Here is a 57,671-nt window from a genome sequence, read left to right on the forward strand (position 1 = left end):
GAGGCTTAACAAAAGAAGGATTGGGTAAACAAACTATGGAAAATGCTTCCGTTTTTTGCGATATTAGACCGAAATATGGCTGTTATGAAAAATAATAGATGCTTATAAGTGTTTAACGAGAAGAGAGGTAATAGGGAATATGATAAGCTTTTTTAGTTACTTAAAGATTATAGACCGGGAAATAATGAGAGACAGCGAATTTGATGAAATATGCAGGTTAGCCATTCAGAGGCTTAAAAGTTTTGTGGAAAGTGGTGCCTGTGCGAGGGGGTATAATACCGCCTGGATATGTCAGAGATGGCAACTGTCGGTAAAAGAACTTAGGGAAGAATGGGAGAAACAGACTGGGGTAAATAAGAGCGAAGCTGCCTTTCGCAGTCAGATATGCTCTCTATCAAAGACTTTGTACAAGCTGTTCCCAGAGGAGGATTTTGGAGAAATCCTTTCAGGAGACATGGCTGAAGGCCAGGCACCAAGGATGATTAACACGCTGGATGCACTCGAATATGACAATATACCTTTTTGTACATTATTTTCGGAAGAGATAAACACAAAGGCGCTGAAGGGGGATTGGGAAGATTACAGTATAGAAGAGCTGCATGATGAAATTAGGGTACTTAAGGCATACAGGACGGTTATGGATAAGATAATGACACTTGATACTAACAAACTGTCTTATATAAAACGAGTAATAGATTCAAAGGTGGTTGATGAACAAAGAAAACCGGAGCTGTTAAAGGTATTAGGATTGTGTTGAAAGAGAATAGTACCCCCATTCCGTTTAGATATTTTACCTATCATCATTGGATGGTGATAGGTATTTTTATATTATTAAATAATACTAAACAATTATTTCATCTATCTTTAAATTTGGATATATAATACTATACAGGTATAATTGTTTTGATTTTTAAAAGATTTTTATAGGAGTGATAAGCAGATGACTGAACAGACAATTGACCTTGGACCTGCTTTGAAAAAATATAGAAAACAGGCAGGGGTTACACAACAAGAAATAGCTGAGGCAGCAGGTATTTCAAAAAACTACGTATCCGCAATTGAGCGTGGAGCGCACCAACCAACAGCCAATATACTAATTACCTATGCCCGTAGTTGCCGTTTTAGTCTTGATGAAATGGTTAATTTAATACCCCGGTCAAAAGTTGACAGAAAAAATAAACAAGATGGATTGGATTTGCTAAGAAGTATTGGTGATGGCATTGCTTCAGCATGCTTCTTTGACCCGGAATATCATGGACTTACAGATAAGCTGCAATATGGTAATCTTGGTGTTGGTCGCGAAAAAGCACGATTTGAATTGCCACAGATGGACGAAGATAAGATTACTTGCTTTGTTATTGAAATTGACCGAGTTCTGAAAAAGAATGGGTATCTGTTCCTGTGGCTTGACAAGTATCATTTCTGCGAAGGAGTTCAAAGCTGGATAGCTGATACATCTCTGACAGTGGTGGATGCAATATGCTGGGACAAGGGACAGATTGGTATGGGGTACAGGTCCAGGAGTAGAAGTGAGTATCTGTTGATTCTTCAAAAACCACCCGCAAATACAAAAACATGGATAGACCATGCTATCCCTGATGTATGGAGGGAAAAAATACCAAAAAGTAACAGAATCCACCCGCATACCAAGCCTATTGAACTCACTAAACGGCTTATTGGTGCTACTACAGACGAAGGTGATTATGTTATTGACCCTGCTTCCGGTTCATTTATGGTGCTAGAGGCCTGTAAAAACCTCAATCGTCAGTTCATTGGCTGTGACATCCAATTTGGCGATTAGGGTCTTTTTGTGCATAAAATCGGTTATGTTTCAAAAAAGTCGCTGATATGTTGAGAAAAAGGGCATAGTTGCTACAATTGTTCAAATGAAAAAACTGTTTTCACTTTTTCTTATTTGATAGAATATTATCTTTTTTGATTTTGATTTTTCTGATGGTGTTCTTAGAAAATCTTATTTGATTTTAATTTCTCTGATTTTGATTTCTGAATATCTGATTTGATTGTCTACAGTCTTATTTTGATTTCATTCTTCTGTTTTTGATTTTACTTTTTCTGCCATGTTTTCATCTGTGTTTATGGTGGCTTTAAACAAGAATATATTTTTTTTATATACGATTATTGTATATATAGCTATTTTAAACCATTGAATAAACACTGGAGGAAAATATTATGGATTATGCGAAATTAAAAGAGCTGAATCTGAGAAGTCAGAAGTTAAATGGGGTAAGCAACTGTATATATATAAAAGACCCCTATGTACTGTCGGCAGATAGCAAGGCTGATATCGAAGAAATGAATAGGCTTATATACTGCGGCAATGGCGTGGTACAAAAGAACGTACCAGATGAGTTGGTTTGTTTTAGGATTGAATGTATGGACCAGTGTACATTTATGTCAGATATAGACATAAACAGGTTGGTTGCCTGGATAATGGCATGCGATGTCTGGGTATCAAATTTGGATGTCCTAAATGACCAGGAACTGTTACAGAACATACAACTTTTACCTGAATATGAATCAGTTATCGCGGAGTATATGGAAGAAGAACATCTCGTTAGGGTATATGTTGCAGGAATATTGGGAGCTGTGGCAACACTGCCAGAATTATATGGAACGGGGGCAGTATTTCAGCTTTTTAGCCGTGTACAAACAAATATGATTTCCTACGGTTTGCCGACTTGTAGCATTGACAACAAGCTATTAGTAGAGATTAATCGTTGCTTAAATGAAATAGTGGTTGATTTAACAAATGGAGTTGTAGTGGCGCTTTGATTAAAGGAAGGAGAAAGAATTATGAAATACGATAAATATAGAGAATTGATACCAGTGTATGATGATGTTGATGAAGACAGAACGCTAAGTCAAATAACATATAACAGTCTTGAAGATAGATTTGAAGAAAAAGAGGAACAAAAGCTCAGATATTATCTGTTCCGAAAAGGCCTTGGAATAAAACATACATTTTCAAGCCCTGATGACCCAATAAAGCCTAGTGGTGTTGAGGGATTTCCATTAGAGAGTTTTCTTGCTGAATTTTCAAATGATAAAACCATAAAGAAGTTAGAGATTGCGCCTATAACGGAATTATTTAATGGAGAGGATACGATTATTGAGTATGGATTAGTGGCTGATTACGACCATCTGCATGGTGAAGAAGAGTTCATAGACTGCTTAATCGTATCATCACCATTATATAGTGAGTATTCCGAACTTCCAGAACTGATAAAAGTGATAAATTCTCATCCTTCACCATATAGTATGGAATGGTACTCAAGCCAAATAAATCCGTATTACGTTCAACCATGTAACTGTGGTGCGGAGGTAATTGTAATTAAGTATTATGGAAGGCGATATACAGTAGATGAATAATGAGGTATTAGCATGAATGAGAATGATGTCAAGGAAAAACAGTTAATATATAGTGTAAACTTTGCTGACATCCTGGCCAAAGGCCAGGATGCTCCAGTAATAGCGAGAGAGAAAAAGAATATTTTTGATGATATTCAGCCGGGTGATGCTGTTACAGTGTCCATGATGGAGCATTTGTCTGGGATTTCCTACTATCCAGTGAGCGTAAGAAATGCAGTACTTATAGAGGGTAAGAAATTTAAGGATTTAGTTGAGAAGGTTGAAAGGCTGGAGAACGATAACCGAAAAATGAAGAAACTCTTGCAGGACAAAGGAAAAAATACGTATTGTATGAAGGATAAACTGGCTGCGCATAGCATAATTCTTATGGATGCGGCGTTGCTTGGAAAATCTAATAAAGAAATAGAACGTACAAGAAGGTATTCGCGTTCTGCTATTTCAAGAGTCCTAGCTATTTCCGTAAAGCCGGGAATGACAGAAGAAGAACTAAAGCTGGCAAGGCAAACTGACTTGGAACGGCTTAATGAGATATACAGGAGTAGAGATAAGTCGATAAGGTATCCTGATTTTGATGTTGTTGAAAAATGGTATGACAAAAAAGTAAAAGCTAAACTGGAGCATCACAGGTGATTTTCTGTTTTTAACATGGGATGAATAAAAATGATTTACCAATTTTATCCCACTTCTAAGATGGGACATTATTTGTTTTTGGTTTAGAAATTTTTTTTTAAATGCAGAATTTTGTGAAAACCTTGTTTTTCAAGGGATTGAGTGTTTAGGTGATGTTTATATTATTTTAGTTGTTAAAGTTTTTGTTTAGATTATTATTTAAATAATTTGAGAAAATTATAATTAATGAGGGGTTATATACATTGGCATTTCAAGCGGTTAAATGTATGAATCATGACAGAGAGGGTAAGAGACTTCTTACTCTCTTATTATTTGCTTATTGTTATAGAAAAATATATATCTGGTGACTATAAGCATTTAATGGGCTTTGGGATTATAGGGAAAGAAACTTTTACATTTGGGGTTAGATGTTCATCAAATATTTCAGATATACTGACAAATTGTTAAGTTACAAAAATAATCTACATATAACGTGCTTGGCACCTCGGCAGATACGGAGGTAGAATGCGAATGCAGCATTATAACGGTATGGAGAGGAAAGAGGATGAATAAGATGGGGATGGCATACTTCAATTACATGACTGAGATATACAGGAATACATTAAAAAAATTTCCAGATATACCACGCAAAACTAAAAACAAGTTGCTAAAAGAACTTCAGATGGAACTCTTGAGAAATGGATTATTTCGCTTCGATGTGGGTTCGGCGATTTTCTTTTATCTGGCGTATATTTCAGCAGGAGATATTGATGGTAAGGTTAAGATTCCAATAGCTAAGCGTGAGTTGATGAAACCTGATTATGAAATAAAAGTAGAGAGACTTAACGATGAGCAGGTCAGGACAATCCTATGGACTTCGGTTAGCTTCTTGGAACGTATGGGGTATTATTCAGACTTCCAACGCGTTTTATCAGAATTTGATAATAGCCTGTTAGGAAAAGATAATCCGTTATTACCTTGGAACAAATCGAGTGAATCAGGAGCGGTTGAACTATGGTTAGAGCAGACGTAAACGTGAAGATACACCATGATTGGGTAAAGATATATCAATATGGATGCCTGCAAGAGCCAGTTAGAGGATTATGTTGTGAGGAAAATATACAAGGGTACGGAGCAGAGCATTTCTTCTATGCCAAGGCCACAATAATAGGGTATAGTGAGGTGAACGTTGACACTTGTGAAGAGGATGTGAACACAAGGGTTCGTCACTGGGCTTTGTATTTTGATAACCGGGAGACAACAGCAATAGTAAGAATACCTAAGCCATGTGCATCATTTAAAGACGGTGTAGGAAATATTGGAAAAGAGGGTAATCGTAACGCTTGCAACCATTATTATAAACACTATTACTTGGATATAGGAAAGCTAGTCGGGATTTTTGAGACCAAGAAAAAAGCTAAACAAGTAGGGGAAAGGCTATTGGACCAGCGAAGATTATGGGTAGAGCAAAGGTTGGAGGTATTTAATAAGATGCAAAATAAGAGTATAGTTTCTGATGATATAGAATTACCTTTTGAATAAATGCTATGGAAAATAGCACCAACACAAGATTTAATAGTGTTAGAAGACTTTGAGAGCAACAAATGTTTGCTCTCTTTTTTTGACATAAAGTGGTAGCGATTATTCTTTTGGAAGAATAAAATAGTATATATGAGGTAATTGCCATGGGTGATTTTATTACAGTAAAAGAAGCAGCTGAAAAATGGGGTATATCCACAAGAAGGGTGGCTGTGCTATGCGTTGAATGCCGCATAGAAGGCGCAAAGAAGATAGGTTCTATGTGGTTTATCCCTGCTGATGCAGAGAAACCTGATGACAACAGAAAGAAAAACAAGGGAGAAAAAGCGTAATGGCGCATATTTCTGAGTATGAGGTAGAGACCAAGTTTATAGACCGCTTGGAGTCTATTGGATATGAATATGTTGAATTGAAGAACTATGATGATGTACTGAATAACTTCCGGGTACAGCTGTCAGAGTTCAACAGTAAAAAACTTATAGAAACAAAGGGTGTTGCAGATTTATCTGATACAGAATTTAACAGGGTTCTGATACATCTTGATAACAAGACGGTATATGAGTCCGCAAAGCTTCTTAGGGATAAGTTTGTTCTGCCCCTTGATAATGGCAAGACGGTATATCTTGATTTCTTCTCTTACGACACCGACAGAAATCTATATCAAGTGTCACATCAGATTACCATGGATAAGGAGCATAAAGATGATGTCAGTTATAAGAACCGATATGATGTGACGGTATTTATAAACGGTCTGCCATTGGTGCAGATAGAACTGAAAAGACCTGGTGTAGAGATAAACGAAGCAATAAATCAGATTAACAGATACCGCAAGTTTTCGTTTAAAGGGCTTTTCCGCTATCTGCAGTTATTTGTTGTATCGAATTCTGTACAGACAAAGTATTTCTGTAACGAGAATGAGATGCACAATGGACTGTATAATCCAATCCTCAAGTCTTTGGTATTCTTTTGGACGGATGAGAAGAATAAGCGTATCAACACATTAGAAGAATTCACATCAGAGTTCTTTCGTAAATCAGCAATTACAGAAATGATTGATAAGTTTATGGTCATCAAATCTACAGAGCCAATCCTGATGGTAATGCGGCCATACCAGATATATGCCGTAAAAGCAGCCAAGAAGAGGGTATTGGAAGCTAATCAGAATGGATATGTTTTTGCATGTACTGGTTCGGGTAAGACACTGACTTCTTTCAAATTGGCGCAGTTGTTGAGAGATGAACCCATGATTGATAAGGTTATCTTCCTCATAGACCGCAAAGATTTGGATGACCAGACTGTTGATGAATACAACAGTTTTGAGAAGGATTGTGTTGATAATTCGGATTCAACAGCGGTTCTAGTTAAACAGTTTAAGGAAACAGATAGAAAACTTATTGTCACAACTATTCAAAAGATGGCTAATGCTGTTAAGTCAAAGCGATATGAAGCTTTGATGGATGGGTATCGTGACAAAAAAGTTGTTTTTTGCATAGACGAATGCCACCGTAGTCAGTTCGGTAAGATGCATGGTGATATAGAAAAACACTTCAAAAGAGCTAATTACATAGGATTTACTGGTACACCTATTTTCGAAGCAAATAAAGGAGCGGATGGTAGAACTACAGCTGATGTATTCAATGCGGGGGTACTACCAAATGGAGAGAAAAGGGATGCCTGTCTGCATCGCTATATGATTAAAGATGCTATTGCAGATGGTAATGTACTGCGGTTCTCTGTTGAGTATCAACGAACCATATTTGCTCATCATGTAGCCATGAAGGGTATTGACCCAGAGCAATTGGATGACCCTGAATACTGCAAACGCCATAATATTGACATTGATGGTCTTTATCATGACGAAGAGAGAATACGTAAGGTTGCAGAGCATATACTAGAACATCACGAACAACATATGCATCCTCAGGGGGAACATATATATACTGCGCTTTTTGCAGTGGACTCAATTAAGACTCTTGGACAGTATTATGACATATTTAAAGAGTTGAACGGAAAGAGGGCAGAAGAAGAACAGTATAAAATAGCTGCCATATTTAGTTATGGTGCTAATGAGGACATGGACGATAAGGGCGATGAACATTCTGCAGAGCTATTGGAGCGTATTATAAATGATTACAATGAAATGTTTGGAACCTCTTTTAGCTTGGATGGGTTTGACTCTTACAGGAAGGATATTGCCAAAAGGCTTAAACAGAAGGATTTGCCACAGGTAGACATATTACTTGTTGTAAATATGATGCTGACAGGGTTTGATGCAAAGCCACTGAATACTTTGTACCTTGATAAAAACCTAATTTGGCACAGTTTGGTGCAGGCGTATAGCCGTACTAACAGGGTAGACAAGGTTACAAAGCAATTCGGACAAATTGTAACGTACAGAAATATAAAGAAGTGGCAGGATGACGCATTAAGGTTGTTCTCAGGAGATGGAGACCCTAATGAGTATCTACTGGAGAACTATGAGTATTATGTTAATAAATGGGTAAATCAGGTTCCGGTTCTGAAGAAGGTAGTACAGACGGTAGATGATGCCGGACAACTACAGAATGAAGATGAAATCAGAATGTTTATCATTGCCTTTAGAACGCTTGTAAGTACACTTGCAACGCTTAAGACATTCAGTAAGTTCGAGTGGGCTGACCTTGCTGTAGTTCTCGATGAAAATGAGTATGAAGGGTACAAGAGCTGGTATCTCTATTATAAAGACCAAGGAGGTCAATCAAATCCTAAAGTTCCAGTACCTGTAGATGTAGATTTTGATATTGAACTGGTCAGAACAGACAGGATAAATGTTGTTTACATTCTTAACCTATTGAAATCAGTAAATAAGGCAGGTAAAACTCCGGAAGAGAGAGAAGCTGACCTTGACCTTATCTTAAGAGAGATTGAAAGGTCTAACAACGAGTCACTGAGAGCTAAAAAGGATATTATGGCAGAGTTTGTCAGAACCAGGTTTTATGATTTATCAGAGGATGCAGATGTTCAGGCTGCTTTTGAGGATTTCACAAAGGAAAGAGAAAAAGCGGAACTGGAAGAGTTTGCATTTGAAAACGGTATTGATTATATGATAATCAATGACATTATGACGGATTATATTTTTAATGGTCAGGTATCAGAAGAAAGTATCAGAAAGAGACTGGAAGCATATCAGTTAGGACTGTTAAAGATTACAAAACTAACTAAGAGTATTCATAAGTTTATAAGTGATACATATATCAAATTTAAAGCGGAGGGTGAATAATAAATGGCAATAAATACAGACAGAGCACAAGCTCAGGCGGCAGAACTGTCATCACAGTTATGGTCTATTGCAGATGACCTCAGAGGAGGCATGGATGCTAATGAGTTCAGAAATTATATTCTGGGTACTATTTTTTATAGGTATCTGTCAGAACGTACAGAGCTTTATATGCAGGATATATTAAAGAACGATAATCTGACATATGAACAGGCTTTCAATGATGCTGATTACAAGGAAGTAGTAGAGGACTGGAGCCTTGAACATCTTGGATATATCATCAAGCCCGAAAATCTTTTCAGAGAGCTTAATCGAAAGATAGTAAAACCGACAAATGATGGAGAAAAGTTCAGTATAGAAGATTATGAGAGGGCGGTCAGCGAACTCACAGGATCCACGCTGGGCCATAAGTCAGAGGCGGCTTTTTCCGGGTTGTTTGACGATATGAGACTACAGGACACAAGGCTTGGAGATACGGTAAGTGAGAGAACTGACAAGATAGGGAAGGTAATAGCCAAGATTGGTGAGATAGATATGGATTTGCAGGACCAGGAGTTTGATGTACTGGGTACTGCTTACATGATACTGATTGGGCTGTTTCAGAGTGGCGCTGGTAAGAAGGGTGGTGAATTTTTTACTCCTGTTGGACCATCAACGTTATGCGCTACACTTGCTACTATTGGGTTAGATGAAGCAAAGACAGTAGGAGATTGTACTTGTGGTTCGGGTTCCATGTTGCTTGATGTCAGAAAACATCTCACAACTGGAAGGGTAGGTCATTTCTATGGTCAAGAGAATAATCCTACTACTTTCAACCTTGCACGCATGAATATGCTGATGCATGGGGTAGATTACCAGAATTTTAGCCTTTATAAAGGCGATACTCTGACAAATGATATGTATGGTGATGACCTCAAGCTGACTGTGCAGGTATGTAATCCTCCGTATTCATTAAAATGGGATGCAAAGTCAGAGTATCTGGACGACCCAAGATACTCAGGGGTAAATAAGCTTGCACCAAAATCCCATGCTGATTTTGCCTTTGTACAGCACATGGTATATCACATGGACGAAGCAGACGGTAGGGTAGCGGTTCTGCTACCACATGGGGTATTATTCCGTGGCGGTGCAGAGGAAGATATAAGAAAATGGCTTATTAGTACTGTGAACCGCTTAGACGCTGTAATAGGATTACCAGCTAATCTGTTCCATGGAACTTCAATTCCTGTTGTTATTCTTGTACTTAAATCAAAGAGGAATGGCAATAGCGATAATATTCTTTTCATAGATGCAAGTAAAGAATTCATAAAAGGTAAGAACCAAAATGAATTACCAGATGAAAGCATAAAAAAGATAGTAGACGCATATGTTGCTAGAACTGACATTCCGCAATATGCCTATGTTGCGGATATTCAGACGGAGATAATAGATAAAAATGGATACAACCTAAATATTCCGAGGTATATTGATACCTCCGAAGAAGAGCAAGAGATTGACATTGCTCATATAAAACATGAGTTGGAGGACATACAAAAACAGAAAGATGAGCTGCAAAATACGATTATTGATACTATGAAATTGCTTGGGTTATAAGAGGTGATAATGGATGGATACAGATTTACATGTAGGGTTTAATGCCCCTTTGAATAATCTAGACACGGAAGATAGGACATATGGATGCAGAGCAAATAATCCAAATATTTGTGCAAATAATGGAATAGAGGGAATATGTGCGTTCAGTTCTGATGATAAGATGTGTAAAAAACCCTCAAGAGCCTGGAAAAAGCAGTTTTATAAATTGGGAGATACAAATAATGAGTAATAAGCCAAAAGTACGTTTTTCTCAATATGTAAATGAGTGGAATAAAGCAAAACTACAGGATTTTGTAGTGGATATGGTTGGAGGAGCATCACTTACACCTGATGATATTTTAGATGAAGGTGACTATAAAATCATACCCAAGAAAGCTATTCAAGCTGGTGGCAAGATTGTTATCGATGATGAATGTAACTATGTGACAAAAGAGACTTATGAGCGATTTAAGGCTAATCATGTAGATAAATCACATACTATAGTAGTTTTGAGGGATTTGGTACCAAGTGGACCAAATATAGGCTATATTGTGGAAAATGATAAGGTGGATGAGGGAATACTTGCACAAGGGGTTTATGGAATGCATTTGAAAGGTATTAATCCTCAATTCCTTATTCAGTATTCCAATTCGTCACAGTATCGTTCTTTAATGCAAAAGCTAAAGGTTGGTAGCACACAAGTCCACATAAGAAATACTGTATATTTGGATATTGATATACATTATCCAGGCGCTGAAGAACAGCAAGCAATCGCAGATTTCTTTGGAAAAGTGGATGATTATATTAGAGCGTCTGAGACAGAAATACTTAGATTAAAAGAACTAAAAAAAGGTTGTTTACAAAAAATGTTTCCCAGAGATAGCTCAAAAGTGCCAGAAATAAGGTTTCCTGGATTTTCTGACGATTGGGAACAGCGTAAGGTTTCTGAAATAACATCGGTAGCACCGTTCAAACCATATCTTAGTGATATTGAAGATGGTGGAGAATATGAGGTCATACAGCAGGGAGATAAACCCGTTCTTGGCTATGCAAATGGTAAACCATTTATGGAGTATGAGAAGACAACTTTGTTTGGGGACCATACATTGTCTTTGTATAAGACAAAATCCCCATTTTTCGTGGCTTCAGATGGATTAAAGATTTTGTATTCGGAAGGGATGGATGGATATTTCTATTATTATCTTCTTGAGAAATACAAGCCTGAAAGTGAAGGATATAAAAGACATTTCTCTATACTGAAAGAGTGTGAATGTGCTTTTCCTAAATCGAGCGATGAGCAAAAGAAAATAGGGCAATATTTTGATTCACTTGACAACCTTATCACCCTTCATCAGCGTGAGTGTGATAAGTATAAGGAGCTAAAAAAGGGACTTTTGCAAAATATGTTTGTGTGACCTAGCTCTAAATGAAGTGGTTGTCGTATTTGTAGATTTCTATCGAGCTTGAAAAATAACTATTCAGAAAGAACATCTTTTTCGGGATATAGGGAAAGGATGTTCTTTGTTGTTTTATTTTTTTTCATGATTTTATAATGGTAATTCAGATTATGAAGAAAGCATATTAGAAGTGAATAGAAAATGCTTAGAAAAAAGAAAAGTTAATATAAATTAGACGAACAGGAGAGATGATGGTAGTGAAAAGCTATTTTTTAAGAAAAAGAAGAAAGAACAAAAGCGTCAAAATAACTTATGGATTAAATAGATTTAACAAAAATGTCAAAATATATTGATTTTGAGTTAAAATTCCAGTATTGTAAAGCGTGAATATAACTATAGTTTAATTGATATACGGAGAAGATGAGATGGGAAATTATTATAGCTACAAGAGAATTTCTACAGATACGGAAAAGCAAAACTTTAATCGACAGATTAAGTCTTTGGAACGTTACGCTAAAGAACATGATATTGAATACTTGATAGAGTTTACGGAGGAAAAGTCAGCTAAAAATTTTTCTGAAAGACCGCAGTTCAAGAAGTTGGATAGAATACTACAATCTGGTGATACTGTTGTATTCAAGGACTTATCCCGTTTCACAAGAGAGGCTGAAAACGGATATAAGAAGTATATGGAATGGGTTGAGCGTGGAATATCAATTGTTTTCATAGATAACCCTACTGTCTCTAGCGATTATATTTGCCAGATGATAAAAACCGCAGAGTCGCAGGACATTGTGACCAAGACTGCCATGGAGGGGGTAATTAAGCTTTTGCTGATTGTTGAACTTGATAGAGCCGAGCAGCAACGCAGATACATTTCCAAGGCTATTGCAGATGGAATAGCGGCAAGTGATAAAAAAAGTGGCAGAAAGCCCGGACAATTAGATAAGCTGACAAAAGAACTTCAAATGGATATTGAATTGTATCTGGGTGACCGTTCTATAAAACAGATAGAGCTAATGAATAAGCACAAGATAAGCCGTAATACGCTTAAAAAGTATATTGCTAATGTTCGTGGGTAAAAGGATATTGCAGCAGGTTTTTCCGCTTATGATATTGGTATTCTTGGCTAAATTTTTAAATGAAAGAAATGTATACTGTCCAATTGATAAAGACCGCACCGATAAGTTAATCGGAACGGTCTTTTTATTGTTTAAAGGGATAATCCAGCTTTATCAATTTCGGAATGGTCGATGCCAGTTTTTATATAGGACTCAGTAAATTTCTCTCCGTTGAAGTAGATTGCAGATATAATCAAGTTAAGAGCAGGTATGTTCATGGAAGTTAGTCTAGTAAACATGGTTTTTGAGTCAGTGACAAAACTGTATTTGACCTTTTTGTCACTACCGTCTCCGAGTATATTGTAAAAAAAAGATTGTATGGGGCTGATACCTGTAATTCCATTGTAAAAGTCAAATGCCCAATAATCTATTGGAGCATTTTTGCTAGAAGAATAATCACAAGTTAAGTCATGGTAGAAAGCCATAGTACTAGTATGCCCGTCCTCTCTCACGATTACACGTTTGCTGAAAGAACACTCTTTAGGCATTTTACATGGGATTTGTAGGTTGATGATGACAGGCATCAGTTCTGATTTGACGGTATCATCAGGTATATGGGGAATGATTTCTTCTGATGGATTAAATGGATATTTCTTTTTATAATCCAGTTTAGCCGCTTCCATTAATTCTTTGTAACAGTCTTCTGCATTAATCTTTGAGTTGATTTCAGCAATTTTTTTTGCAAGGGTCTTATAGGTTTTTGGCGTCTCTATGCCGTCAGTATCAGGATTAAACATACGGTTAAGTATTGTTAGACTCATGCTGGGCTTAAGACTAGCAAATTGTTTCATGGTTAGTCCGGAGGACTCAATCACTGGTTTTACAATTTCTGCAACTGCTCTTTGAGTTTGATTTGTTATATCAGACAATTCATGTCTTTTTTTTCTTGGTTTGGTCATATCGGCCATGTTAATACCTCCTCATATTAATTAAACAAATAATGTAGAAAAGTCAGTTATAGAGCCGGTTGTCGGCTCCTCTTTATATGTATAATAGCATTCTGCTTTCTTAACGTCAATATGATGTTAAGAAAATATTTAAAAAATAACAAAATAAATGTTGACAAGCATTGGAAAGTGTGTTAAGGTAAAATCACTTAAGAACATAATGGCGATAAGGTAATGACTCTTGAAATGGTTTTAAGTAAGCAGTGAGATAGGAGATGTTATTTAAGAAACAAAAGCGGCTCAAAAATAAGGAGGGCAAGAAAATGATTAAGAATGAGGTTGTTACAGTGAAAAATGGAAATGTTGTTAATGGTAGCTTGGATTTTAGAGATATGGAGGAAATGACTATGTACGAAGAAAACAGGATTTATGAAATTGTAGACAATTTTGAGACGGAATGCATGATAGTGGAAGCTTTTTTTGACAGAAACGGTATAGACCTTGATGAAATAAGCACAGAGGAAGAAGCAAAGGAAGTCTACAACGAATATTTAGAGGAGGAAATCTGTATGAGTTTCGAAGAAGCTCTTGAGGACCTGGAGGCTGTCTCTACTGATGACTATACCGACAACTACAAAGGAATGCTATATGACATGTTCCTAAGGGAATTAGACAGAAGGTTTGACTATTGGGACGAACTGATAGACGAGTATGAGCTTGAAGAAAAGCTTGCTTATCTGGGATACATTGAGTATGTGGACGATGAAGAAGAGGAGTATGCGGAAGTGGTATAAGTCCAACTTGTAACAATGGTAAATGTTGATTTTATTTGGAATACCAATAAGTACATAAACAATGATGGAGGATAAGGATATGTCAAAGGAAGTAATTTTAAAGATTAAGAATGCAGAAGTAATTAAAGAAAATACCATGCCCAATATTTCAGTTTCATTAAAGAATGTGGGTGACACAAAAAATATTATTGACATACAGGATGTAAATGCGGCTAGAGAATTAGAACAATCATTAAGCTCTTTATATAGTGCGGAGATGTTAGATTATCTTGAAGAATTGCGTGAGATTATTGAAGACATTTCCTCAGTATTAAATATTTCGATGGGAGAAATAGAACTATACGAACCTAGTGATATGCCTACACCTACAACAGCGGCAGCGATTTCAAATACTACAGACTCTATTATGCTAAATGTGGAGGTGTTTAACCCGGATAGAGGTATAGAACTATATCAAATTTTTTCATTGGCAAACGTAATACGTATGAGTTGGCAGCAAAGGCAAGGAAAACTTAACTTGCTTAGAGTGAAGGCGTCTAACGATTGCTCTATTTCAGAGTACAATTCACAGAAATTCCAGATAGATGCACATGCGTTTGCATATCTTTATTTGTTGGCTTTTTATGATGAAAGTGAATATGACAAGGTGTATGGTTTTTTTCTAAATTTTGTGTCAAATATATCATCGGATAAAGCAAGCTTTGAACTGGTTATCAACAGGATTATGAATAGGGCAGAGTATATATTGAGGACAGAGCAAAATTTGTTTTAGGAATGCTTAAAAGGTATAGATGTTTAAAAATTGATGCAAAAAAGCTGCCTCAATAAAAATTGAGTCAAAGCTGATAGTCTTGCATTGTTAGGAAATCCAATAGAGGCAAGTGATAGAAAGCGAGGTGATGAAAAAAGTGCCTCAATCCAGATTTCATCCAAAGTAATAGGTTTAGTTTATGAATATGATGATTTTTAAATCAAAAAAGGAGAAGAGAGATGAGTAATTATAGAGTTGATTTTCAGATGAAGGATGCTAATAAGAATGAAAATGAGAGTTTTGAGGGGATTGAAACGAAGTGTACAGATAAAAGCAATACTATTTCGGATATTGGCAAGGTGGGTTCAATGATAGTAGATGCATTTGAAGCCAGATATAATCTTTGTAATTTGGAAACGATTGATAATGCTAAGGAATTATATGAGTCACATTACTATGAGCTATATGAGAAGGATTTTGAGGAAGCATTGGATGAATTTGGAGGAGATATTGCAGAATTACAAGAAGAATGTTTATTACGTCTTGCTATGAAGCTATATGCTTTTAAGGATTGGTATTATTGGAAAAAGTTGATTTTGGAATTGAAAATAGGTAAGAAAAAGTTTAATTCCAAACATCATGGCTTAGTTTCACTGAGCAAGTTTGTCAACATGATGATATACGCAAGCTATCTGCGCAGTAAGTGACTATATGACCATTTAAAGAATGTTTTAATAAGGAGGTGATTAATAAGTTCTCTAGAGCGTGAGGCCAAATGTTTATTGTTTTGGATAATAATTTTAGAAAGGGGAAAGAAATGATTAAAGCGTTAAGATTTGCTATGACCAAATCGGTATCGCATGCATTTTTAAGGAGAAATTATGGAGAATATGAAAGTGATTGGTAGCATGGATGGGATGACAACAACAGTGTCAGAGAATAGCGCTGATGATATTTTGAAGAATACACATATTGTAATTCCTGTCCAAAACAAAGTTGCGTTAACTATATCCGAAGCTGCTGCTTATAGCAATATAGGCCAGAACCGGATAAGTAATCTGCTTAGAACACCCAATTGCCCATTTGCTCTTTTTGTGGGTAATAAGAAACTCGTTAAACGGCGAGAATTTGAAAAATTTTTAGAGAGCAGATTGACAGTTTGAACGGCATAATGTTGAAACATCTATTGAGAAAAAAGGGCGTAAATGGTACACTTATAAAGTTGTACCGAGCTCTTTTTCATGAATGAAAGGAGTTCGATATGGGACTAGATTTAAAAGGTAAAGAATTAGGAAAGGGGTTATCACAGCGTAAAGACGGCAGATACTCAGCGAGATTTAGGTCAAAGACAGGCAGAATAGAAAAGTATTTTGACTCTGTTCCAGAGGCTAGAAATTGGCTTGAGGATGCAAAGTATAAAGCCAAACATAACACTGTATTAGCACCATTTGAACTGACAGCAGATGAAATAATGAATTCAGGCAAGTGCCCACAGGATTTATCTGATATGACTGTGGATGAATGGTTTGATTTTTGGATGGAAAATCTTATTCCGAAGCTCTCATATAATACAAGACGTAATTATCGCGAGCGTTATACTAAAAATGTAAAGCCTGTTGTAGGTAAACTGAAGATTACAGATGTAAAGCCTCTTCATTGTACGAAAGTTCTGCTTGATATGAATGATGACTATGCTGGCTCTACAATTCGCCAGACGTTCATACAAATGGGAACAATGTTTAAATCGGCTTTAGATAATGATATTATACAAAAGCATCCCATGGATGGAGTAAAATATACAAAAGCAGTCAAAAAAATGTCAGATATTAAGGTTCTTACTGTGGAAGAGCAGAGAAAGTTTCTTGAAGTGGCTGAAAGGTCACATAATAAAGACCAGTACAACTTCCTTTTGCAGACAGGACTTAGGACTTCCGAACTTGTAGGGCTGACTTTTAGTTCAATTGATTTTGAAAAGAAGACCCTGACTATTGATAAGACTCTTGAATATCGGCATAATGTTGGAGAATGGAGAGCGGGTTCACCGAAGACAATAGCGAGCTATAGAACAATTCCGCTTACAGAATGTGCATACAAGATTCTAAAGAGGCTATATGATGAAAGAAAAAATAGGTTCGAAGCTAAAGAACTTAATCAGGTTCTTTCATTTGAGGATAGGCTTACTGGAGAAACAAGACAACTCGATATGAATGACCTTGTGTTTGTGAATTATCGTACAGGAATGCCAACCAAGAACAGCTCATACGATACACATTTGTACAAACTGTGTGATGAAGCGGGAATAAAACATTTCTGTATGCATGTACTGCGTCATACTTATGCAACGAGGGCTATTGAGCGTGGGGTAAGTCCTAAAGCTTTACAAAAATTATTAGGCCATGCAAGCCTGCAAGTGACTATGGATACTTATGTTCATGTGACAGATGACTCTAAGTTTAAGGCTGTGAGACAATTTGAGGGCAAGAATCCAGAAGAAAATAATTGATATTTGAGAAATCTACGCCCTTGTTGTATAAAAGGGCGTAGAACTATTTTAAAAAAGGGCGTAAAAAGGGCGTAAACTTCCCTGATAAAACCCCAAAAACCCTTTAAAATAGGGAAAGGAGAAATATTTATGAAACTAGGAATCGTGGGACTTCCGAACGTCGGAAAGAGTACCCTTTTTAACTCACTTACAAATGCAGGAGCACTTGCTGCTAACTATCCTTTCGCAACAATTGATCCTAACGTTGGAATCGTTGCTGTTCCGGATAAGAGACTTCAGCTTCTTGGAGATCTATATCATTCCAAGAAGGTAACACCTGCCACTATCGAGTTCGTAGACATTGCAGGACTTGTAAAGGGTGCATCAAAGGGTGAAGGCCTCGGAAACCAGTTCCTTGCTAATATTCGTGAGACAGACGCAATCGTGCATGTAGTCAGATGCTTCGATGATCCTAATGTTGTTCATGTAGATGGATCAGTTGATCCTGCAAGAGATATAGAGACAATCAACCTCGAGCTTATTTTTGCAGATCTTGAAGTTCTTGAGAGAAGAATTGCCAAGACAACCAAGGCTGCAAGAATGGACAAGGCAGCAGCTAAGGAACTTGAACTTCTTAACAAGATCAAGGCAGTTCTTGAAGACGGCAAGATGGCTAGAGAGCTTGAGCTTGATGATGAAGATGAGAAGGCACTTATGAACACCTATGACCTTCTTACATGGAAGCCTGTTATCTATGCAGCTAATGTCCTCGAGGATGATCTTGCAGATGATGGAGCTTCTAATAAATATGTAGCAGCTGTCCGTGAGCTTGCATCAAAATCAGGCAGTGAAGTATTTGTGATCAGTGCTCAGATTGAAGCTGAGATTTCAGAACTTGAGGCAGATGAAAAGGCTGAGTTCCTTGAAAGTCTCGGTCTTAAGGAGTCAGGCCTTGATAAACTAATAGCAGCAAGCTATAGAACTCTTGGACTTATGAGCTTCCTTACATCCGGCGAAGATGAGACCAGAGCATGGACCATCAAGATCGGAACCAAGGCACCTCAGGCAGCAGGTAAGATTCATACAGATTTTGAAAGAGGATTTATCAAAGCGGAAGTCATCAACTATGAAGATCTTCTCCGTGAAGGTTCCCTTGCAGCAGCAAGAGAAAAAGGACTTGTCCGCATGGAAGGAAAAGAGTACGTCGTTCAGGACGGCGATGTGATATTGTTTAGATTCAACGTGTGATACTGCAAAGTATCGCAGCAAAATAAAGAAGGACACCAATGCAAGCTCGCTTGCTTATTGGTGTCCTTCTTTATTTTGGTATGAGGCGCGCAGCGCCTCAACGAGAAATCGCTAAGCGATTTCGAGTCTGCGGTGCTTTGCAGTATCACTTCTTTATTTTGCCAAATTGGCAGTTTACTTTTGAAATATTAATGATATCATAATGATATCAGATAGATAATACATATGAAAACCGCAAGTAAATCCTTCGGAATTTTCATAGAAATTGGAGGGAATTATGGAAACTGATCAATACACAAACCGGAATTTTAGTAAGTACCTTCGCTGGGTATTTATGATCGCCTGGGTAATGCAGGTAGCGATATGGATGCTCTACCAAAACGGCGGAAGAGTACCGGGACAACTACTAATGTCAATCATGATGTATGCGCCACTTGTTGCGGTACTATTAGCAGGTGTGAAGCTTAAGGGCATGGGATGGAAGCCGAGGCTTAAGGGCAACATAGGAGTTTTGCTTTTTTCATGGTTTATGCCGACAATCCTGACATTTATCGGAGCTGCTTTATACTTTGCTATTTTCACAGGCCATCTTGATCTGACAGGAGAGAGCATAATGGCATCTCTTGGGGATGCCGGAACTGCCGCGTTGGAACAGCTTAAAGCGCAGGGAATCAGTTATGCTACTTACATGCTTATGACTTCCATAGGGGCTTCGATATATGCACCGCTTTTAAATATGTTTTTTGCAATCGGTGAAGAGGCAGGCTGGCGAGGCTATATGTACCCGGTATTAAAAGAAAAATATGGGAGAAAGAAAGGTGTCATTATCGGCGGAATCATTTGGGGTATCTGGCACTGGCCTCTTATAGGTCTTATCGGATATGAGTATGGATATGAATACGTTGGCTTCCCAATAACCGGTATGCTTATGTTCCTTTTATTTACGATTGCACTTGGAATTATGTGTGACTGGGTTTATGAAAAGAGCGGATGCATCTGGTTTCCTGCAATCCTTCATGGATCAATCAATGCTGCAGCGACTATTCCGATAGCTGTATGCAGGGCTGATACAGGAAGCTTTAGACTGCTTGGTCCTGTGCCTAATGGTTTGATCGCAGGACTTCCGATAATACTGGTTTCATTATGGCTGTTACATAAAAATTATAGTGCAAAAAACATTAAAAACTATCAGCAGTAAAGACTGGTTTATAAATAATAGGAGGAAAGATCATGAATGAAAATGTAAAAGAGAAAATTTTAAATGGACCAAAGAACGGAATGGTAATGATGTGCATCACAATGTGCGCATACGCAGCAGCAATAGCGCTGCTTGTTGTTACTGCTATAGGGCTTGATGGCGCTGCGGTTCTTATTACCGGTGCTACATCAGCAGGTTTTAACCAATTCCTGTTTATCCTTAGCTGTGTATATGTAGCTCTTGGATGGATCCCGTTTCTTGGACTTAAGGTGTTAAAACCGGGCGAAGCGCTTGTTCTTACACTATTTGGGAAATACATTGGAACACTCAAGGAGGATGGATTTTATTATGTAAATCCTTTCTGCATAGCATTTAATCCTGCAGCAGATACTAAGCTTGGACAGAGCGGAGACATCGCTGATAAAAAGATGATAGCAGGAGTAAAAATTTCCGGCGCTGACATGGAACTTAGTGGTTCATCATCCAAGAAGATTTCGCTTAAGGTTATGACACTTAGCAATTCGAAACAGAAGGTAAATGATCTTCTTGGTAATCCTGTAGAAGTTGCTGTTGCTGTTATGTGGAGAGTTACTGATACCGCGAAAGCTGTTTTTGCAGTGGACAATTATAAGGAATACCTGTCACTTCAGAGCGATACTGCTGTAAGAAATGTTGTTAAGCTATATCCTTATGACATTACAGAGAATGTCGATACTACAGGCGATGGCAAGGCGGATGACGGAAGTCTTCGCGGTTCTACTGAGGTAGTAGCACAGCGTATTAAGGATGAAATTCAGGCAAAGGTTTTGGATGCCGGAATAGAAATAGTTGATGCCAGAATTACTTATCTTGCTTATGCACCTGAAATAGCCGCAGCAATGCTTCAGAGACAGCAGGCTGCAGCAGTAGTTGATGCAAGAAAACTCATAGTTGACGGAGCTGTAGGAATGGTCGAACTTGCCTTGGAGAGACTTAATGAAAAAGACCTTGTTGAACTGGACGAGGAGAGAAAGGCAGCCATGGTTTCAAATCTTCTCGTTGTTCTGTGCGGAAATCATGATGCTCAGCCCGTTGTTAATTCAGGAAGCTTGTACTAATGGCTGAAAAAAAGCAGGTTCCCTTAAGACTGAGCGCAAAGTTATATGATGCCATTGCTGCCTGGGCAGAGGATGACTTTCGATCGGTAAACGGGCAGATAGAATATTTGCTCACGGAATGTGTAAAGCAGAGAAAAAAGGACGGCAAGTATGTTTCAGAACATCTCGATGAGCCGCCTGAATTCGATATTAAATAAGATGAAATATAAGAAAACCCTTACTGCATTTCTTTTCTTTCTTTTAGAAACAGCGGTAAGGGATTTTTCTTTAAATAGAGCTCTTAATAGGACTCATAACAGAATTCATAACAGAATTCATAACAGGACTCATAAAATAACTCTTATTAGAGCTTCTATAGATGCTTACAGTTTTGCGCATGTATAGACATCAAGGCCTTGCCCTAAAAGCTTCATTATTGTTAATTCATCAATTGCATCTTCTATAGCATTGTGGACTTCACTGTAAGCGGCATCTTTACGGAGCATCTTTAAAATATTTTCAACTGAATAGCCGCTCTTTAGACGACCGCTTTTGCATAACGCGGCATCGTCGGGAATAGAATGGTTGAACTGCTTGTATGCCGCAATGCGCATGATGTCATACCACTCAAAACCTGATAATTCCATGAGGTGACTGCGGTCAAATCTTGCGTTGTATGCATATATTCCGGTAACACCATTTTCTTTGAGATAATCGCTTATCCCGGATATGGCTTCTTTTCTGGAAACAACCTCCATGGGGACGCTGCAGGAAGTCCTTAGCACTCCTGAAAACATACCGCCGACTCTGTATTCGGGATCGATCACATAATACTTGGAATCTATGTGCTCAAAGCCTGCGGGATCGGCAAGAGCTATTCCTATGGACATTACTTCATCATTCCAGTTAGTTTCTGTATCTATAACAGCAATCGTTTTATCTGGCTTTTTTGCTCTTTTTGTTGTGGGAACTTTTGAACTGTTCTCAGAGCTGTTTTTTATCATGTTTAAAAAATCAAGGCTGTAACTCATGTTTCTCCATATTAATAAAAGTAGTTTAATAAAGGTATTTTGCTATTACCAATATATAAGATAAGCGCCTTACGGGTAATAGCCACCTAAAACATCATAATTGATTATCGTTTTTGAGACAAGGAAAAGCTTCCCTGGTATTATTCTTTTGCAAAAAAACACATAAATTAATTTTAAATATTTATTAAGTATATATAAAAATATTATTAAAACTAAATATAGATATTATAAAAATCCAATCCACAATATCTTGCGCAACACACCTTGAAAATTTGTCTCTAAGGTGTGTTTTTGTTAGTGGAAATCAGCATTTCAAAGGACTCAAACAGTTGTTAAAAATATAAAAATGGTTTATTATACATTTAGGTGGTAAAAAGTGTCACTTTGTGGTGGCAAATGGTAGATAAGTGGTAAAAAATTATGGGAAGGGCATACAAAGGCGAATACAGCCATTCAATCGATGCAAAAGGACGACTGATCATCCCATCCAAGTTCCGCGATTTGCTAGGAGAGCAATTTGTTGTGACTAAAGGATTTGATGGATGTCTCTTTGTGTTTGATCAGGATGGATGGGACGCTTTTGAAGAAAAGCTCAGAAACCTTCCTATGGATATTCCCGGAGCTAGGCAACTTGGCAGATTTTTCATGGCAGGTGCCGATGATGTAGAAGTTGACAAACAGGGAAGAATACTACTTAAGCAGAATTGGTTACAACATGCCGGAATTGAGAAAGAGGCAGTGGTAGCCGGCGTTGGAAACAGAGTTGAAATCTGGAGTAAGGATAAGTGGGAAGAAGCAACCACATTTGATGATATCGATAGCATTGCTGCTAAGATGAGCGAATATGGACTCAGTATATAAGGTAATAAGGTATACGATATGGATTTTAAACACTATTCAGTACTCCTAAATGAGACGATTGACAACTTAAATATTAAACCTGATGGCATTTATGTCGACGGAACCCTGGGAGGTGCCGGACACAGTAGCCACATAGCTGCAAAGCTTTCAGATGGAGGCAGACTGTTTGGAATTGATCAGGATGAGGATGCTATAAAAGCGGCATCCGAGAGACTAAGGCCATACGAGGATAAAGTGACGATCATCCGCGACAACTACGAAAATGCCGTGAGCAGGATAAAAGAGCTCGGGGTCAATGAAGTCGACGGAATAATACTCGATCTTGGCGTTTCTTCTTTTCAGCTTGACAATGAGGAACGCGGCTTTAGCTACAGGTATGATACTCCACTTGACATGCGAATGGACAGAAGACAGGAACTCACTGCAAGAGAGATTGTAAATGAGTTTTCTGAGATGGAGTTATTCCATATTATAAAAAATTACGGCGAAGATAAATTCGCCAAAAATATAGCAAAACATATAGTTGCAAACAGAAAGCAGAAGCCAATAGAGACCACTTTCGAACTGAACGAGATCATCAAGGCAGCGATTCCTGCCAGGATGAGGGAGAAAGGCGGCCACCCCTCAAAAAGAACTTTTCAGGCTTTGAGAATAGCTTGCAACAGAGAATTGGAAGTGCTTGAAAATTCGCTCGATGGAATGATCGATTTTCTTGCACCCGGCGGAAGAATCTGCGTGATCACATTCCATTCTCTTGAGGACAGGATTGTCAAAAACAATTTCAGGAAAAATGAAAATCCCTGCACCTGCCCTCCGGAAATACCTATCTGTGTGTGCGGAAAGAAATCAAAAGGAAAAGTAATCACAAGAAAGCCGATCTTGCCGTCGGAAAAAGAACTTGAAGAAAACAGCAGAAGTAAGAGTGCTAAGCTCAGAGTCTTTGAAAAAATAACCAAATAGCAGTTTCAAAGTAGCTTTGTTTGCGCGTTTTTATGAGGAAATATTATGGAAAAAAGATATGTTTACGGCAACACGGCAAGAAAAATAAATAATCCCCAAAGAAGAGATGACATACCGCTTCACGTTCAAAAAAGAGCTCAGGCAAAAAGACGTGCGCATAGAATGAGTTTTGGATATTTGTTATTTTTGACACTTGCAGTCGTGGCCACAGGGGTTATACTTACATGGTACATAACTCTGCAGGCGCAGATAAAAAACAGTGTAAAGACAGTATCCACACTGGAAGCAAAATTAAACACGTTGAGACAGGACAATGACGAAGCTTACAACAAAGCGGTGAGCAGTCTTGACCTTGAAGAGATAAAGCGAATTGCTATAGGCGAGTATGGTATGACCTATGCTACTGAAGGACAGATTGTTGAATACTCAAATGAGGGAGGAAACGATTACGTCAGACAGGTTGCTCCTATACCTGACGGGAACTGACAGGGGATAAAAAGGTGGCTTATATGCAATAGAGCAGTATTGGTAGATGGTATGAGCAGAAAGAAAAATAAAACACAGAAGTTTACATTGGGAATGAAGAAAAAGCTGGCAGTGCTGTTTGCGATAGTACTGGCAGCTTTTGCCTGTTTAAGCGTCAGATTATTCCTTATTACAAGAAATAACGGCGAAAAATATCAAAAACAGGTTTTGTCGCAGCAAAAATACGATTCCCTGACTATACCTTACAGGCGCGGTGAGATCATCGATTCCACAGGAACGGTTTTTGCTTATAGTGAAAAAGTATATAACATCATACTGGATGCAAAACTTATTTTGTCGGATGAGGCATTCCTTGAGCCTACTGTTACAGCTCTTGTCACATACTTTGGATTCGATGAAGGTGAGATAAGAAATTACATATCAGATCATCCGACCTCACAGTATTACGTCCTTGCAAAGCAGTTGACTTACGCGGATATAAGTGATTTTCAGGCGCTTATAACCTATGGAACGGATACTTACGACAAAAATATCCAGGGTGTTTGGTTTGAGGAAAACTATATAAGAAAATATCCAAATGGTAGAATGGCCTGTGATGTTATCGGTTTTACGACAAGTGACAATGCAGGAATATTTGGCCTTGAAGAATACTATAATGACGAACTCTGCGGAACAAACGGAAGAACATACGGATATCTGGATGAGGACTCAAATCTTGAGAGAACCACAATACCTGCAACAGATGGAAATACGATAGTAACGACCATAGACGGAAATCTTCAGTCCATAGTTGAAAAGTATCTTTATGAATACAATGAGACAAATAAGAATGCCATAAGAGAAGGAAACGGAGCTAACAACGTTGGCTGTATCATGATGGACATCCATAACGGTAATGTCCTTGCAATGGCAAGCTACCCTAATTTTGATCTGAATGATACCAAGAACACTGACAACCTGCTTGGAATGCCAAGGGTAAATGAGAATGGTCTGAAAATGGACGGAGAAAGTCAGCTTGACTCAGGTGTTTACATCACTCAGGAAATGCTTGAGGAGATGACGGATGACGAAATACTTTGGAATCTGAATGCGCTTTGGAGAAATTTCTGTATCTCCGATACTTATGAACCGGGATCTGTCGCAAAACCGTTTACAGTAGCAACCGGCCTTGAAAACGGCAACATTACCGGAAATGAAGTGTATCAGTGTGATGGTGTGATGGAAATTGGTGGATGGCCAATCCACTGTCATAACAGATATGGTGACGGACAGGTGTCTGTAGCGCGTGGTATAGAGATATCATGTAACGTTGCTATGATGAAAATAGGTCAGGCAATAGGAAGTGAGACCTTTAGTAAATTCCAGAAAGAATTCGGATTCGGACTTAAGACAAACATTGACCTTGCAGGAGAGGCAAGAACCGAGGGACTTACCGTATCTGCTGATGATATGGGATCGGCAGAACTTGCGACAGGAACCTTCGGACAGGGCTTTAATGTGGATATGATCGAGATGATCACTGCTTTTTGCTCCCTTATAAATGGTGGTAATTTCTATGAGCCTCATATGGTTAAGGAGATAAGAAATTCATCCGGTGCTACTATAAAGAGCATTGAGCCCAGGGTTTTAAGACAGACTGTATCTGAATCTACATCAGATAAGATCATAGAATATTGTAATCTGGTTGTTTCAGGTGAAGAAGGAACAGGTAAAACTGCACGTCCTGCAGGCTACATGATAGGGGGAAAAACAGGTACTGCCCAGACTCTTCCCAGAGGAAACGGGCAATATGTGGTATCATTTATGGGATATGCTCCTGCAAATGATCCTCAGATCGCAATATATGTTGTCGTGGACAGACCAAATACTGCAAGACAGGATGATGCTAAATTTGCAACAGGAATAGTAAGAAAGGTCCTTACTGAAGCACTTCCGTATCTCAACTTCCCCATGACTGAAACTGTTACGGAGGAAGAACAGGCTGAACTTGATGCATTAAGGGAGCAGGAAATAATGATGTCTGCTGCAGCAAAAGCTGAGGTTGAACCTTCGGAAACCGCTGAGGGCGAAGAAACAGCTGAAGGCGAAGAAACAACTGAAGGCGAAGCTTCCGCAGAGGAGGGCGAAAGCGCTGAAACTGCAGAAGGAGAGGAAGGAGATAATTCTTCCGAAGAAGGTTCATCAGATGGAATCTGGGAGGCTATACCTGAGGGCGAAGAAGGCGCTACGGAGGAAGAAGAGGATAAGGAACCTGTCTGGAAGTCATTTGAGATAGATGAAGAAACCGGATTTTACGTTGATCCTGATTCAGGGGCTCTTATAGATCCGGAAACCGGAGAAGTCTATGGAGGAGACGTACTTCCTGATTTTGGAGGCTGATTTAATAGCCAAACTTACTCCATTTTTGAGGGTAGTGTAAAGCAAGTTATGAAAACATTAGACCGTCCTAAGGAATCCACCGCAAGCGGTACCCCCTTAGGACCATAAAAAGAGGGATAAATATGAATGCAAATGATATAAGAGGCAATAAAGTTCTCGTAATAGGTACCGGCATTTCCGGAATAGGAAGCGCAAAGCTGCTTGGGAAAGTTGGCGCAAAACCTGTTATTTTTGATGAAAATAAGAATATATACGAAAGAGAAATAAGAACCAAGCTTGAGGGCTATAAGGGCGATGAACCTGAAATAATAATCGGTGAGCTTCCCGATGAAATAATAAAGGAACTGGTGCTTGTTGTTCCGAGTCCTGCAGTTCCTATGGATTCTCCTATAATGACAAGACTTATAAATGCAGGGATTCCGGTATGGAGTGAGATAGAGCTTGCCTTTAATTTTGCTAAGGGCAGAATGGTTGCGATAACCGGAACAAACGGTAAAACGACAACGACAACTCTCGTAGGAGAAATTATGAAGGCTCATTTTTCATCAACTTATGTTGTTGGAAATATAGGCTATTCTTATGCTGAACGAGCACTTGAAATGAATGACGATACTGTTTCAATAGGCGAGATAAGCAGCTTCCAGCTCGAAGCGGTGGACAATTTTCATGCAAATGTATCTGCAATCCTTAATATCACACCGGATCATCTTAACAGACACCATACTATGGAGTGCTATGCACACATGAAGGAAAATATAACAAACAGACAGACAAAAGATGATACCTGTGTACTTAATTTCGATAATGACTATACAAGAAAATTTGCAGACAGATGCCCTGCAAAAGTTGTTTTTTTCTCAACTCAGAGTAAGCTTGAAAACGGTTATTATCAGGATGGCGAAGAGATATTCTTTGCTGAAAACGGAAACAGCACAAGAGTCATGAATATACATGATATGAATCTTGTCGGCAGCTGCAATATTCAGAATGTCATGGCGGCAATAGCAATGGGCAGAGCCATGGATGTTCCGATGGAAACAATCCTTAAGGTTGTAAGGGATTTCAAGGCTGTTGAACACAGAATAGAATATGTCGCTACCAAGAATGGAGTTGATTATTACAACGACTCTAAGGGCACTAACCCCGATGCGGCCATACAGGGAATAAAGGCAATGGATAAGCCTACATACCTTATTGGAGGCGGCTACGACAAGGGAAGTGAATTCGACGAGTGGATAGAAGCTTTTGGTGGTAAGGTTAAAAAGCTCGTACTGATGGGCGCTACAAAGGAAAAAATAGCCGAGTGTGCAAAAAAACACGGCTTTAATGATTATGTTTTACTTGATACTTATGAGGAAGTTTTGAATTATTGTTCTGAAAATGCGAAGGAAGGGGAAGCTGTTCTTCTTTCTCCTGCCTGCGCGAGTTGGGATATGTTCCCGAGCTATGAAGTAAGGGGAAAACAGTTCAAAGACTATGTAAATAGTTTATAAGGGGGATTTTTATGCAGACTGCAAGACAGATGGCAGGAGGCAGACAAAAAAGAGAAGTGAAAAAAGAGGTTTATGTGGATTATAGTATGATCTTTATAACACTTTTTTTGCTGGCTTTTGGTCTTATAATGGTTTATTCAACAAGTTCATACGAGGCAAATATTAGTAAGGGCGATTCTGCCTATTATTTTAAGCATCAGCTTTTGCCAACAGTTATAGGTGTAGGGGCTATGTGGTTTGTTTCAAGGGTGCCTTATCATGTATACAGAAAGCTGGCTGTACCGGCTTATTTTGGATCCATGATCTGCATTATGCTGGTTAAAACACCACTTGGAATGACAGTTAACGGAGCACGAAGATGGTTCAAACTGTGGAAATTCTCAGTTCAGCCGGCGGAAATAGCTAAGCTTGCTATGATCATTGTTCTTGCTACACTTATCAGTACTCTTAGCAAGAGGATAACTCAGCCCAGAGCCTTTTGGCTTGTTATGGGGGTCCCGCTCCCTGTATGCGCACTGGTTCTTGGCGTTACAAAGAATCTGAGTTCTGCGCTTATTATTTTCGGAATTGCGTTTACCATGTTGTTTATATCAACACCGGGATACAGGAAGTATATTCTGATCGTTCTGGCTGTTTTGGCAATTGCTGCGGCAGTTGTACTCTTTGTTGTAAATGCCGGATATCATAGCCAGTTAAATTACCGTTTTGTGAGAATCCTTGCCTGGCTTGATCCGGAGGCTTATGTAAACGACAAGGGATATCAGACTCTTCAGGCGCTGTATGCCATCGGTTCCGGCGGCATATTTGGAAAAGGTCTTGGCGAAAGTATGCAGAAGCTCGGCTTTATTCCCGAAGCTCAGAACGATATGATCTTTTCGATCATCTGCGAAGAACTGGGATTATTTGGCGCAATTGCGGTCATGCTCATGTTCCTTATCCTTATATGGCGCATGATGGTTATTGCCAACAATGCCCCTGATATGTACGGCGCACTTCTGGTAATCGGAGTTATGGGTCATATTGCTATTCAGGTTATTCTTAATATCGCAGTTGTAACCAATACTATACCTAATACAGGTATTACACTGCCTTTTATAAGTTACGGCGGAACGGCTACCATATTTTTGCTTATGGAGATCGGTATAGTATTTAATGTTGCAAGACATATCAGGGTTGACTGAGCATGAAAAAAAGAAGACGAGTAGTTAGAAAAAGGCAGAGACCTTCGGGCGGCATAAATAGCTTTAAAATGCCCGGGCTTAAATTGCCTGATATAAGATTTAGAATGCCGGAATTTAATTTTGGCGAGTTTGTAAGGCTCCACAAAAGCATATGTATAATAGCGGCCTTTTTTCTCATAGTTTGTGTATTGGCGCTGGGCGGATGCCTTTATATATACAATAATTACACGATAAAACAGGTCTATGTGGACGGAAATACCCACTACACGGATCAGGAGATCATGGATATGGTAATGACAGATTCCCTTAGCAGGAATTCAATATATCTGTCATTCCTGTATAGGAACAAGGAAATTACCGGAATACCGTTTGTTGAAAAAATGAATGTCGAGGTCTTATCTCCCGACACGGTAAGAATAAACGTCTATGAAAAAGCTGTTGCCGGATACGTCAAATACCTGGACAGATTCATCTACTTTGACAGAGAGGGAATGGTCGTGGAAACCTCAGAAGAGGCTTCCGATGATGTTCCGCTTGTACTGGGGCTTGATTTTGATTATGTGATACTTCATGAGAAGCTTCCTGTAGGAGATGAGACTGTTTTTGCAGAAATACTCGATATTACACAGCTTCTTGCAAAATATGATCTGGATGCTGACAAGATATTTTTTGACAGTGAATATAATATTTATTTGTATTTTGACGGAGTAGAGGTTAATTTGGGCACAAATGAAAATATTGATGAAAAAGTCATACAATTGCAGTATATATTGCCCGAACTTCAAGGAAAAAGCGGAATTCTTAAAATGTCAGAATACAATTCGGGCACTCAGAACATTACTTTTGAAGAGAAAAAATAAAAATTCTATGTTGCGAATTTTAGCAAAAGATTATAATATAGCATGTAGGAGTTTTAGGTTATGAAGGAGGAGCACTATCTTGCTTGAACTAAAGTCGAATGAGGCAGAATCCGGTGCCAAAATTATAGTTGTTGGGGTTGGCGGTGCAGGAAATAATGCTGTAAATAGAATGGTAGAGGAAAATATTTCCGGTGTTGAATTCATCGGAATTAATACTGATAAGCAGGCTTTGCAGCTTTGCAAAGCTCCCAAGCTTCTTCAGATCGGTGAGAAGCTTACCAAGGGTCTTGGTGCAGGAGCAAAGCCTGAAATTGGTCAGAAGGCCGCAGAGGAGAGTATGGAAGAAATATCAGCAGCACTTAAGGGCGCTGACATGGTATTTGTTACCTGCGGTATGGGTGGCGGAACCGGAACCGGTGCTGCACCTGTAGTTGCGAAACTGGCCAAAGAGATGGGCATTTTGACCGTAGGTGTTGTTACAAAGCCTTTTGCTTTTGAAGCACGCGTACGTATGCAGAATGCACTCGCTGGAATTAATACTATCAAGAATAATGTGGATACACTTATTGTCATCCCCAATGACAAGCTTCTCCAGATTGTTGATAGACGTACAACTATGCCTGATGCGCTTAAGAAAGCCGACGAGGTTCTTCAGCAGGCTGTACAGGGAATTACTGATCTGATCAATGTTCCGGCAGTAATCAACCTTGACTTTGCAGATGTACAGACTGTAATGAAGGATAAGGGAATTGCGCATATCGGTATTGGTTCAGGTAAGGGCGACGATAAAGCAACTGATGCTGTTAAGATGGCAGTTGAGTCTCCTCTTCTTGAGACAAAGATAAATGGTGCTTCCAATGTTATCATCAATGTTTCCGGTGATATCACACTTATGGATGCATCTGTTGCATCTGACTATATCAGAAGTCTTGCAGGAGATGATGTTAATATTATCTTCGGTGCGATGTATGATGAGTCAATGTCTGATACATGTAACATCACTGTTATCGCAACAGGAATTGATGAGAAGGCAAGCACAGGCGGTTTAACAAACACAGCTAAACCTGCAGCTCAGACAGCACCTCAGCAGCCTTCAGCTCAGCAGATTACTCCCAACGTAACTGCTCAGCCAGCAGCTCAGACAACTGTTCAGCCTACGATCAGTACACTGGAAAGTGCAGCAGCACAGGCTCCCAGAGTACAGGCAACACAGCCTCAGGTTTCAAGACCTGCAACAGGCCTTAATCGTACACCGGAAGTTCGTAGCTCAGTAGAAGCTAAGAGCCTTAAGATTCCGGATTTCTTACAGAAGAAATAATTTTCAGAACATTTAGAGCGCTACACCTAAGCAGGGTGTAGCGCTTTTTTCGTATAAAAAATATCAATCCCAATAAAAACCTCACATGCTATCCCTTATCACGCATTTTTTTGTGGAATATTTCGTTAAACAATGATACAATAACTTGTGTGGGATTTTTTTATCATACAAAATATTGACGTTGGGGGAAGTGCTAAGCACGGAAAGGTTATTGTTATGAAGTGTCCTTTTTGCGGTAAAGACAACACTAGGGTTATTGATTCGAGACCTGCGGATGAGAATACATCCATAAGGCGTAGAAGAGTATGCGATTCATGCGGAAAGAGATTTACTACTTATGAGAAAGTAGAGACCATACCGCTTATTGTTATCAAGAAGGATAATAATCGCGAACCCTATAATCGCGCAAAGATTGAAGCGGGTGTCTTAAGAGCATGCCACAAGAGACCTGTTAGTGCAGAACAGATCAGCAAGATCGTGGATGCTGTTGAAACAGAAGTTTTTAATCTTGAGCAGAAAGAAATACCGAGTAGGATCATTGGGGAGCTGTGCATGGATAAGATGAAGAATCTTGATCCTGTTGCATATGTAAGATTTGCATCGGTTTACCGTGAATTCAAGGATGTTAATACGTTTATGGATGAGCTTAAGCTTGTTCTCGAAAAAGAGGACGAGGGACTTATAACTGATAATACTGATAAAAACACACCTTTACTTAAAAAAGAATAATTGGATTTTATCGTTAAATATCAGTAAAACTGCTTGACATGGTTATCCGGTTTCCTTATAGTGTTAAAGGCACCAATAAAACTAAATAAGGAAAGAAGGATTGTAACATGATGAGAAAAGGTTATGGGAGGAGATCCCTTTCAATTCTTTTGGTTGTGTTATCGACACTGACTATTACATTGGGTGGATGCTCAAGTAAAAAGGCAGAAGATTCCGCGGAAGTAACCAACGAGCAGGTGGCAGATGCCAGCCAGGAAGATGGCGGTGAAGTCACAGAAGCAGATGGAGAAAACAGTTCGGATGATCTTTCAGAGATTACCGTAGGTATCCCACAGGATATTGACAGTATGGACCCGCACACAGCTTTGTCGGCAGGATCCAGAGAAGTACTGTTCAATGTATTCGAGGGACTCGTTAAGCCTGATGAAGAAGGTAATCTTAAACCTGCTGTAGCCAGTGACTACTCAATTTCAGAAGATGGAAAGGTTTACACTTTCACACTAAGAGATGGAATTAAGTTCCACGACGGAACCGAGGTTACTGCAGAGGATGTAAAATATTCTATTGAGCGTAATGCCGGTACTGACGGAACTGATCCGTTGATATCGGCATTTTCTAATATAGAAAGTGTTGAAGTAACGGATGAGAAGACTGTAGTAATGACACTTAAAGAGTCAAATACAGAGTTTCTTGCATATATGACAGTTGCCATTATTCCGGCATCAAATACAGATACTGAGACAAATCCTATCGGCACAGGCCCTTACAAATTTGTTTCACGTTCACCTCAGGAGAACATTGTTCTTGAGAGATTTGATGATTATTGGGGCGACAAGGCATATATCAAAGACGTAACATTTAAGATTGAAGCAAATTCTGATTCTGTAGTTATGGATCTCGAGGGCGGGTCAATCGATCTGTATCCCAGAGTAACAAGTAATCAGGCTTCACAGCTTTCTGATAACTTTGAAGTATATGAAGGAACAATGAATCTTGTTCAGGCACTTTACCTGAATAACGATGTAGAGCCTTTTAATAATCAGTTGGTGCGCCAGGCTCTTTGCTACGCTATTGATCCTCAGACTATCATGGATTTTGTTTCAGATGGTAAGGGTACAGAGATCGGAAGTAGTATGTTCCCTTCATTTGGAAAATATTACCTTTCAGAGCTTACAGAAACATACAACCAGGATATCGACAAGGCAAAAGAGCTTCTTGCAGAAGCAGGATATCCGGATGGATTTGATTTCACAATTACTGTTGCTTCAAACTACACACAGCATGTAGATACAGCACAGGTTCTTGTAGAAGAGTTTAAAGAGATCGGTGTAAACGCAACTATCCAGGAAGTTGAATGGAATACATGGCTTTCTGATGTTTACACAGGCAGACAGTTTGAATCAACTGTAGTTGGTGTAGATGCTTCAACACTTACAGCATACGCTATGCTCTCAAGATTCAGGTCTGATGCTAACAACAATTTCATTAACTACAACAATGCAGATTATGATGCTGCTTTTGACGCTGCTGTAGCTGCTGTAGATGATGATGAGAAAACAGAGCATTACAAAGAGTGTGAGAGAATTCTTGCAGAGACAGCTGCGAATGTTTACATTCAGGATCTGCCGGAGTTTGTAGCACTTAACAAGAAATTTACAGGATATACATTCTATCCTCTTTATGCACAGGATATTTCAAAGATTCGTCCTGCACAGTAATTAAGAATTGAGGTACACGCATATGAGATACGTATTAAAGAAAGTTCTTAGCATGGCTTTGACACTATTTGTAGTATCCATATGCGTGTTCTTTGCTTTTAGCCTTATACCCGGTGATCCTGTCACCAGAATGTTCGGAACGGAGGCAACTCCGGAGCTTATTGCACAATACAGAGAAAAGATGGGGCTAAATGATCCCCTTATCGTTCGATATTTCAGATGGCTCTTTGCATTTTTACAGGGAGATATGGGAACCTCGTATGATTACAAGATCCCGGTTGCGGGAATGCTTGCTGAAAAGGTTCCGATCACACTTACACTTGCAATCATGTCTTTTGTGATCATGACTATCATCTCAATTCCGCTTGGCATATATACAGCGAAGCATGAAAATGGAATCGCAGATCATATAGTTAACGTGATCAATCAGATAATAATGGCTATTCCGCCATTTTTTTCAGGAATAATAATGACATTTATATTCGGTCTGGTGCTTAAGATGTTTAAGCCCGGCGGATTTGTATCATATACTAAGGACTTTTGGGGATTTATAAAGTATCTTATTTTACCGGCTATAGCAATAGCGCTTCCAAAAGCAGCGATGGCGACCAAACTCCTTAGAGGTTCTGTTATAGACGAGGCTGCCAAGGATTATACAAGGACGGCCTACAGCAGAGGAAATACGACAAACGGCGTTTTATATCTGCATGTATTAAAAAATGCGATGATTCCCGTTGTTACTTTTATGGGAATGGCGCTTGCCGACATGGTTGCCGGAAGTATAGTAATTGAGCAGGTTTTCGGAATACCCGGAATCAGCAGGATACTTCTTACATCCATAAACAACAGAGACTATCCTGTGGTAGAAGCGATCATCATGGGAATATCTGTATTGGTACTTCTTATAAACCTTTTGGTTGATATTATTTACAGAATTATTGACCCGAGAATAGAGGTCGAGAGCTAATGAATATATTAAAAAAGATATTTAAAAAGAATAAAGCGACCGGGCAAAGAAATACTTTCCTTATCATGGGAACGTTTATCACCGGGATAATCGTACTTCTTGTTATAGCAGGTATTTTCTACACGCCCTATGATCCGACTAAAATGGATTCAAGTGCCAAGCTTCAGGGCATTTCGCTGAAACATATCATGGGAACCGATCACATGGGAAGAGATGTGTTTAGCAGAGTTCTCTATGGAAGCAGGGTTACTCTTGCCATTGCAACTTCAACGATAATAATAGGCGCCGGAATAGGAACGATAATCGGTGCTTTTACCGGCTATTTTGGCGGAATTGTGGATGAAGTCATAATGAGAATAATCGATGCTATGCTTGCATTCCCCAGTATTTTACTGGCGCTTGTATTCGTGAGCTTATTTGGCACAGGAACGTATCAGGTTGCTATAGCACTTGGAATTTCCTTTATCCCGAGTTTTGCCAGAATTGTAAGAGGCGAGATACTAAGATGCAAAAATATGGATTATGTAGAGGTTGCAAGGCTTCAGGGTGTATCTGACCTTAGGATCATATTTGTGCATATCCTGCCAAATACAGTTGGGGTCTTGATGTCTACAATAATGATTGGTTTTAACAATGCTGTTCTGGCAGAAGCAGGACTTAGCTTTTTGGGGATAGGCGCTCAGCCTCCCTATGCAAGCCTTGGAAATATGCTTTCCGATGCGCAGAGTTACCTTTTTACGCAGCCAAGCTATGTTCTATCAATCGGTGTAACGATTGTGCTTACAGTACTGGGATTTTCATTCCTTAGCGAGGGTATTAAGAGATGGGAATAATACTTGATGTTACGGATCTTCATATAGAATTTCACGATCATGATCTGCCGGAGACGGTTGTTGAGGATTTTGACCTCATGCTGGAGGAGGGCGAGATCGTAGGCATAGTAGGTGAGTCGGGTTCCGGAAAAAGCATGAGTGCTCTTGCAATCGCGGGACTTTTGAAGAGACATGCGCTTACCAAAAAGGGAAGGATCATGTTTGATGGACACGACCTTCTGACCTGCGACAGAAATACGCTCAGATCCTATCAGGGAGACGAGATATCAATGATCTTTCAGGAGCCTATGACTTCTCTTAATCCGGTTAAGAAGATAGGCTGGCAGGTTGAAGAATCTCTTAGAATACATCATAAAGAGATAAGCCGCGAGGAAAGGAAAAAGCGCGCTATTGAAATGATGGATGCAGTAGGGCTTCGCGAACCTGAGAAAGTATACAGCATGTATCCTCATGAACTTTCGGGCGGAATGAGGCAGAGAGTTATGATCGCCGCAGCCATGATCGGTCAGCCGAGAATACTGATCGCAGATGAGCCCACGACTGCACTTGATGTTACGATTCAGGCGCAGATAGTTGAGCTTCTAAGGAAAATCAACAAAGAAAGAAATACAGCTATCATTTTCATATCTCATGACCTGTCACTTATCAGGCAACTTTGCCAGAGAGTAATCGTAATGCAGGGCGGAAATATAGTTGAGACCGGAGATGTCGAAGAGATTTTCAGATCTCCTAAGATGGGATATACCAGAAAACTTATTGCTGCCATACCGCAGATCAATCTATAAGAGAGAACTATGGAACAGGAAAAAGTAATAGAAATTAAAAACTTAAATGTATATTACAAAAACCACAAGAAGTCACCGCTTAGCAGAGATAAAAAGAAACATGTCCTAAAGGGCATTGATCTGGATGTTTATGAGGGTGAGATCCTGGGACTTGCAGGGGAGTCAGGCTGCGGCAAATCTACACTTGCCAAGGCTATTGTCGGGATGAACAAAGACATTACGGGAGAGATCATTCAAAAATATTCCGATTCTCAGATGGTTTTTCAGGATCCTTATTCTTCACTTAATCCCAGCAAAAAAATAGGCTGGCTGTTTGAAGAACCGCTTCGTGTTGATAAAAAGCGCAAGTGGACACCAAAAGAGATGAAAGAACGCGTTAAAACCGTAATAAAAGCGATAGGGCTTTCTGAAAATATGCTGGATAGATATCCAAATCAGCTCTCCGGCGGACAAAGGCAGAGAGTCAGCATAGGTGTTGCGCTGATGAGATCGCCCAAGGTGATAATCGCGGATGAGCCTGTTTCTGCGCTTGATGTTACTATTCAGGCTCAGATACTTGAACTTTTGCGCAGCCTTAATAAAAATATGGGGATTACTATCCTCTTTATATCTCATGACCTGAGAGTTATTTATCAGATATGTGACCATGTTGCCGTAATGAGAGGCGGAATTATAGAAGAATATGGGGAGCCTTCTTCTGTTTACAGGAATCCTCAGTGTGATTATACAAAGGAGCTTTTGAATGCTGCAGGAATAATTAAAAAAAATTTTAATAAATGACTAAAGTTTTATTTCAAATTGCCGATAATATAAACATAGTAAGGAAATGCAATTGATTATAATGGCTAAAAGAAGTAAAATAATTCATTGAAAGAAAGGAGGGGGAACATGAGAATAGACGCTTCATCAGGTAGCGAAAATTTATATGGAATCTATAATCGGATCCCCTCAGCTGTATCGTTCCTTTCCGGTAAAAATCCGTCAGAACAGAAAAGCGCAAATAGTAAAGAAGATAATATACAGAATGAACAGGCGGTGGCTTCCACTCAGAGAGTGAATTCCACGATCGGAGATCTTTCAGTAACATTTGGAAACAAAGATGAATCGCTTGTTGGTCTTGGAAATATAGGTGGAATACAGTCTAACGTAATGAGACAGGCTGTAAACAATATGCAGAAGGATTCAGTACTTCATGAATATCAGTACTTTGTAGGATCCGGAGCGATCAGAAATACAGCAGATCAGGTTAACGGTAATTCTAAGGTTATCGTTGATGACGAAGATGGTGTTATCATCCGTAAGAGCTAATTAAATACACTTTGACCATTTGCTATTTATTCGGGCAGGAATTTTTATTCCTGCTCGATTTTTCTTTTTATATAGGTTAAAATTTGGAGTAATGAAAAAACTATCGGAGGAGACAAAATGGGGCAGACAGTAAAGGGAACGACAAGGGTGTGCGGCCTGTTCGGATATCCTGTTCATCATACGGTATCGCCTGCCATTCACAATACACTGGCTGACAGGCTTTCATGCGACCTTGTATATGTTCCGTTTGAGGTAGAACCGGAACATCTAAAGGAAGCTTTTTATGGTGCTCTTTCCATGGATGTATTGGGGCTTAATGTTACGATCCCGCATAAGAGTGCCGTTATTCCTTTTTTAAAGGAAATTGATCCCATGGCAAAGAGGATCGGGGCGGTAAATACACTTGTAAGGACCGCTGATAATTCCGGATTTAAAGGGTACAATACAGATTATTTCGGGATAAAGAAATCATTTGAAGAAGCATCCTGCAGTCTGAAAGATGAAAGTGTGATCATACTTGGCGCAGGCGGAGCGGCAAGGCCGGCAGCTTTTTTATGCGCTGACGAAGGCGCAAAAGAAGTATTTATACTAAACAGAACACTAAAGAGAGCGCAGGAACTTAGCGACAGCGTAAATGATTTTGCAGGGAAAAAGCTCTGCAGCGCGATGAAGCTGTCTGACTACAAAGAGCTTGATGCATCAAAAAAATATATTTGTTTTCAGGCTACATCTGTTGGACTGTATCCTAAGTCTGACGAAGTTATTATTGATGATGAAAACTTCTATAAATTGATCCACACCGGCTTTGATGCGATTTTTAAGCCTTACAGGACGAGATTTATATCAATGTGTGAAAAACAGGGAGCAAAGTGCATTTCAGGCATCAGAATGCTTCTGCATCAGGGAATATGCGCCTATGAACTGTGGAATAATGTAATAGTTTCGGAAGAAGATATTCGAATTGTATACGGACGGATGCTTCGCGAACTTTTAGATGATGAGAATATCGTGCTTGTGGGATTTATGGGCAGCGGAAAAAGCGCTGTTTCTCTGGAAATTGCTGACTTCCTTGGTTATGACAGGATTGATTCCGATGAGGCGATAGAACAAAAGGAAGACAGAACTATAAGCGATATTTTTTCAACTGATGGAGAAGAAGCTTTCAGGCAGATGGAGACAGATTTTCTTAAGGAACTTATAGCTGATAAGAGGAAGAAAACAGTCCTTGCGTGCGGAGGCGGTCTTCCTATTAGAGAGGAAAACAGAAAGCTCTTAAAAGAGTTCGGAAGAGTCATCTTTTTAAAGGCAGAGCCTGAAACTGTCTATGACAGAGTGAAGGATGATACTTCACGTCCGCTTCTTCAGACAGGAGATGTACTTGGGAGAATAAAAAAGCTCCAGGATGATAGACGGGATATATATGATAAGGCATGTGATTTTGGCATAGACACAGATAAAAAGATCGCAAGAGCAATTGCAGAAGAAATAGTGCATTTGCTTTTGTGATGGATCAGGGGGTGATGATTGGACATGAAGATACTTGTTGTAAACGGTCCAAACTTAAATTTTTTGGGCATAAGAGAAAAGAAAATATACGGAGACAGGGATTATGACTACCTGACCAAAATGATCATGGATAAGGCAAAAGATATAGGCGCTGACATTGAAGTCTGGCAGTCAAACCATGAGGGCGCGATCATTGATAAGCTGCAAAGCTGCTATTTTGACGGCACCTGCGGGATTGTTATAAATCCGGGAGCCTATACTCATTATAGCTACGCAATCCATGATGCATTAAAGAGCCTTGAGGATATAATAAAAGTCGAAGTGCACATTTCTGATATTAAAAACAGGGAGGATTTCAGGGCAAATTCTGTGACCGCGCCTGCCTGTGACAAGCAGATTTACGGAAAAGGCTTTGACGGTTATATAGAAGCGATAGATTTTATCATAAAAGGTATTGAAAAATAATAAAACATAGTATAAACTATTAAAGTTGTTTGATTTGTGAGAATTAGGAGGATTTTTTATGATTTCCGCAAGTGATTTCAGAAACGGTATGACCATTGAAATAGATGGTAATGTATGTCAGATAATAGAGTTCCAGCATGTTAAGCCCGGTAAAGGTGCTGCTTTCGTAAGAACAAAGCTTAAGGACGTTATCAATGGTGGTGTTAAGGAAACAACTTTCCGTCCTACCGAGAAATTCCCTGCAGCTCGTATCGACCGCAAGGAGATGCAGTATCTTTACGCTGATGGTGATCTTTACAACTTCATGGATAATGAATCTTACGAGCAGATCTCACTTACACAGGATCAGGTAGGTGACGCAATGAAGTTCGTTAAGGAGAACGAGACAGTTCAGGTTAACTCATATAATGGTAATGTATTTGCTATTGAGCCCCCGCTCTTTGTTGAACTTGCTATCACAGAGACAGAGCCCGGCTTCAAGGGTGATACAGCTACTGGCGCTACAAAGCCTGCTACAGTTGAGACAGGTGCAGTTGTTCAGGTACCTCTTTTCGTTGCAGAAGGTGATGTTATCAAGATTGATACCAGAACAGGTGAATACCTCTCCAGAGTTTAATACCGTTATTTTCTGAAAATTGAATGTATAGACTTATAAGACAATGATGAAGGATTATTAAATGCTTCGCATTGTCTTATTTTTTCGCTTATTTTTAAGGAGAATAACAATGAACAGAGATAAATTTTTTGATGAAATAAAAAACAGTATTACAGAGCATTATGGCGATGAAGCCTCGGTTTCAATGCATAATGTAAGAAAAAATAATGACGTAGTTTACACGGGAGTATGCGTTACGAAGAAGAACAGTAACTGTGGACCTACGGTGTACCTGGATAACTACTATAACAGTTATAATGATGGAAAAGAGATAAGCAAAATAGTAGAGGAAATAATAGGTATAGTTGAAGAACACGTTCCCTCAAATAATGTGGATATGTCTTTTTACAGTGAGTATGCATCGGTTGTCGATAAGGTGTGCTTTAAACTGATAGGAAGAAGTGAAAACGAAAATCTTTTGCTTGAAACACCGCACAGGGACTATGAGGATCTGGCAATTGTGTATTTCGTACCTCTCAAAGTTATGGGAGTTGAGGGTAGTATTCTGGTAAAGAACGAACATCTGAAATTGTGGAATGTAAAAGAGGATGACCTTTATAATGCAGCTCTGGTCAATACGCCAAAACTATTCCCTGTAACAACAAGAAATATTTTCGAAATAGTGGGAAATATGCCCGGAATGGATATTTACGATAAGGAAGATGAACTTCCCGAGATATATGTAGCATCTAATACTTCCGGACATTTTGGAGCATCATGCATTCTCTATCCCGGTTTTCTGCCGGATATGCGTGATAAACTTTCAAGTGGTTTCTACATTTTACCCTCATCAATTCATGAAGTAATAATAGTACCCTATAGCAAAACTACGCATGATGTGGATTCTCTGATAAATATGGTCAGGTGTGTGAACACGCAGTGCCTGAATACTGAAGATATACTCTCGGAGAGTGTTTATTACTATGATTTTAGCGGTGAAAATAATGTGAAAAAGGTTGAACATGATAAAGAGGCTATGGTATTATAGTTCGGTACGTAATAAATCTGTAACATTTTCGCACCCGTAGTCTAATGGATAGAACGGAGGCCTCCGACGCCTTTAATGCAGGTTCGATTCCTGTCGGGTGCATCTCTTAGTTACAGATAGAAAGAGAAAAAGGAACGAATGAATTTTAAAAAAATGAATTTTAAGGGTAATAAAAAACCGGAGAATCCGTTTGCCAATCAGGACAAAAGAACTTTTTGGGAGTATATATCAGATAATAAGAAGATAGTCATGCCAATTATTTTGGTAGTTGCTGTGGCTATAACCATAGGTATAGCGCTTGGCGCAAATAAAAAAGATGCAGGAGAAACTCAGGAGAATGCAGCTGTAGAGGTTGATGAAAACGGAGGCTACATTGTTCCCGAGGTAGATCTTGAGAAGAATGCATATGAAGATGTGAATAATCTTATGAATACATATTTCACAGCTTATGCACAGGGTGATATGGATACGATCAAATCCATTTATACCGGACTTGAATCTACTGAGGAATTAAGACTTCAGGAAGTTTCTGCATATATTTCAGGCATACCTACCGTAGATGTTTATACAAAGCCGGGGCCTGTAGATGGAAGCTATGTTGCTTATGTATATACAGAAGTTCAGTTTGACGGATATGATACTCCACTCCCGGGTATGCAGACAATGTACGTATGTACCAATGAAAACGGAGAGCTCTATATCAACGGTGATGTAGTTGATGACAGGGTAACAGAGTATATCAGCGCTATTTCTCTTCAGGCTGATGTTGTGGATTTAAATAACAGCGTTGCTGCTGATTACAATGATATTATTGCTTCCAACACAGAGCTGGCAGATTTCCTTTCACAGATGAGTGCAAATATTCAGGTATCTGTTGGAGAAGCGCTTGCAGCTATAGAATCCGGTCTTTCACCTGACGCTGCCCTTGCAAACACTCAGGAAACAACTGATGAGACTGCAGCAGAGGGCGAGGCTGCAGAAGGAGAAGCTGCGGAAGGCGAAGCTGAGGTGGCAGAGCAGGCAGAAGCTACTGAAGTAGCAGAGGCTGAGGCAGAAACAGCTGAAACGCAGGAAGAGGCTGAGCCTGTATCAACAACCAAGACTATCAGGGCAACCGATGTCATCAACATAAGAAAATCTGATTCCGAGACAGCAGATGTTCTTGGAAAGACAGAAAAGGGACAGACCTTCACACAGCTTGAGGCTCTTGAAAACGGATGGAGTAAGATTTCCTACGATGGCGGAGCTGCTTATGTTAAGACAATGTACTTTGAGGAAGTAACTGAGGATACAGCAGAAGCTACCGAAGAAGAGACAGAAACTACTGAAGAAACTACTGAAGAAACTACTGATACAGCAGAAGCTGAGACTGAAACTGAGGCAGAGACTGAGACAAAAGAAGAGGATACTTCAGATAGCAAGTCTTCTGTAAGCGCTTATGCAACCGGTAAGATGAGAGTCTCTGAGACAGTACGACTTCGTAAATCTCAGAGTACAGATTCTGAAGTAGTTACAAATGTTTACGCGGGCGATACTATAAATGTAATTGAACAATATGCTAGCGGATGGGCTAAAGTAGAGTATAATGGAGATACAGGATATATTAAATCAGAGTATCTCATGGATTAAAGCTTGTTAATTATGGCACGGCAGAGATACTGCCGTGCCATTTTTTTCCTTTTTTATTCTAAAACCGCAAACTTTTTCAAATCGATAGGAGAGCATATGTTTAACAAAGTAAAAGTTGGAATAATGGGAACCGGTGACATAGCAGTGATGATGGTCAGGACCTTAAGTCAGATGCGAGGTGTTACCTGTTATGCTGTTGCATCAAGAACTGAGGAAAAAGCTAAGGAGTTTGCACAAAACCATAAGATCAAGGTTGCGTATGGTTCTTATGAGGATTTATGCAGAGATCCCAAGATAGATTTTATCTATGTAGCAACGCCTCATTCAGCTCACTTTGAGAACGTAAAGCTTGCCCTAAATAACGGTAAACATGTTTTATGTGAAAAAGCATTTATGTTAAATGAAAAGCAGGCAAAGGAAGTATTTAAGCTGGCTGAGGAGAAGAATCTCCTTCTGTCTGAAGCTATGTGGACAAGATTTTTGCCTCTTGGCTTTAAACTAAAAGAAATCCTTGCAAGTAACGTTATTGGTGACGTTAACATGGTCACAGCTGACCTTAGCTTTAATATTTCATGGAAAGACAGGATACAGAATCCTGAGCTTGGCGGCGGTGCGCTTCTTGATATAGGCATATATGGTCTTACATTTGCTTCCATGATACTTGGCGATGATGTTATCGATATTACATCTGTATGCAACAAAAATGAGAAGGGAATGGATCTTCAGGACGTGATCAACTTAAAATACAGATCGGGACAGATGGCGGTTGTTACGTGTTCTACACTTGCCTGTGGACCTTGCTGCGGCATGATATTTGGAACAAAGGGACACATACAGGTTGATATGATAAATAACTTTGAGAGTATTACTGTATTTGACAATACAGGTGCTAAGACCGGCTTCTATAAGAAGGAAAAGCAGATTACAGGTTATGAGTATGAAGTTATGTCTGTTATGAATGCACTTAAGGAAGGATGGCTTGAGTGCCCTGAAATACCGCATGCTCAGTCTCTTCGCATTATGAACATGATGGATTTCATAAGAAAACTGCTTGATATCAGATTCCCCGGAGAGGAGCCTGAAGCAGTCACAGAGAATACAGAAGCTGAAGCTGCTGCAAATGCAGCTACAGAGGCGGCCGAGGAAACAGATACGAAAGTTGCTGATGAGACAAGTGGCGAAGCAGCCACTGAGACAGAGAGCATAGAGAAAGATAGATCAGAAGAGTAATATTTTTTCGTTTTAAAGCGATAAAGTGCTTGACGATTTGAAGACGGTGTGAAATAATACTTGTCAGACAGTGGTGTCTGCGCAAGGGAGCGTAAAGACCGATGAAGCTTTACGCTCTTTTTTTGTACATTTTTTTAGCTTAAGGTCTATACGCCGGAAAAATAAGCCCAATTAAATGGGTAAAGATGATTCAAAAACAGGAGGAAAAATCAAATGTCATACGTTGATGAAGTCTACAATTACGTTGTTGAGAAGAATCCCGCTCAGCCTGAGTTTCACCAGGCAGTAAAAGAGGTACTGGATTCACTCAGAGTTGTTATTGATGCTAATGAAGAGGAATACAGAAAAGATGCTCTTCTTGAGAGACTTGTAACACCTGAGAGACAGATCCTTTTCAGAGTACCGTGGGTTGATGATAAGGGACAGGTTCAGGTAAACAACGGTTTCCGTGTACAGTTTAATTCAGCTATAGGACCTTATAAGGGAGGACTTCGTTTCCATCCTTCAGTTAACCTTGGTATCATTAAGTTCCTTGGCTTCGAGCAGATCTTCAAGAATTCACTTACAGGCCTTCCTATCGGTGGTGGTAAGGGTGGTTCTGATTTTGATCCCAAGGGCAAATCAGACAGAGAGATCATGGCATTCTGCCAGAGCTTTATGACAGAGCTTTTCAGACACATTGGTGCTGATACAGACGTACCTGCCGGTGATATCGGTGTTGGCGGACGTGAGATCGGATATATGTATGGTCAGTACAAGAGAATCCGCGATACATACGAAGGTGTGCTTACAGGTAAGGGTCTTACTTACGGCGGATCACTTGCTCGTACACAGGCTACAGGTTATGGTCTTCTTTATCTTACAGCTGAGCTTCTTAAGTGCAATGGCTCAGACATTAAGGGTAAGACAGTTTGTGTATCAGGTGCCGGTAACGTTGCTATCTATGCAATCGAAAAGGCTCAGCAGCTTGGTGCTAAGGTTGTTACATGTTCAGATTCAACAGGTTGGATATATGATTCAGAGGGGATCGATGTAGCTCTTCTTAAGGAAGTTAAGGAAGTTAAGAGAGCACGCCTTACAGAGTATGCAGCTGCAAGAAAGTCTGCAGAGTATCATGAAGGAAGAGGAGTATGGAGCATTAAGTGTGATGTTGCTCTTCCTTGCGCAACACAGAACGAGCTTCACCTTGAGGATGCTAAGCAGCTTGTTGCTAACGGCGTTCAGGCTGTATGCGAAGGTGCTAATATGCCTACTACAATCGAAGCAACTGAATACCTTCAGGAGAACAAGGTAATGTTTGTTGGTGGTAAGGCTGCAAACGCAGGTGGTGTTGCTACATCAGCTCTTGAGATGAGCCAGAACTCTGAGAGACTTCACTGGACATTCGAGGAAGTTGATGCCAAGCTTCAGCAGATCATGGTTAACATCTATCACAACATTGATGATGCAGCTAAGAAATACGGCATGGAAGGTAACTATGTTGCAGGTGCTAACATTGCAGGATTCCTTAAGGTTGCAGAGGCTATGAAGGCTCAGGGTATTGTTTAATACCGTATATTCATATCCCGAAAAGTAAATAATTCAGTTATTTATTAAAAACATTTGACATCTTGGATCATAGATTCAAGATGTCATAATTTTATATCGATTAATTACATGCACTTTAGTATAATAAAGTGTAGTTTTTGTTTTTCTGACGAAGAACAGGTAATCTATAAAAATGCGGGAGGGAAAATATGTTTGTTGATACTTTTTGGGCGCTGGTTCCGGCGATAATAGCTATAGGACTGGCACTTATAACTAAGGAAGTTTATTCTTCACTCTTCATTGGAATTATTGCAGGAGGACTGTTGTATTCCGGCTTTAATCCGGCAGGGACAATGGAACATGTTTTTGTCGAGGGTATGATCGGACAGCTTTCTGACAGCTGGAATGTAGGAATACTTATATTCCTTGTGGTTCTTGGCAGTATGGTAATGCTTATGAACAGAGCCGGTGGCTCGGCGGCTTTTGGAAGATGGGCTGTAGCGCACGTAAAAACCAAAGTTGGCGCTCAGATAGCTACTATTGTTTTAGGATGTCTCATTTTTATTGATGACTATTTTAACTGCCTTACTGTTGGATCAGTTATGAGACCTCTTACAGATAAGCACAAGATTTCCAGAGAAAAGCTTGCTTATTTGATTGATGCAACAGCAGCACCTGTTTGTATAATTGCACCTATTTCGTCCTGGGCAGCTGCTGTAACCGGATTCGTTGACGGGGCAAATGGTCTTACTCTTTTTATAAGAGCAATCCCTTACAATTTCTATGCGCTTCTTACTATAGTTATGATGCTGACTCTTACACTTGCCAAGTTCGATTATGGCCCGATGGCGCATGCTGAACGAGGAACGATCCTTGGGAAAAAAGGTAAGAATATCCACTCGAGTATGACGGGTGCGGAAGATCAGCCTAATCCACCTGTATCCGGTAAAGGAAGGGTTATTCATCTTGTTCTGCCTATTGTTGTGCTTATTATCTGCTGCGTTATAGGAATGATATATACAGGCGGATTCTTTGAAGGAGAGAGCTTTGTTGATGCATTCTCAGCATCAGATGCCTCTGTAGGACTTGTATATGGCTCTGTAGTTGCACTTATCTTTACAATTATATTTATGCTTGCTACCAGAGTTCTTAGCTTTAATGAATGCATGAACGCAATTCCCGATGGATTTAAGAGCATGGTTCCCGCAATACTTATTCTTACATTTGCATGGACACTTAAAGCTATGACAGACTCTCTGGGTGCAGCAAACTATGTTGCAGGCCTTGTTGAACATATTGCAGATAATCATGCACTTATGAGCCTGCTTCCAGCTATTGTATTCTTGATTGGCGCATTTCTGGCATTTGCGACAGGTACAAGCTGGGGTACATTTGGAATTCTTATTCCTATAGTTGTTAATGTTTTTGGAGCAGATATTAACAATGAGCTCATGCTTATCGCTATATCTGCCTGCATGGCAGGAGCAGTTTGCGGTGACCACTGCTCACCTATCTCAGATACAACTATTATGGCAAGTGCGGGGGCTCAGTGTGACCATATTCAGCATGTATCCACTCAGTTGCCTTATGCTTTGACTGTAGCAGGCGTTTCATTTGTGGCTTATATTATTTCGGGATTCGTAAGAAACTGGTATATATGCCTTCCGATAGGAATAGTACTCATGATTGCCACATTGCTCTGTGCTAAGACAGTTAGCTCAAAGCGCTGATGTATTTTGTGATATAGGCATTTTATCTAAAATAGTAATACTTTTTTCACAAAATCTTAAGTATTTATCTCTTGTGCGCAAGCCCAATATGCCTTATGATATTGCTTGCATCAAAAAATATAACGCCTAAGGGGGGAGAGCGTTGGTTGTAGCAGGTGGGGACCTGCATTAAAAGAGGAGATGAATACTATGGAATGGAAGATTGCATTTGATCGCATTATGGATCAGCTGTATAACCATCCGGAAGAGATGCGTTACAAGCTTCTTGGCAAATACAACGCCCCTACAATGACAATAACTGTAGCAGAAGGAAAAACAGCAATCGAGATGCTGCAGAATATACAGAATGCGTAATGCGTTAGTGATTATAAAATGAATAGTAATTGTAAAAAGACTGCGAGTTGATCGCAGTCTTTTTTTATGAGATAGAGAGTTATAATATCATTCGATAACTTTATTATTGGCTATGCGCCAGTCCTCATATTCTTTTACATCATCTTCAACTAATTTCCAACAAGCAGTTACAACAGCGGCATTATTAAAATATCCCAGCATGGGTATGTTATCTGGAACAATATCAATTGGTGAGACAAAATATGTTAAGGCACTAATTATAGCGATAATTGTACAAATAGGAGGATCAGTGTATTTAAGAAATAGCAAGCATTGCTATGAATGTGTTAACAATATTATTTTATCAGCAGCTATTAAAATATAGATTAACTGAAAATAATTATTATATAAATTTCGCATTGCTGACAGGCAGTAATAATTATCTAAATTGGGCAATTTGTAATAAATCTTCTATAGATATGGTGATAGCTGTATAAAAAACATTTGATTTAATTACATCATTGGATATCTAATTGCATCATTGCTTTTAATTTGATGTAATTAACGTTGATAATGAGTATATTGAGTGGTATTATTTAAGTGCATCATTTTATCCACTCATGAGTGAATTGATGTTTGAATGAGGATATTGATATGAGAAATTTTGATTACAGTAAAAAATGGGAAAAACTGCTGACACCGGAAATCGTGGCATTGCTTACGCAGATCCATGAGTATAAAGGTGAGCAGTCACTTTTTATAGAAGCGAAGGCATATACGCTGACGCAACTTGTTGAGATTGCGAAGATTCAGAGTACCGAAGCATCCAACAAGATTGAAGGTATCTATACTTCCGATGCGAGACTGAAAGCACTAGTTAAAGATAAGACTACGCCTAAGACGAGAAACGAGCGAGAGATTGCCGGATACAGGGATGTACTTAATACTATCCATGAGAGTCATGATTACATCTCGATAAGACCGAATATGATCCTTCAGCTTCACAGAGATTTATATAAGTTTGAAGGTTATGATATCGGTGGAAAGTATAAAGCAGCGGATAACATCATTGAGGAAGAGGATGAACAGGGCAACAAATTTGTAAGATTCAGACCGGTTCCTGCATGGGAAACACCCGAGGCAATCGAGAATCTTTGTAATGAATTTGACAAAGCTCTCGGAACCGGAACAATAGATCCGCTTCTTCTGATACCAATGTTTATACTGGATTTTTTATGCATCCATCCGTTTAATGACGGCAACGGAAGAATGAGCAGACTGCTTACATTGCTAATGCTGTACAGAGCCGGATACATTGTAGGAAAGTATATCAGTATTGAACATCTGATAGAAAAGACTAAGACATCATATTATGAGTGCCTGCAGGAAAGTTCCCTTAACTGGCATGAGGAAGAAAATAATTATGTTCCATTTGTGCAGTATATGCTTGGTGTTGTAGTTGCAGCATACAGAGATTTTTCTGACAGGGTAGAGACTTTAGTTACCAGTGGCCTTTCAAAGCCTGAGCGTGTGGCTGAACTGATTAAGAACACCTATGGCGAGATCACGAAGTCGCAGATTATGGAGAAATGCCCTGACATAAGCCGCATAACTGTTGAGAGGGCTCTGTCAGAACTTCTGTCATCGGAAAGCATAATAAAAATTGGTGGCGGCAGATATACAAAATACGTTTGGAACAGAGATAAGGAATAAAGGAGAACGATAATGACCGGAGAACTTGGTAATAAGATTGATAGTTTGTGGGAGATTTTCTGGAACGGCGGGATTACAAATCCGCTCGATGTTGTTGAGCAGATGACATACCTCATGTTTATAAAGGATCTGGATGATACTGACAACCTCCGCGCTAAGGAAGCAGCCATGCTTGGACTTCCTTACAAGAGCATCTTTGCTGATGAGGTTGAGATCGGTGACCGAAAGGTTGATGGTAATCAGCTTAAGTGGTCTACCTTCCACGACTTCCCTGCACAGAGAATGTATTCGGTTGTCCAGGAATGGGTATTCCCTTTTATAAAGAATCTTCATGGAGACAAGAACTCTGCCTATAGCAAATACATGGATGACGCAATCTTTAAGGTAAATACTCCTTTGATGCTCTCCAAGATTGTTGACGCTATGGATGAAATTTATTCCATGATGGAAGAACTACACCAGACTGATATCCGTGGTGATGTATATGAGTACCTTCTTTCTAAGATTGCTCAGTCCGGTGTGAATGGTCAGTTTAGAACGCCGAGACACATCATCCGTATGATGGTAGAGATGATGGATCCGAAGCCGACAGACTTTATCTGCGACCCGGCTTGCGGAACTTCCGGATTCCTTGTTACCAGCGGAGATTACATAAGAGAAAAATATAAGAAGGAGGTCCTTCTTGATAAGCATAACAGAAATCACTTTATGAATGACATGTTCCACGGATATGACATGGACAGAACCATGCTCCGCATTGGCGCCATGAATATGATGACCCATGGTGTTGAGAATCCGTTTATCGAGTACCGTGACAGCCTGTCAGACCAGAACCCTGATAAGGATATGTATTCCCTTATTTTGGCGAATCCGCCATTTAAGGGCAATCTTGATGCAGATACCGTATCAACAGATCTTCAGAAGGTATGTAAGACCAAGAAGACAGAGCTTTTATTTCTGGCGTTGTTTGTAAGAATGCTTAAGATTGGCGGAAGATGTGCTTGCATCGTTCCTGACGGAGTACTATTTGGTTCTTCCAACGCTCACAAGGCAATCAGAAAGGAAATCGTAGAAAATCAGCGCCTTGAAGCAGTAATCTCCATGCCTTCAGGTGTGTTCAAACCTTACGCCGGAGTATCTACTGCAATACTAATCTTTACCAAGACCGGTCATGGCGGAACAGATGATGTGTGGTTCTATGAAATGACCGCTGACGGCTTCAGTCTTGATGATAAGCGTACTGAGATTAAGGATAACGACATCCCTGATATCATTAGCCGATTCAAGAATCTTGAGGCTGAAAAGGACAGAAAACGTACGGACAAGTCCTTTATGGTTTCCAAGAAGGAGATTGCGGATAACGACTATGATCTCTCCATCAATAAGTACAAAGAGGTTGAATACGTTGCAGTAGAGTATCCGCCTACATCAGAGATTATGGCAAATATTAGAGAAATAGAGAAGCAGATCAGTCAGGAGATGGATGAGCTAGAAAAACTTCTTACTGTGTAACTGTAGTGTCCTTCGGGACAAGAATAAATTGAGATTTGTAGGGATGATAGATGGATAAAGTTAGACTTGGAGATATAGCGACACTTATTAATGGAGATCGAGGAAAGAATTACCCATCACAAGCGGATATAACTGATGAAGGGGACATACCATTTGTGAATGCGGGGCATTTAAATGGACGAAGTATAGATTTTGAGGAAATGAACTATATTTCTCAAGAAAAATATGATTGTCTAAGTTCGGGGAAGTTTATTAAGGGGGATGTACTTTACTGTCTCAGAGGGTCACTGGGCAAAAAAGCTATTGTTAATGATGATGTTGAAGGAGCAATTGCGTCCTCACTCGTAATAATAAGACCCGATTATAAACGAATTGATGGTGACTACCTGATGTTTTCGTTAGATTCACCGTCGATAAAAGAGCAGTTAATCAAGGCGAATAATGGTAGTTCACAGCCTAATCTTTCAGCAGCAAGTGTGAGAGAGTACCAAATAGAACTTCCGGATATGCAAATACAGAAAGCTGTTGTTGAAAAGCTTGCCAAGGTAAGGGAAGCAATAGATAACAGGCAGTGTGAATTAGACTTGCTTGACCTGCTTATCAAAGCCCGATTTGTCGAGATGTTTGGTGGTCAAGAATTTGAGAGAAAGCAACTTATTGATTTGATTCAAGAGGGAGCGGGTTTATCATATGGAATAGTAGTTCCAGGTGATAATGTTGATGATGGAATCCCGATGGTAAGACCATCTGATTTCAAAAATGGAAGATTGAATTTGGATAATGTTTATAGAGTTGCATTAGATATAGAGTGTAAGTATAAAAAAACAAGATTATTGGGAGATGAAATTTTAGTACAAGTTATTGGTCAACCCGGGCAGGTTATGCTTAGCGATGAAAGATGCAAGGGGATGAATGTTACAAGAAACTTAGCGGTTATAAGAATTGATAAGAATAAGGCTGACAGACTATTCATAAGTCATTATTTAACTACAGAAGAGGCACAACGGTTTATGTTTGGCTCAACGAACCAATCGACATTAAAACAACTGCCTCTTAATAAGTTGAAGGAATTACCTGTTCCAATGGTTCCAATAAGTGAGCAAGTACAATTTGCGGACTTTGTTAAACAAGTCGACAAATCAAAAGTTGCCGTACAGAAGGCGTTGGATGAAACCCAGACTCTTTTCGATAGTCTGATGCATGAATACTTTGGGTAGGAGTTGTTATGCAGGATTATTTACCATACATTGTGTCTGTGTTATGTGCTTTGATATCAGGGATATCAAGTTATGCGATAGCCAGAAAACAAGCAAAGAATGATATAAAGGTTATTGTAAAGCAGCATGAAGTTGACTTAGAGGCATTAGAACGGAAGCATCAGATGGAACTCGAAAAGTTAAATCTGGAGCATGCGCATCAGTTAGAACTTCAAGCAAAAGATTTTGAAGCTAATCTTAGTTCGTCTTTGCTGACAGAAGCAATGAAGATGCCGGAAATAAGGCAACAGATTTCACAGGGAATAAAGAAAGGTAAACGGTAGATGAGCGTATAAGTTGATAGCATAACTGAAAAAACATTTGATAATTTCAAAAAGATAACGCCGGCACTAGTTGCTGTCGCAATTCTGTCAGGCTTACTACTGTTTCTGCCTGAGAGTATTCTGAAGAAAATGAGTCTTGATGAACTGCCGGTTTTGTGGAATCGGATTATTGGCATAGTGTTTCTGCTGAGTGTGGCTCTCATTTCAACGATGATAGTTTTTTCTGTGATTTCACACATTACAGAAAAACGAAGAAATAAGCGAATCAGAGTAAACCTAAAGAAAAAGCTTCAGACATTGAACCTAAGGCAGAAAGCAATCATTGTGCAACTTTTAAGGAGTGAAGATAAGACAATTAGCTTGGATAAGAATTCCGGAGATACAATTTATTTGGTGAACAACCTGTTTTTACATATGCCTGAACAAGCATTTACGCTAGGCTGGAACAATGAAATGATTTTGACATATGTCCCGCAACCGTGGTTGTTAGATTTATATAACGAAGAGCCTGAATTGTTTAAATAGAGATCATTGTAATATTGGAGGGAATAAAATCATGCTTACAAAAGCAACTTGGCCATTATTTACATTATCAAAGAAAAGAAGCAAGATTAATACAAATCCAGATTATCAAAGGCCATCGGTATGGACGAAAGCTCAGAAACAGATGCTTATAGATTCTATTCTGCGTGACTTTGATATTCCAAAGATTTATCTTCACAAAACATCGGATGATACGTTTGATGTTATTGACGGTCAGCAGAGAATCAGAACTATCTGGTCATTCTATGACGATGAGTTTGCACTTCCGAAGGATGCGGAGCCTGTAAATGGTATCGTTGTGGCGAACAAGAAATATAGTGAGCTTCATATGGATATCGCGACCATCATAGATAGCTATAATCTTGATTTTGTAATCCTTGATAATGAAGATGAGGACGAAATCCGAGAGATGTTTTTACGTCTCCAGAATGGCACTTCACTTAAGGCTCAGGAAAAGCGTAATGCAATGCCGGGGCAGATGCGCGACTTCATTAAGAAAGTTTCTGCGCATGAATTCTTCCAGAAAGTGTCATTTAATAATAGTCGTTTTACATATGATCTTATAGCGGCCCAGGTAACTCTTTTCTGCATTAAGAAAAAGATTTGCAATATTAAAGACAAAGATCTTAATGCCATGTATGAGGATAACCGCGACTTTAATGATAATTCTGCTGAGGCTAAGACTGTTTTTAAGATATTGGATTATATGAATACAATGTTTCCATCAAAGTGTCCGGAGTTAAAACGATACAATGTTATTTCATTGTTTGCTCTGATCATGGATATGATGCCAAATTACGACATCAGAGACCGTGAAAAGGATATTGCGGATTGGTTTATACAATTTGAAACGGATAGAATCCTTGAAGAGGAAAAAGTACCGGAAGAACAGGATCCCATATTGGTTTTGTATCACGAAAAGGTATCCCATTCTACGGATACAGTTGATTCCCTTAAATTCAGACATGATCTTTTGAAGGAAAGCTTACTTACCAAGGTGCATAACCTCCCGTTGAAGGATTCAAAAAGGAACTTTGATGAATCTCAGAGACAGGTTATATATCGCAAGGATAGGGGAATATGCCAAATCTGTGGTAAGGCTTGTGAATGGAATGATTGGGAAGCGGATCATATTGTTCCTTGGAGTAAGGGCGGTAAGACAGAGATAGAGAACGGACAAGTGCTGTGTCCAACCTGTAATTCAAAAAAGAGTGATAACGTATGAAGTTTAGGTTTTACGAGGTGAATTGTTGATAGATAAAACTCTTAAGGAAAAAATGTTAGATTCACCGTTGATTATTCATGGGTTTGTAAACGATGAGCCAAAATGTAACTATTAGCGATACATGACGGAGCTGCTTAATTGTTCTGATTTTTTCATGGATAAAACAGGTGGAGAAAAACTATGTTGGAATGAAAAACAAGATCATGGGGAATGTGATGCAACCACATCAAGTTATTCAATAGATTATAAGTTACTTGCGACCAAGTCTTCTCTTCAGGCTAAAAGAGAAACGAGCGGAAGCATTACTAAAATGGCAGATGGATGTATTGCCTTTGGGATTGGAAGATTGCCTGAAGGAGAAAAGTTTACATATATACGTACTGCAGCGGCATTACGGGAGTATTCGTTAGAAGGATTGGAAAAGATTTCTGCCGATAGTAAAGATAATGTTGAAAAGAATGTTTATGTGATACTTAAGAACATTAAAACAAAGAAGAATTTGCTTTTGTTTTACCCGTATACTATGTCTTTTTCAGAACCGCATACATTTAAGGATGGATGTAAAAGTATAGAGGATGCGTTTAATGAAGATTTAAACCAAATTAGGCTTTATCGTGAGCGTAATGTTCCGGGCTTTGAAACATATATTTGTACGATTTATGAAAACAAGCTTCTTATATTTGAAAACGATGGTAAGCATTGGGTATTACGGGACAGTATTGATATGATGTCCAGTAAAATATATAAAGACTTATATTATTCCTATGGGAACAATGGTTTCAATTATTAGAATATCCCTTTGAATAGGAGGTAGTTACATGACCAATTTCGATTATTTGAAAAAAGAGCCGAAGTTCAACACATTTTCCGATGTGGCAATAGCGGCTGAAAAAATATTATATATAGATCCTACCTCCTGCATCATTAACTGCCGCAGGGCGATGGAGTTTGCCATAAAGTGGATGTATTCGGTTGATGCTTCCCTATCTATGCCGTATCAGGATAATCTGATAAGTCTTATGAGCACAGAGGAATTCAGAGATATCATCGATGAAGACCTTATGAAGCGTATGGATTTCATCCGTAAGATGGGTAATAATGCGGCTCACTCCGGCAAGAAGATTACAGAAGATCAGGCGATACTTTGCCTAGAGAACCTCCAGATTTTCTTTGATTTCGTCTGCTACTGCTATGCTGATGAATACGAAGAGCATAGTTTTGACAAGTCTTTGCTCAAAAAGGACGAAAACGAACTGGTTAAAAAGGATTTCCCTGATGTTGATATAGAAAAGCTGATTGCAGAGAACTCTGCACTGAAGAAAGAACTGACATCCCGTCGAGAAGAGCAGGCGGAGACCTATGTTCCGAAGCCACTGGATCTTTCGGAGTATAAAACACGAAAGATTTATATTGATGCTATGCTCATGGATGCCGGGTGGAAGGAAGGCTCTGACTGGATCAATGAAGTAGAACTTCCGGGAATGCCTAATAAATCAGAAGTTGGCTATGCGGACTATGTTCTTTATGATAATTCACATAAGCCACTTGCCGTTATTGAAGCAAAGAGAACCTGTGTTGATGTGTCAAAAGGAAGACAGCAGGCAAAACTTTATGCGGATCTTTTGGAAAAACAGTATAAGAGAAGACCGTGTATTTTTCTGACCAATGGTTTTGAAACAAGAATTATAGATGGACAGTATCCTGAGAGAAAGGTTGCCTGCATTTATTCTAAGGCAGACCTTGAAAAGATGTTCAATCTCAGAAGGATGCGTACATCCCTTGATCATATAAATGTAGATAAGAAGATTGCCGGTCGTTATTATCAGGAAGCTGCAATTAAAGCTGTATGTGACAGCTTTGATAAGAAGAATCGTCGAAAAGCCCTTCTTGTCATGGCGACAGGTTCCGGTAAGACAAGAACTGTAATCGAACTGTGCCATGTACTTCTTGATGCAGGATGGATTAAGAATATCCTTTTTCTTGCTGACAGAACATCTCTTGTAACTCAGGCAAAGAGAGCGTTTGTAAACAACTATTCCTCCCTTTCGGTGACAAACCTTTGCGAAGAGAAGGATAACTATAATGCACATTGCGTTTTTTCAACCTATCAGACAATGATGAACTGCATTGATTCGGTAAAGGTTGAAGACCAGAAGTTGTTTACTAGCGGACATTTTGACCTTGTCATATGCGATGAGGCGCACAGGTCCATTTATAACAAATACAGAGATATCTTTACTTATTTCGATGCACCGCTTGTAGGTCTTACGGCTACACCTAAGGATGATATCGATAAGAATACTTATGAAATATTCGAATTGGAGCCCGGAGTTCCTACATACGGTTATGAGCTCGGTCAGGCTGTAACCGACGGATATCTTGTTGATTTTTTGTCTGTAGAAACTAAGCTTAAGTTTATAGAACAGGGAATCGTTTATGCTGACCTTTCCGATGAAGATAAAGCTATTTATGAGAGCACATTTGAGATGGAGGATGGAGATGTTCCAGAGGCTATCAGTTCATCTGCGCTCAATTCATGGATATTCAATGAAGATACCATCCGTCAGGTACTGCACACTGTTATGACAGAGGGTATCAAGATAGATTATGGCCAGAAGCTTGGTAAGACTATCATTTTTGCAAAGAACCATGATCATGCGGAGAAGATTCTTGAAATCTTTAATAAGGATTACCCGCATTTGAATGGATTTGCTCAGGTAATCGACAATAGGATCAACTATGCCCAGACTCTTATTGATGAGTTTTCTGAACCTAATAAGTTGCCTCAGATAGCAATATCTGTCGATATGATGGATACCGGTATCGATGTACCGGAGGTATTGAAC

At 39.3% G+C, this 57,671-nt stretch carries 57 protein-coding genes and 1 tRNA gene (1 of these 58 running past the window's edge); 55 read left to right on the top strand and 3 right to left on the bottom strand.

The features are described 5' to 3' along the window. Nucleotides 1-139 precede the first annotated feature (139 nt). From T543_RS12345 to T543_RS12405, 13 genes are all read left to right on the top strand, one after another. Complete coding sequence (locus T543_RS12345; RefSeq protein ID WP_035768933.1) at nucleotides 140-757, top strand: hypothetical protein; 618 nt, start codon at nucleotides 140-142, stop codon at nucleotides 755-757. Between the two features lie 183 nt (nucleotides 758-940). Continuing rightward, nucleotides 941-1,801, top strand: coding sequence for a DNA methyltransferase (locus T543_RS12350; protein ID WP_081830067.1), 861 nt, complete (start codon nucleotides 941-943; stop codon nucleotides 1,799-1,801). Nucleotides 1,802-2,190: 389 nt separating this feature from the next. After that, nucleotides 2,191-2,793, top strand: coding sequence for a hypothetical protein (locus T543_RS12355; protein ID WP_035768935.1), 603 nt, complete (start codon nucleotides 2,191-2,193; stop codon nucleotides 2,791-2,793). Nucleotides 2,794-2,814: 21 nt separating this feature from the next. Next, nucleotides 2,815-3,390, top strand: a complete 576-nt coding sequence (locus T543_RS12360; protein ID WP_035768938.1) for a hypothetical protein — start codon at nucleotides 2,815-2,817, stop codon at nucleotides 3,388-3,390. 12 nt (nucleotides 3,391-3,402) lie between these two features. Continuing rightward, nucleotides 3,403-4,020: a hypothetical protein gene (locus T543_RS12365; protein ID WP_035768940.1), complete on the top strand. Its 618-nt coding sequence runs from the start codon at nucleotides 3,403-3,405 to the stop codon at nucleotides 4,018-4,020. A gap of 544 nt (nucleotides 4,021-4,564) precedes the next feature. Next, entirely contained in the window at nucleotides 4,565-5,032 is a 468-nt protein-coding gene (locus tag T543_RS12370) for a hypothetical protein (protein ID WP_035768942.1), read from the top strand. After that, complete coding sequence (locus T543_RS12375; RefSeq protein ID WP_035768943.1) at nucleotides 5,014-5,541, top strand: hypothetical protein; 528 nt, start codon at nucleotides 5,014-5,016, stop codon at nucleotides 5,539-5,541. Before T543_RS12370 ends, T543_RS12375 begins: the two co-directional genes overlap by 19 nt. 143 nt (nucleotides 5,542-5,684) lie before the next feature. Next, nucleotides 5,685-5,870, top strand: coding sequence for a transposase (locus T543_RS12380; protein ID WP_035768945.1), 186 nt, complete (start codon nucleotides 5,685-5,687; stop codon nucleotides 5,868-5,870). Then, nucleotides 5,870-8,797: a type I restriction endonuclease subunit R gene (locus T543_RS12385; RefSeq protein ID WP_035768947.1), complete on the top strand. Its 2,928-nt coding sequence runs from the start codon at nucleotides 5,870-5,872 to the stop codon at nucleotides 8,795-8,797. Before T543_RS12380 ends, T543_RS12385 begins: the two co-directional genes overlap by 1 nt. Before the next feature lie 3 nt (nucleotides 8,798-8,800). Beyond that, a complete protein-coding gene (locus T543_RS12390; protein WP_035768949.1) occupies nucleotides 8,801-10,387 on the top strand; it encodes a type I restriction-modification system subunit M in 1,587 nt (528 codons plus the stop codon). A 13-nt stretch (nucleotides 10,388-10,400) separates the two neighbouring features. After that, nucleotides 10,401-10,616, top strand: coding sequence for a hypothetical protein (locus T543_RS12395; RefSeq protein WP_035768951.1), 216 nt, complete (start codon nucleotides 10,401-10,403; stop codon nucleotides 10,614-10,616). Then, nucleotides 10,609-11,781, top strand: a complete 1,173-nt coding sequence (locus T543_RS12400) for a restriction endonuclease subunit S (protein WP_035768953.1) — start codon at nucleotides 10,609-10,611, stop codon at nucleotides 11,779-11,781. Before T543_RS12395 ends, T543_RS12400 begins: the two co-directional genes overlap by 8 nt. A gap of 407 nt (nucleotides 11,782-12,188) precedes the next feature. Then, the gene (locus tag T543_RS12405; protein ID WP_035768955.1) at nucleotides 12,189-12,845 is read left to right on the top strand and encodes a recombinase family protein; all 657 of its coding nucleotides are present in this window, start codon (nucleotides 12,189-12,191) and stop codon (nucleotides 12,843-12,845) included. A 131-nt stretch (nucleotides 12,846-12,976) separates the two neighbouring features. Here the strand turns inward: T543_RS12405 and T543_RS12410 are convergent, their stop codons facing one another. Beyond that, nucleotides 12,977-13,792: a hypothetical protein gene (locus T543_RS12410; RefSeq protein WP_035768957.1), complete on the bottom strand. Its 816-nt coding sequence runs from the start codon at nucleotides 13,790-13,792 to the stop codon at nucleotides 12,977-12,979. 302 nt (nucleotides 13,793-14,094) lie between these two features. On the opposite strand from T543_RS12410, the gene T543_RS12415 reads away from it, so the two are divergent. The 9 genes from T543_RS12415 to T543_RS12455 all read left to right on the top strand — a co-directional run bounded on the left by T543_RS12415 (nucleotide 14,095) and on the right by T543_RS12455 (nucleotide 21,538). After that, entirely contained in the window at nucleotides 14,095-14,565 is a 471-nt protein-coding gene (locus T543_RS12415) for a hypothetical protein (protein WP_035768959.1), read from the top strand. 79 nt (nucleotides 14,566-14,644) lie between these two features. Next, the gene (locus T543_RS12420) at nucleotides 14,645-15,337 is read left to right on the top strand and encodes a hypothetical protein (RefSeq protein WP_035768962.1); all 693 of its coding nucleotides are present in this window, start codon (nucleotides 14,645-14,647) and stop codon (nucleotides 15,335-15,337) included. Between the two features lie 218 nt (nucleotides 15,338-15,555). Continuing rightward, nucleotides 15,556-16,023 carry a hypothetical protein gene (locus T543_RS12425; RefSeq protein WP_035768964.1) on the top strand — a complete coding sequence of 156 codons (468 nt, stop codon included), beginning with the start codon at nucleotides 15,556-15,558 and terminating at the stop codon, nucleotides 16,021-16,023. 174 nt (nucleotides 16,024-16,197) lie between these two features. After that, complete coding sequence (locus T543_RS12430; RefSeq protein ID WP_330369999.1) at nucleotides 16,198-16,479, top strand: excisionase; 282 nt, start codon at nucleotides 16,198-16,200, stop codon at nucleotides 16,477-16,479. Nucleotides 16,480-16,577: 98 nt separating this feature from the next. After that, nucleotides 16,578-17,819 (top strand): tyrosine-type recombinase/integrase, encoded by a 1,242-nt coding sequence (locus T543_RS12435; RefSeq protein ID WP_035768966.1) that lies wholly within the window; start codon nucleotides 16,578-16,580, stop codon nucleotides 17,817-17,819. A gap of 129 nt (nucleotides 17,820-17,948) precedes the next feature. After that, complete coding sequence (gene ychF, locus T543_RS12440; RefSeq protein ID WP_035768968.1) at nucleotides 17,949-19,046, top strand: redox-regulated ATPase YchF; 1,098 nt, start codon at nucleotides 17,949-17,951, stop codon at nucleotides 19,044-19,046. A gap of 277 nt (nucleotides 19,047-19,323) precedes the next feature. Beyond that, entirely contained in the window at nucleotides 19,324-20,244 is a 921-nt protein-coding gene (locus T543_RS12445; protein ID WP_035768970.1) for a CPBP family intramembrane glutamic endopeptidase, read from the top strand. Nucleotides 20,245-20,276: 32 nt separating this feature from the next. Beyond that, the gene (locus T543_RS12450) at nucleotides 20,277-21,341 is read left to right on the top strand and encodes an SPFH domain-containing protein (protein WP_035768972.1); all 1,065 of its coding nucleotides are present in this window, start codon (nucleotides 20,277-20,279) and stop codon (nucleotides 21,339-21,341) included. After that, entirely contained in the window at nucleotides 21,341-21,538 is a 198-nt protein-coding gene (locus T543_RS12455; protein WP_026492054.1) for a type II toxin-antitoxin system antitoxin, read from the top strand. Before T543_RS12450 ends, T543_RS12455 begins: the two co-directional genes overlap by 1 nt. A 165-nt stretch (nucleotides 21,539-21,703) precedes the next feature. Here T543_RS12455 and T543_RS12460 read toward each other — a convergent pair whose 3' ends face one another. After that, entirely contained in the window at nucleotides 21,704-22,351 is a 648-nt protein-coding gene (locus T543_RS12460) for a 3'-5' exonuclease family protein (RefSeq protein ID WP_242839515.1), read from the bottom strand. 420 nt (nucleotides 22,352-22,771) lie between these two features. Between T543_RS12460 and mraZ the strand changes: the two genes are divergently transcribed. The 25 genes from mraZ (at nucleotide 22,772) to T543_RS15925 (ending at nucleotide 48,313) form a co-directional block, all read left to right on the top strand. After that, complete coding sequence (gene mraZ / locus T543_RS12465) at nucleotides 22,772-23,212, top strand: division/cell wall cluster transcriptional repressor MraZ (protein ID WP_035768977.1); 441 nt, start codon at nucleotides 22,772-22,774, stop codon at nucleotides 23,210-23,212. Between the two features lie 18 nt (nucleotides 23,213-23,230). Continuing rightward, nucleotides 23,231-24,172, top strand: a complete 942-nt coding sequence (gene rsmH / locus T543_RS12470; RefSeq protein WP_035768979.1) for a 16S rRNA (cytosine(1402)-N(4))-methyltransferase RsmH — start codon at nucleotides 23,231-23,233, stop codon at nucleotides 24,170-24,172. A 45-nt stretch (nucleotides 24,173-24,217) separates the two neighbouring features. Then, on the top strand, nucleotides 24,218-24,658 hold the full coding sequence (locus T543_RS12475) for an FtsB/FtsL family cell division protein (protein ID WP_035768980.1): 441 nt from the start codon (nucleotides 24,218-24,220) through the stop codon (nucleotides 24,656-24,658). A 51-nt stretch (nucleotides 24,659-24,709) separates the two neighbouring features. Next, nucleotides 24,710-27,037 carry a penicillin-binding transpeptidase domain-containing protein gene (locus tag T543_RS12480; RefSeq protein ID WP_051638767.1) on the top strand — a complete coding sequence of 776 codons (2,328 nt, stop codon included), beginning with the start codon at nucleotides 24,710-24,712 and terminating at the stop codon, nucleotides 27,035-27,037. Nucleotides 27,038-27,159: 122 nt separating this feature from the next. Continuing rightward, entirely contained in the window at nucleotides 27,160-28,530 is a 1,371-nt protein-coding gene (gene murD, locus T543_RS12485) for a UDP-N-acetylmuramoyl-L-alanine--D-glutamate ligase (RefSeq protein ID WP_035768981.1), read from the top strand. Between the two features lie 11 nt (nucleotides 28,531-28,541). After that, complete coding sequence (locus tag T543_RS12490) at nucleotides 28,542-29,711, top strand: FtsW/RodA/SpoVE family cell cycle protein (protein ID WP_242839516.1); 1,170 nt, start codon at nucleotides 28,542-28,544, stop codon at nucleotides 29,709-29,711. A 2-nt stretch (nucleotides 29,712-29,713) separates the two neighbouring features. Then, complete coding sequence (locus tag T543_RS12495) at nucleotides 29,714-30,571, top strand: cell division protein FtsQ/DivIB (RefSeq protein WP_242839517.1); 858 nt, start codon at nucleotides 29,714-29,716, stop codon at nucleotides 30,569-30,571. Nucleotides 30,572-30,650: 79 nt separating this feature from the next. Continuing rightward, nucleotides 30,651-31,889 carry a cell division protein FtsZ gene (ftsZ, locus tag T543_RS12500; RefSeq protein ID WP_035768985.1) on the top strand — a complete coding sequence of 413 codons (1,239 nt, stop codon included), beginning with the start codon at nucleotides 30,651-30,653 and terminating at the stop codon, nucleotides 31,887-31,889. 216 nt (nucleotides 31,890-32,105) lie between these two features. Next, nucleotides 32,106-32,618 carry a transcriptional regulator NrdR gene (nrdR, locus tag T543_RS12505; protein ID WP_035768986.1) on the top strand — a complete coding sequence of 171 codons (513 nt, stop codon included), beginning with the start codon at nucleotides 32,106-32,108 and terminating at the stop codon, nucleotides 32,616-32,618. Between the two features lie 107 nt (nucleotides 32,619-32,725). Further along, nucleotides 32,726-34,336 carry an ABC transporter substrate-binding protein gene (locus tag T543_RS12510; protein WP_035768987.1) on the top strand — a complete coding sequence of 537 codons (1,611 nt, stop codon included), beginning with the start codon at nucleotides 32,726-32,728 and terminating at the stop codon, nucleotides 34,334-34,336. A 22-nt stretch (nucleotides 34,337-34,358) separates the two neighbouring features. Next, on the top strand, nucleotides 34,359-35,303 hold the full coding sequence (locus tag T543_RS12515; RefSeq protein ID WP_035768989.1) for an ABC transporter permease: 945 nt from the start codon (nucleotides 34,359-34,361) through the stop codon (nucleotides 35,301-35,303). Beyond that, nucleotides 35,303-36,136: an ABC transporter permease gene (locus T543_RS12520; RefSeq protein WP_051638768.1), complete on the top strand. Its 834-nt coding sequence runs from the start codon at nucleotides 35,303-35,305 to the stop codon at nucleotides 36,134-36,136. The genes T543_RS12515 and T543_RS12520 overlap by 1 nt, the downstream gene beginning before the upstream one ends. After that, a complete protein-coding gene (locus T543_RS12525) occupies nucleotides 36,127-36,921 on the top strand; it encodes an ABC transporter ATP-binding protein (protein ID WP_035769536.1) in 795 nt (264 codons plus the stop codon). Before T543_RS12520 ends, T543_RS12525 begins: the two co-directional genes overlap by 10 nt. A gap of 9 nt (nucleotides 36,922-36,930) precedes the next feature. Next, complete coding sequence (locus T543_RS12530) at nucleotides 36,931-37,701, top strand: ABC transporter ATP-binding protein (protein WP_035768992.1); 771 nt, start codon at nucleotides 36,931-36,933, stop codon at nucleotides 37,699-37,701. 108 nt (nucleotides 37,702-37,809) lie between these two features. Then, complete coding sequence (locus tag T543_RS12535) at nucleotides 37,810-38,229, top strand: hypothetical protein (protein WP_035768993.1); 420 nt, start codon at nucleotides 37,810-37,812, stop codon at nucleotides 38,227-38,229. Nucleotides 38,230-38,346: 117 nt separating this feature from the next. Then, a complete protein-coding gene (aroE, locus tag T543_RS16080; protein WP_035768994.1) occupies nucleotides 38,347-39,735 on the top strand; it encodes a shikimate dehydrogenase in 1,389 nt (462 codons plus the stop codon). Between the two features lie 24 nt (nucleotides 39,736-39,759). Continuing rightward, on the top strand, nucleotides 39,760-40,200 hold the full coding sequence (locus T543_RS12545; protein ID WP_035769539.1) for a type II 3-dehydroquinate dehydratase: 441 nt from the start codon (nucleotides 39,760-39,762) through the stop codon (nucleotides 40,198-40,200). Between the two features lie 58 nt (nucleotides 40,201-40,258). Continuing rightward, nucleotides 40,259-40,816 carry an elongation factor P gene (gene efp, locus T543_RS12550; protein ID WP_035768995.1) on the top strand — a complete coding sequence of 186 codons (558 nt, stop codon included), beginning with the start codon at nucleotides 40,259-40,261 and terminating at the stop codon, nucleotides 40,814-40,816. Nucleotides 40,817-40,925: 109 nt separating this feature from the next. Continuing rightward, a complete protein-coding gene (locus T543_RS12555; protein WP_035768996.1) occupies nucleotides 40,926-41,843 on the top strand; it encodes a DUF5688 family protein in 918 nt (305 codons plus the stop codon). Between the two features lie 30 nt (nucleotides 41,844-41,873). Further along, nucleotides 41,874-41,945: transfer RNA gene (locus T543_RS12560), tRNA-Arg, on the top strand. Nucleotides 41,946-41,981: 36 nt separating this feature from the next. After that, on the top strand, nucleotides 41,982-43,472 hold the full coding sequence (locus tag T543_RS12565; RefSeq protein WP_035768997.1) for an SH3 domain-containing protein: 1,491 nt from the start codon (nucleotides 41,982-41,984) through the stop codon (nucleotides 43,470-43,472). A 96-nt stretch (nucleotides 43,473-43,568) separates the two neighbouring features. Further along, complete coding sequence (locus tag T543_RS12570) at nucleotides 43,569-44,702, top strand: Gfo/Idh/MocA family protein (RefSeq protein ID WP_035768998.1); 1,134 nt, start codon at nucleotides 43,569-43,571, stop codon at nucleotides 44,700-44,702. A 213-nt stretch (nucleotides 44,703-44,915) separates the two neighbouring features. Next, entirely contained in the window at nucleotides 44,916-46,250 is a 1,335-nt protein-coding gene (gene gdhA / locus T543_RS12575; RefSeq protein WP_035768999.1) for an NADP-specific glutamate dehydrogenase, read from the top strand. Between the two features lie 188 nt (nucleotides 46,251-46,438). After that, complete coding sequence (locus tag T543_RS12580; protein ID WP_035769000.1) at nucleotides 46,439-47,959, top strand: Na+/H+ antiporter NhaC family protein; 1,521 nt, start codon at nucleotides 46,439-46,441, stop codon at nucleotides 47,957-47,959. Nucleotides 47,960-48,148: 189 nt separating this feature from the next. Next, nucleotides 48,149-48,313 (top strand): hypothetical protein, encoded by a 165-nt coding sequence (locus T543_RS15925; protein ID WP_155843273.1) that lies wholly within the window; start codon nucleotides 48,149-48,151, stop codon nucleotides 48,311-48,313. 87 nt (nucleotides 48,314-48,400) lie between these two features. On the opposite strand, the gene T543_RS16680 is transcribed toward T543_RS15925, so the two are convergent. Further along, complete coding sequence (locus T543_RS16680) at nucleotides 48,401-48,622, bottom strand: YkvA family protein (RefSeq protein WP_081830069.1); 222 nt, start codon at nucleotides 48,620-48,622, stop codon at nucleotides 48,401-48,403. Between the two features lie 324 nt (nucleotides 48,623-48,946). On the opposite strand from T543_RS16680, the gene T543_RS12585 reads away from it, so the two are divergent. The 8 genes from T543_RS12585 to T543_RS12625 form a co-directional block, all read left to right on the top strand. Next, entirely contained in the window at nucleotides 48,947-50,005 is a 1,059-nt protein-coding gene (locus T543_RS12585; RefSeq protein WP_035769002.1) for a Fic family protein, read from the top strand. A gap of 12 nt (nucleotides 50,006-50,017) precedes the next feature. Further along, nucleotides 50,018-51,517 carry a class I SAM-dependent DNA methyltransferase gene (locus tag T543_RS12590; protein ID WP_330370001.1) on the top strand — a complete coding sequence of 500 codons (1,500 nt, stop codon included), beginning with the start codon at nucleotides 50,018-50,020 and terminating at the stop codon, nucleotides 51,515-51,517. Nucleotides 51,518-51,567: 50 nt separating this feature from the next. Further along, entirely contained in the window at nucleotides 51,568-52,734 is a 1,167-nt protein-coding gene (locus tag T543_RS12595; protein ID WP_035769005.1) for a restriction endonuclease subunit S, read from the top strand. Between the two features lie 8 nt (nucleotides 52,735-52,742). Next, entirely contained in the window at nucleotides 52,743-53,057 is a 315-nt protein-coding gene (locus T543_RS12600; protein ID WP_035769007.1) for a hypothetical protein, read from the top strand. Nucleotides 53,058-53,138: 81 nt separating this feature from the next. Next, nucleotides 53,139-53,582: a super-infection exclusion protein B gene (locus T543_RS12605; RefSeq protein WP_255347226.1), complete on the top strand. Its 444-nt coding sequence runs from the start codon at nucleotides 53,139-53,141 to the stop codon at nucleotides 53,580-53,582. 31 nt (nucleotides 53,583-53,613) lie between these two features. After that, complete coding sequence (locus T543_RS15420; RefSeq protein WP_051638769.1) at nucleotides 53,614-54,825, top strand: HNH endonuclease family protein; 1,212 nt, start codon at nucleotides 53,614-53,616, stop codon at nucleotides 54,823-54,825. A gap of 154 nt (nucleotides 54,826-54,979) precedes the next feature. Then, a complete protein-coding gene (locus tag T543_RS12620; RefSeq protein WP_035769011.1) occupies nucleotides 54,980-55,615 on the top strand; it encodes a hypothetical protein in 636 nt (211 codons plus the stop codon). Between the two features lie 28 nt (nucleotides 55,616-55,643). Next, nucleotides 55,644-57,671 carry the 5' portion of a DEAD/DEAH box helicase family protein gene (locus T543_RS12625; RefSeq protein ID WP_035769013.1) on the top strand. It continues 1,263 nt past the right edge of the window, so the window shows 2,028 of its 3,291 coding nt (coding positions 1-2,028); it begins with the start codon at nucleotides 55,644-55,646; its stop codon lies beyond the right edge, outside the window.

Source organism: Butyrivibrio sp. NC2002, assembly GCF_000702265.1.
Lineage (GTDB): Bacteria > Bacillota > Clostridia > Lachnospirales > Lachnospiraceae > Butyrivibrio.

Bases quoted from the DNA above. Each gene is read 5' to 3' on its own strand.
- T543_RS12445 (WP_035768970.1), top strand. From the start codon at position 19,324: ATGGAAACTGATCAATACACAAACCGGAATTTTAGTAAGTACCTTCGC.
- T543_RS12365 (WP_035768940.1), top strand. From the start codon at position 3,403: ATGAATGAGAATGATGTCAAGGAAAAACAGTTAATATATAGTGTAAAC.
- T543_RS12345 (WP_035768933.1), top strand. From the start codon at position 140: ATGATAAGCTTTTTTAGTTACTTAAAGATTATAGACCGGGAAATAATG.
- T543_RS12570 (WP_035768998.1), top strand. From the start codon at position 43,569: ATGTTTAACAAAGTAAAAGTTGGAATAATGGGAACCGGTGACATAGCA.
- T543_RS12565 (WP_035768997.1), top strand. From the start codon at position 41,982: ATGAATTTTAAAAAAATGAATTTTAAGGGTAATAAAAAACCGGAGAAT.
- T543_RS12545 (WP_035769539.1), top strand. From the start codon at position 39,760: ATGAAGATACTTGTTGTAAACGGTCCAAACTTAAATTTTTTGGGCATA.
- T543_RS12360 (WP_035768938.1), top strand. From the start codon at position 2,815: ATGAAATACGATAAATATAGAGAATTGATACCAGTGTATGATGATGTT.
- T543_RS12595 (WP_035769005.1), top strand. From the start codon at position 51,568: ATGGATAAAGTTAGACTTGGAGATATAGCGACACTTATTAATGGAGAT.
- T543_RS12580 (WP_035769000.1), top strand. From the start codon at position 46,439: ATGTTTGTTGATACTTTTTGGGCGCTGGTTCCGGCGATAATAGCTATA.
- T543_RS12535 (WP_035768993.1), top strand. From the start codon at position 37,810: ATGAGAATAGACGCTTCATCAGGTAGCGAAAATTTATATGGAATCTAT.
- T543_RS12370 (WP_035768942.1), top strand. From the start codon at position 4,565: ATGAATAAGATGGGGATGGCATACTTCAATTACATGACTGAGATATAC.
- T543_RS12435 (WP_035768966.1), top strand. From the start codon at position 16,578: ATGGGACTAGATTTAAAAGGTAAAGAATTAGGAAAGGGGTTATCACAG.
- T543_RS12460 (WP_242839515.1), bottom strand. From the start codon at position 22,351: ATGAGTTACAGCCTTGATTTTTTAAACATGATAAAAAACAGCTCTGAG.
- ychF (WP_035768968.1), top strand. From the start codon at position 17,949: ATGAAACTAGGAATCGTGGGACTTCCGAACGTCGGAAAGAGTACCCTT.
- T543_RS12520 (WP_051638768.1), top strand. From the start codon at position 35,303: ATGAATATATTAAAAAAGATATTTAAAAAGAATAAAGCGACCGGGCAA.
- T543_RS12450 (WP_035768972.1), top strand. From the start codon at position 20,277: ATGAATGAAAATGTAAAAGAGAAAATTTTAAATGGACCAAAGAACGGA.
- T543_RS12525 (WP_035769536.1), top strand. From the start codon at position 36,127: ATGGGAATAATACTTGATGTTACGGATCTTCATATAGAATTTCACGAT.
- T543_RS12400 (WP_035768953.1), top strand. From the start codon at position 10,609: ATGAGTAATAAGCCAAAAGTACGTTTTTCTCAATATGTAAATGAGTGG.
- T543_RS12555 (WP_035768996.1), top strand. From the start codon at position 40,926: ATGAACAGAGATAAATTTTTTGATGAAATAAAAAACAGTATTACAGAG.
- T543_RS12495 (WP_242839517.1), top strand. From the start codon at position 29,714: ATGAAAAAAAGAAGACGAGTAGTTAGAAAAAGGCAGAGACCTTCGGGC.
- gdhA (WP_035768999.1), top strand. From the start codon at position 44,916: ATGTCATACGTTGATGAAGTCTACAATTACGTTGTTGAGAAGAATCCC.
- T543_RS12375 (WP_035768943.1), top strand. From the start codon at position 5,014: ATGGTTAGAGCAGACGTAAACGTGAAGATACACCATGATTGGGTAAAG.
- T543_RS12455 (WP_026492054.1), top strand. From the start codon at position 21,341: ATGGCTGAAAAAAAGCAGGTTCCCTTAAGACTGAGCGCAAAGTTATAT.
- T543_RS12350 (WP_081830067.1), top strand. From the start codon at position 941: ATGACTGAACAGACAATTGACCTTGGACCTGCTTTGAAAAAATATAGA.
- T543_RS12430 (WP_330369999.1), top strand. From the start codon at position 16,198: ATGGAGAATATGAAAGTGATTGGTAGCATGGATGGGATGACAACAACA.
- T543_RS12405 (WP_035768955.1), top strand. From the start codon at position 12,189: ATGGGAAATTATTATAGCTACAAGAGAATTTCTACAGATACGGAAAAG.
- T543_RS12515 (WP_035768989.1), top strand. From the start codon at position 34,359: ATGAGATACGTATTAAAGAAAGTTCTTAGCATGGCTTTGACACTATTT.
- T543_RS12480 (WP_051638767.1), top strand. From the start codon at position 24,710: ATGAGCAGAAAGAAAAATAAAACACAGAAGTTTACATTGGGAATGAAG.
- efp (WP_035768995.1), top strand. From the start codon at position 40,259: ATGATTTCCGCAAGTGATTTCAGAAACGGTATGACCATTGAAATAGAT.
- T543_RS12600 (WP_035769007.1), top strand. From the start codon at position 52,743: ATGCAGGATTATTTACCATACATTGTGTCTGTGTTATGTGCTTTGATA.
- rsmH (WP_035768979.1), top strand. From the start codon at position 23,231: ATGGATTTTAAACACTATTCAGTACTCCTAAATGAGACGATTGACAAC.
- T543_RS12410 (WP_035768957.1), bottom strand. From the start codon at position 13,792: ATGGCCGATATGACCAAACCAAGAAAAAAAAGACATGAATTGTCTGAT.
- T543_RS12475 (WP_035768980.1), top strand. From the start codon at position 24,218: ATGGAAAAAAGATATGTTTACGGCAACACGGCAAGAAAAATAAATAAT.
- T543_RS12355 (WP_035768935.1), top strand. From the start codon at position 2,191: ATGGATTATGCGAAATTAAAAGAGCTGAATCTGAGAAGTCAGAAGTTA.
- nrdR (WP_035768986.1), top strand. From the start codon at position 32,106: ATGAAGTGTCCTTTTTGCGGTAAAGACAACACTAGGGTTATTGATTCG.
- murD (WP_035768981.1), top strand. From the start codon at position 27,160: ATGAATGCAAATGATATAAGAGGCAATAAAGTTCTCGTAATAGGTACC.
- T543_RS12510 (WP_035768987.1), top strand. From the start codon at position 32,726: ATGATGAGAAAAGGTTATGGGAGGAGATCCCTTTCAATTCTTTTGGTT.
- T543_RS12585 (WP_035769002.1), top strand. From the start codon at position 48,947: ATGAGAAATTTTGATTACAGTAAAAAATGGGAAAAACTGCTGACACCG.
- T543_RS12420 (WP_035768962.1), top strand. From the start codon at position 14,645: ATGTCAAAGGAAGTAATTTTAAAGATTAAGAATGCAGAAGTAATTAAA.
- T543_RS15420 (WP_051638769.1), top strand. From the start codon at position 53,614: ATGCTTACAAAAGCAACTTGGCCATTATTTACATTATCAAAGAAAAGA.
- aroE (WP_035768994.1), top strand. From the start codon at position 38,347: ATGGGGCAGACAGTAAAGGGAACGACAAGGGTGTGCGGCCTGTTCGGA.
- T543_RS12490 (WP_242839516.1), top strand. From the start codon at position 28,542: ATGCAGACTGCAAGACAGATGGCAGGAGGCAGACAAAAAAGAGAAGTG.
- T543_RS12380 (WP_035768945.1), top strand. From the start codon at position 5,685: ATGGGTGATTTTATTACAGTAAAAGAAGCAGCTGAAAAATGGGGTATA.
- mraZ (WP_035768977.1), top strand. From the start codon at position 22,772: ATGGGAAGGGCATACAAAGGCGAATACAGCCATTCAATCGATGCAAAA.
- T543_RS12395 (WP_035768951.1), top strand. From the start codon at position 10,401: ATGGATACAGATTTACATGTAGGGTTTAATGCCCCTTTGAATAATCTA.
- T543_RS12425 (WP_035768964.1), top strand. From the start codon at position 15,556: ATGAGTAATTATAGAGTTGATTTTCAGATGAAGGATGCTAATAAGAAT.
- T543_RS12385 (WP_035768947.1), top strand. From the start codon at position 5,870: ATGGCGCATATTTCTGAGTATGAGGTAGAGACCAAGTTTATAGACCGC.
- T543_RS15925 (WP_155843273.1), top strand. From the start codon at position 48,149: ATGGAATGGAAGATTGCATTTGATCGCATTATGGATCAGCTGTATAAC.
- T543_RS12390 (WP_035768949.1), top strand. From the start codon at position 8,801: ATGGCAATAAATACAGACAGAGCACAAGCTCAGGCGGCAGAACTGTCA.
- T543_RS12415 (WP_035768959.1), top strand. From the start codon at position 14,095: ATGATTAAGAATGAGGTTGTTACAGTGAAAAATGGAAATGTTGTTAAT.
- T543_RS12530 (WP_035768992.1), top strand. From the start codon at position 36,931: ATGGAACAGGAAAAAGTAATAGAAATTAAAAACTTAAATGTATATTAC.
- T543_RS12590 (WP_330370001.1), top strand. From the start codon at position 50,018: ATGACCGGAGAACTTGGTAATAAGATTGATAGTTTGTGGGAGATTTTC.
- T543_RS12620 (WP_035769011.1), top strand. From the start codon at position 54,980: ATGGATAAAACAGGTGGAGAAAAACTATGTTGGAATGAAAAACAAGAT.